The organism is Streptomyces sp. NPDC001714 (assembly GCF_042892755.1).
Taxonomy (GTDB): domain Bacteria; phylum Actinomycetota; class Actinomycetes; order Streptomycetales; family Streptomycetaceae; genus Streptomyces.
This window is the reverse complement of sequence record NZ_JBIAUL010000004.1, coordinates 227,122-282,707: the sequence shown is the minus strand read 5'-3', so window position 1 is coordinate 282,707 and position 55,586 is coordinate 227,122. Positions and strand designations below refer to the sequence as shown.

55 protein-coding genes (1 of these 55 running past the window's edge) are annotated in these 55,586 nt (G+C 70.2%); 25 read left to right on the top strand and 30 right to left on the bottom strand.

Annotated elements, in window-relative coordinates:
- The first annotated feature begins 151 nt into the window (after nt 1-151).
- Complete coding sequence (locus ACFY0P_RS12930) at nt 152-379, top strand: hypothetical protein (RefSeq protein ID WP_388910775.1); 228 nt, start codon at nt 152-154, stop codon at nt 377-379.
- A gap of 47 nt (nt 380-426) precedes the next feature.
- Nucleotides 427-897, top strand: a complete 471-nt coding sequence (locus tag ACFY0P_RS12925; protein WP_388910772.1) for a pyridoxamine 5'-phosphate oxidase family protein — start codon at nt 427-429, stop codon at nt 895-897.
- A 4-nt stretch (nt 898-901) separates the two neighbouring features.
- On the opposite strand, the gene ACFY0P_RS12920 is transcribed toward ACFY0P_RS12925, so the two are convergent.
- The 3 genes from ACFY0P_RS12920 to ACFY0P_RS12910 form a co-directional block, all read right to left on the bottom strand.
- Nucleotides 902-1,423: a hypothetical protein gene (locus tag ACFY0P_RS12920; protein ID WP_388910769.1), complete on the bottom strand. Its 522-nt coding sequence runs from the start codon at nt 1,421-1,423 to the stop codon at nt 902-904.
- A 204-nt stretch (nt 1,424-1,627) separates the two neighbouring features.
- Nucleotides 1,628-1,870: a DUF397 domain-containing protein gene (locus tag ACFY0P_RS12915; protein WP_388910766.1), complete on the bottom strand. Its 243-nt coding sequence runs from the start codon at nt 1,868-1,870 to the stop codon at nt 1,628-1,630.
- On the bottom strand, nt 1,867-2,688 hold the full coding sequence (locus ACFY0P_RS12910) for a Scr1 family TA system antitoxin-like transcriptional regulator (RefSeq protein WP_388910763.1): 822 nt from the start codon (nt 2,686-2,688) through the stop codon (nt 1,867-1,869). The genes ACFY0P_RS12915 and ACFY0P_RS12910 overlap by 4 nt, the downstream gene beginning before the upstream one ends.
- A 129-nt stretch (nt 2,689-2,817) precedes the next feature.
- On the opposite strand from ACFY0P_RS12910, the gene ACFY0P_RS12905 reads away from it, so the two are divergent.
- Nucleotides 2,818-3,282, top strand: a complete 465-nt coding sequence (locus ACFY0P_RS12905; protein ID WP_388910760.1) for an ATP-binding protein — start codon at nt 2,818-2,820, stop codon at nt 3,280-3,282.
- A 39-nt stretch (nt 3,283-3,321) separates the two neighbouring features.
- Here the strand turns inward: ACFY0P_RS12905 and ACFY0P_RS12900 are convergent, their stop codons facing one another.
- Nucleotides 3,322-4,080: an intradiol ring-cleavage dioxygenase gene (locus tag ACFY0P_RS12900; RefSeq protein WP_388910757.1), complete on the bottom strand. Its 759-nt coding sequence runs from the start codon at nt 4,078-4,080 to the stop codon at nt 3,322-3,324.
- Nucleotides 4,081-4,444: 364 nt separating this feature from the next.
- Between ACFY0P_RS12900 and ACFY0P_RS12895 the strand changes: the two genes are divergently transcribed.
- The 5 genes from ACFY0P_RS12895 to ACFY0P_RS12875 all read left to right on the top strand — a co-directional run bounded on the left by ACFY0P_RS12895 (nt 4,445) and on the right by ACFY0P_RS12875 (nt 11,149).
- Entirely contained in the window at nt 4,445-5,671 is a 1,227-nt protein-coding gene (locus ACFY0P_RS12895) for an acyl-CoA dehydrogenase family protein (RefSeq protein ID WP_388910755.1), read from the top strand.
- A gap of 5 nt (nt 5,672-5,676) precedes the next feature.
- On the top strand, nt 5,677-6,924 hold the full coding sequence (locus tag ACFY0P_RS12890; protein ID WP_388910752.1) for a CaiB/BaiF CoA transferase family protein: 1,248 nt from the start codon (nt 5,677-5,679) through the stop codon (nt 6,922-6,924).
- Nucleotides 6,925-7,090: 166 nt separating this feature from the next.
- A complete protein-coding gene (locus ACFY0P_RS12885; protein ID WP_388910749.1) occupies nt 7,091-8,029 on the top strand; it encodes a UTP--glucose-1-phosphate uridylyltransferase in 939 nt (312 codons plus the stop codon).
- A 280-nt stretch (nt 8,030-8,309) separates the two neighbouring features.
- Nucleotides 8,310-9,482 (top strand): 4-hydroxybenzoate 3-monooxygenase, encoded by a 1,173-nt coding sequence (locus ACFY0P_RS12880; protein WP_388910746.1) that lies wholly within the window; start codon nt 8,310-8,312, stop codon nt 9,480-9,482.
- 56 nt (nt 9,483-9,538) lie between these two features.
- Nucleotides 9,539-11,149, top strand: coding sequence for a methyltransferase (locus tag ACFY0P_RS12875; protein WP_388910743.1), 1,611 nt, complete (start codon nt 9,539-9,541; stop codon nt 11,147-11,149).
- A gap of 202 nt (nt 11,150-11,351) precedes the next feature.
- On the opposite strand, the gene ACFY0P_RS12870 is transcribed toward ACFY0P_RS12875, so the two are convergent.
- From ACFY0P_RS12870 to ACFY0P_RS12835, 8 genes are all read right to left on the bottom strand, one after another.
- Nucleotides 11,352-12,995, bottom strand: coding sequence for a pyridoxal phosphate-dependent aminotransferase (locus ACFY0P_RS12870; RefSeq protein ID WP_388910740.1), 1,644 nt, complete (start codon nt 12,993-12,995; stop codon nt 11,352-11,354).
- Between the two features lie 227 nt (nt 12,996-13,222).
- Nucleotides 13,223-14,377, bottom strand: a complete 1,155-nt coding sequence (locus tag ACFY0P_RS12865; RefSeq protein ID WP_388910737.1) for an aldose epimerase family protein — start codon at nt 14,375-14,377, stop codon at nt 13,223-13,225.
- Nucleotides 14,378-14,538: 161 nt separating this feature from the next.
- Nucleotides 14,539-15,783 carry a multiple monosaccharide ABC transporter permease gene (gene mmsB, locus ACFY0P_RS12860; RefSeq protein ID WP_388910734.1) on the bottom strand — a complete coding sequence of 415 codons (1,245 nt, stop codon included), beginning with the start codon at nt 15,781-15,783 and terminating at the stop codon, nt 14,539-14,541.
- Entirely contained in the window at nt 15,780-17,330 is a 1,551-nt protein-coding gene (gene mmsA, locus ACFY0P_RS12855) for a multiple monosaccharide ABC transporter ATP-binding protein (RefSeq protein WP_388910731.1), read from the bottom strand. The genes mmsB and mmsA overlap by 4 nt, the downstream gene beginning before the upstream one ends.
- Nucleotides 17,331-17,362: 32 nt before the next feature.
- Nucleotides 17,363-18,472 (bottom strand): multiple monosaccharide ABC transporter substrate-binding protein, encoded by a 1,110-nt coding sequence (gene chvE / locus ACFY0P_RS12850; RefSeq protein ID WP_388910728.1) that lies wholly within the window; start codon nt 18,470-18,472, stop codon nt 17,363-17,365.
- Nucleotides 18,473-18,617: 145 nt separating this feature from the next.
- Nucleotides 18,618-19,598 carry a hypothetical protein gene (locus tag ACFY0P_RS12845; RefSeq protein WP_388910726.1) on the bottom strand — a complete coding sequence of 327 codons (981 nt, stop codon included), beginning with the start codon at nt 19,596-19,598 and terminating at the stop codon, nt 18,618-18,620.
- Between the two features lie 113 nt (nt 19,599-19,711).
- A complete protein-coding gene (locus ACFY0P_RS12840) occupies nt 19,712-20,716 on the bottom strand; it encodes a zinc-binding dehydrogenase (protein ID WP_388910723.1) in 1,005 nt (334 codons plus the stop codon).
- Nucleotides 20,713-21,873 carry a mandelate racemase/muconate lactonizing enzyme family protein gene (locus tag ACFY0P_RS12835; RefSeq protein WP_388910720.1) on the bottom strand — a complete coding sequence of 387 codons (1,161 nt, stop codon included), beginning with the start codon at nt 21,871-21,873 and terminating at the stop codon, nt 20,713-20,715. The genes ACFY0P_RS12840 and ACFY0P_RS12835 overlap by 4 nt, the downstream gene beginning before the upstream one ends.
- A gap of 201 nt (nt 21,874-22,074) precedes the next feature.
- On the opposite strand from ACFY0P_RS12835, the gene ACFY0P_RS12830 reads away from it, so the two are divergent.
- Nucleotides 22,075-22,917, top strand: coding sequence for a hypothetical protein (locus tag ACFY0P_RS12830; protein WP_388910717.1), 843 nt, complete (start codon nt 22,075-22,077; stop codon nt 22,915-22,917).
- Nucleotides 22,918-23,050: 133 nt separating this feature from the next.
- Nucleotides 23,051-23,524, top strand: a complete 474-nt coding sequence (locus ACFY0P_RS12825; protein ID WP_388910714.1) for a carboxymuconolactone decarboxylase family protein — start codon at nt 23,051-23,053, stop codon at nt 23,522-23,524.
- 42 nt (nt 23,525-23,566) lie between these two features.
- Here ACFY0P_RS12825 and ACFY0P_RS12820 read toward each other — a convergent pair whose 3' ends face one another.
- Complete coding sequence (locus tag ACFY0P_RS12820; RefSeq protein WP_388910711.1) at nt 23,567-24,016, bottom strand: MarR family winged helix-turn-helix transcriptional regulator; 450 nt, start codon at nt 24,014-24,016, stop codon at nt 23,567-23,569.
- A 91-nt stretch (nt 24,017-24,107) separates the two neighbouring features.
- Between ACFY0P_RS12820 and ACFY0P_RS12815 the strand changes: the two genes are divergently transcribed.
- A complete protein-coding gene (locus tag ACFY0P_RS12815; protein WP_388910708.1) occupies nt 24,108-25,106 on the top strand; it encodes an NADP-dependent oxidoreductase in 999 nt (332 codons plus the stop codon).
- A 95-nt stretch (nt 25,107-25,201) separates the two neighbouring features.
- A complete protein-coding gene (locus ACFY0P_RS12810) occupies nt 25,202-25,621 on the top strand; it encodes an organic hydroperoxide resistance protein (RefSeq protein ID WP_388910705.1) in 420 nt (139 codons plus the stop codon).
- Between the two features lie 107 nt (nt 25,622-25,728).
- Here the strand turns inward: ACFY0P_RS12810 and ACFY0P_RS12805 are convergent, their stop codons facing one another.
- The gene (locus ACFY0P_RS12805) at nt 25,729-26,892 is read right to left on the bottom strand and encodes a serine hydrolase domain-containing protein (protein ID WP_388910702.1); all 1,164 of its coding nucleotides are present in this window, start codon (nt 26,890-26,892) and stop codon (nt 25,729-25,731) included.
- A gap of 179 nt (nt 26,893-27,071) precedes the next feature.
- On the opposite strand from ACFY0P_RS12805, the gene ACFY0P_RS12800 reads away from it, so the two are divergent.
- The gene (locus ACFY0P_RS12800; RefSeq protein WP_388910699.1) at nt 27,072-27,926 is read left to right on the top strand and encodes a hypothetical protein; all 855 of its coding nucleotides are present in this window, start codon (nt 27,072-27,074) and stop codon (nt 27,924-27,926) included.
- A 111-nt stretch (nt 27,927-28,037) separates the two neighbouring features.
- On the top strand, nt 28,038-28,829 hold the full coding sequence (locus tag ACFY0P_RS12795; RefSeq protein ID WP_388910696.1) for an EI24 domain-containing protein: 792 nt from the start codon (nt 28,038-28,040) through the stop codon (nt 28,827-28,829).
- Here the strand turns inward: ACFY0P_RS12795 and ACFY0P_RS12790 are convergent.
- From ACFY0P_RS12790 to ACFY0P_RS12780, 3 genes are all read right to left on the bottom strand, one after another.
- Nucleotides 28,819-30,054: a pyroglutamyl peptidase gene (locus tag ACFY0P_RS12790; protein WP_388910693.1), complete on the bottom strand. Its 1,236-nt coding sequence runs from the start codon at nt 30,052-30,054 to the stop codon at nt 28,819-28,821. The genes ACFY0P_RS12795 and ACFY0P_RS12790 overlap by 11 nt on opposite strands.
- Nucleotides 30,055-30,319: 265 nt before the next feature.
- Nucleotides 30,320-31,294, bottom strand: a complete 975-nt coding sequence (locus tag ACFY0P_RS12785) for an aldose epimerase family protein (protein WP_388910690.1) — start codon at nt 31,292-31,294, stop codon at nt 30,320-30,322.
- 22 nt (nt 31,295-31,316) lie between these two features.
- On the bottom strand, nt 31,317-32,216 hold the full coding sequence (locus tag ACFY0P_RS12780; protein WP_388910687.1) for an SGNH/GDSL hydrolase family protein: 900 nt from the start codon (nt 32,214-32,216) through the stop codon (nt 31,317-31,319).
- Between the two features lie 255 nt (nt 32,217-32,471).
- Between ACFY0P_RS12780 and ACFY0P_RS12775 the strand changes: the two genes are divergently transcribed.
- Nucleotides 32,472-32,966 (top strand): DUF3145 domain-containing protein, encoded by a 495-nt coding sequence (locus ACFY0P_RS12775; protein WP_388910684.1) that lies wholly within the window; start codon nt 32,472-32,474, stop codon nt 32,964-32,966.
- A gap of 203 nt (nt 32,967-33,169) precedes the next feature.
- Here ACFY0P_RS12775 and fabF read toward each other — a convergent pair whose 3' ends face one another.
- The 5 genes from fabF to fasR form a co-directional block, all read right to left on the bottom strand.
- Nucleotides 33,170-34,432: a beta-ketoacyl-ACP synthase II gene (gene fabF / locus ACFY0P_RS12770; RefSeq protein ID WP_388910681.1), complete on the bottom strand. Its 1,263-nt coding sequence runs from the start codon at nt 34,430-34,432 to the stop codon at nt 33,170-33,172.
- Nucleotides 34,433-34,517: 85 nt separating this feature from the next.
- The gene (locus ACFY0P_RS12765) at nt 34,518-34,766 is read right to left on the bottom strand and encodes an acyl carrier protein (RefSeq protein ID WP_046425089.1); all 249 of its coding nucleotides are present in this window, start codon (nt 34,764-34,766) and stop codon (nt 34,518-34,520) included.
- A gap of 89 nt (nt 34,767-34,855) precedes the next feature.
- Complete coding sequence (locus ACFY0P_RS12760; protein WP_388910678.1) at nt 34,856-35,887, bottom strand: ketoacyl-ACP synthase III; 1,032 nt, start codon at nt 35,885-35,887, stop codon at nt 34,856-34,858.
- 17 nt (nt 35,888-35,904) lie between these two features.
- Nucleotides 35,905-36,825 carry an ACP S-malonyltransferase gene (locus tag ACFY0P_RS12755; protein ID WP_388910675.1) on the bottom strand — a complete coding sequence of 307 codons (921 nt, stop codon included), beginning with the start codon at nt 36,823-36,825 and terminating at the stop codon, nt 35,905-35,907.
- An 89-nt stretch (nt 36,826-36,914) separates the two neighbouring features.
- On the bottom strand, nt 36,915-38,120 hold the full coding sequence (fasR, locus tag ACFY0P_RS12750) for a fatty acid biosynthesis transcriptional regulator FasR (protein WP_388910672.1): 1,206 nt from the start codon (nt 38,118-38,120) through the stop codon (nt 36,915-36,917).
- 72 nt (nt 38,121-38,192) lie between these two features.
- On the opposite strand from fasR, the gene ACFY0P_RS12745 reads away from it, so the two are divergent.
- On the top strand, nt 38,193-38,846 hold the full coding sequence (locus ACFY0P_RS12745; RefSeq protein ID WP_388911460.1) for a pirin family protein: 654 nt from the start codon (nt 38,193-38,195) through the stop codon (nt 38,844-38,846).
- A 222-nt stretch (nt 38,847-39,068) separates the two neighbouring features.
- On the opposite strand, the gene ACFY0P_RS12740 is transcribed toward ACFY0P_RS12745, so the two are convergent.
- Nucleotides 39,069-39,893: a serine hydrolase domain-containing protein gene (locus ACFY0P_RS12740; protein WP_388910669.1), complete on the bottom strand. Its 825-nt coding sequence runs from the start codon at nt 39,891-39,893 to the stop codon at nt 39,069-39,071.
- Nucleotides 39,894-39,912: 19 nt separating this feature from the next.
- On the bottom strand, nt 39,913-40,383 hold the full coding sequence (locus ACFY0P_RS12735; RefSeq protein WP_388910666.1) for a GNAT family N-acetyltransferase: 471 nt from the start codon (nt 40,381-40,383) through the stop codon (nt 39,913-39,915).
- Nucleotides 40,384-40,480: 97 nt separating this feature from the next.
- Here ACFY0P_RS12735 and ACFY0P_RS12730 point away from each other — a divergent pair, with 97 nt between their 5' ends.
- Nucleotides 40,481-40,948, top strand: coding sequence for a MerR family transcriptional regulator (locus tag ACFY0P_RS12730; RefSeq protein WP_388910663.1), 468 nt, complete (start codon nt 40,481-40,483; stop codon nt 40,946-40,948).
- Between the two features lie 69 nt (nt 40,949-41,017).
- Here the strand turns inward: ACFY0P_RS12730 and ACFY0P_RS12725 are convergent, their stop codons facing one another.
- The 3 genes from ACFY0P_RS12725 to ACFY0P_RS12715 form a co-directional block, all read right to left on the bottom strand.
- The gene (locus ACFY0P_RS12725; RefSeq protein WP_388910661.1) at nt 41,018-41,869 is read right to left on the bottom strand and encodes a DUF4429 domain-containing protein; all 852 of its coding nucleotides are present in this window, start codon (nt 41,867-41,869) and stop codon (nt 41,018-41,020) included.
- A 67-nt stretch (nt 41,870-41,936) separates the two neighbouring features.
- Nucleotides 41,937-43,154, bottom strand: a complete 1,218-nt coding sequence (locus ACFY0P_RS12720; protein ID WP_388910659.1) for an alpha/beta hydrolase — start codon at nt 43,152-43,154, stop codon at nt 41,937-41,939.
- A gap of 103 nt (nt 43,155-43,257) precedes the next feature.
- Entirely contained in the window at nt 43,258-43,884 is a 627-nt protein-coding gene (locus tag ACFY0P_RS12715) for a TetR family transcriptional regulator (RefSeq protein WP_388910656.1), read from the bottom strand.
- A gap of 66 nt (nt 43,885-43,950) precedes the next feature.
- On the opposite strand from ACFY0P_RS12715, the gene ACFY0P_RS12710 reads away from it, so the two are divergent.
- Nucleotides 43,951-45,570: an MFS transporter gene (locus ACFY0P_RS12710; protein WP_388910654.1), complete on the top strand. Its 1,620-nt coding sequence runs from the start codon at nt 43,951-43,953 to the stop codon at nt 45,568-45,570.
- Nucleotides 45,571-45,817: 247 nt separating this feature from the next.
- Nucleotides 45,818-46,111: a small hydrophobic protein gene (locus tag ACFY0P_RS12705; protein ID WP_388911457.1), complete on the top strand. Its 294-nt coding sequence runs from the start codon at nt 45,818-45,820 to the stop codon at nt 46,109-46,111.
- Nucleotides 46,112-46,284: 173 nt separating this feature from the next.
- Here ACFY0P_RS12705 and ACFY0P_RS12700 read toward each other — a convergent pair whose 3' ends face one another.
- Nucleotides 46,285-47,133: a potassium channel family protein gene (locus ACFY0P_RS12700; RefSeq protein WP_388910651.1), complete on the bottom strand. Its 849-nt coding sequence runs from the start codon at nt 47,131-47,133 to the stop codon at nt 46,285-46,287.
- Between the two features lie 112 nt (nt 47,134-47,245).
- The gene (gene aceE / locus ACFY0P_RS12695; RefSeq protein ID WP_388910648.1) at nt 47,246-49,993 is read right to left on the bottom strand and encodes a pyruvate dehydrogenase (acetyl-transferring), homodimeric type; all 2,748 of its coding nucleotides are present in this window, start codon (nt 49,991-49,993) and stop codon (nt 47,246-47,248) included.
- A gap of 431 nt (nt 49,994-50,424) precedes the next feature.
- On the opposite strand from aceE, the gene ACFY0P_RS12690 reads away from it, so the two are divergent.
- The 6 genes from ACFY0P_RS12690 (at nt 50,425) to ACFY0P_RS12665 (ending at nt 54,999) form a co-directional block, all read left to right on the top strand.
- Nucleotides 50,425-50,862: a DUF3052 domain-containing protein gene (locus ACFY0P_RS12690; RefSeq protein ID WP_207921612.1), complete on the top strand. Its 438-nt coding sequence runs from the start codon at nt 50,425-50,427 to the stop codon at nt 50,860-50,862.
- Between the two features lie 117 nt (nt 50,863-50,979).
- Entirely contained in the window at nt 50,980-51,438 is a 459-nt protein-coding gene (locus tag ACFY0P_RS12685) for a peroxiredoxin (RefSeq protein WP_388910645.1), read from the top strand.
- 160 nt (nt 51,439-51,598) lie between these two features.
- Nucleotides 51,599-52,174 (top strand): TerD family protein, encoded by a 576-nt coding sequence (locus ACFY0P_RS12680; protein ID WP_093503512.1) that lies wholly within the window; start codon nt 51,599-51,601, stop codon nt 52,172-52,174.
- A 118-nt stretch (nt 52,175-52,292) separates the two neighbouring features.
- Nucleotides 52,293-52,868, top strand: coding sequence for a TerD family protein (locus tag ACFY0P_RS12675; protein ID WP_093503514.1), 576 nt, complete (start codon nt 52,293-52,295; stop codon nt 52,866-52,868).
- A gap of 130 nt (nt 52,869-52,998) precedes the next feature.
- Nucleotides 52,999-54,144 carry a DUF475 domain-containing protein gene (locus tag ACFY0P_RS12670; RefSeq protein WP_388910642.1) on the top strand — a complete coding sequence of 382 codons (1,146 nt, stop codon included), beginning with the start codon at nt 52,999-53,001 and terminating at the stop codon, nt 54,142-54,144.
- 120 nt (nt 54,145-54,264) lie between these two features.
- On the top strand, nt 54,265-54,999 hold the full coding sequence (locus ACFY0P_RS12665; RefSeq protein WP_388910640.1) for a Tellurium resistance: 735 nt from the start codon (nt 54,265-54,267) through the stop codon (nt 54,997-54,999).
- 128 nt (nt 55,000-55,127) lie between these two features.
- On the opposite strand, the gene ACFY0P_RS12660 is transcribed toward ACFY0P_RS12665, so the two are convergent.
- Nucleotides 55,128-55,586 carry the 3' portion of a TerD family protein gene (locus ACFY0P_RS12660; protein ID WP_388910637.1) on the bottom strand. The gene runs 327 nt beyond the window's last position, so the window shows 459 of its 786 coding nt (coding positions 328-786); the start codon falls outside the window, past its right edge — the gene reads right to left on this strand; it ends in the stop codon at nt 55,128-55,130.

The window sequence follows — 55,586 nt, the reverse complement described above, 5'->3', positions numbered from 1 at the left end:
GAAGGCCGTCGGGCACGATCGGGGCAGGGGAGGAGAACACGGGACTCCGCCCGGCGAGTTGCCGCCCGGCCCTGGGACGAAGCCGGCTCTGGCGGGCCCTGCACAACCCTGGAGAAGCCTTCGGAGGATAGCCGACGGCGGGGTGAAAAAGATGAGTATCGGTTACAGGGTGCCCTGCACGCACAATCTGACCGGCGCCGACTCGGACACGTCCCTCGCCACCGGAACCGACGTCCTGCGCCTCGACACGGACGGCCGGATCAGCTCCGTCACGGTGTTCCTGGACCGGGCGCCCGAGGGGTTCGACCCCGCGGCGCACGACTGGGCCGTGGTGTGCCGCCGGGTCCGTACGGGTACGGCCCTACGCCTCGCGCCCTAGTTCCGCCGCCCGATGTGACCGGACGTGTCACGCCATAGCCTCGCCGCATGGCATCAGTCGACTCTCGCCCCGGCGAACCCCGAAGCCGGGAGCAGCGCAAGCACGAGGCCCTGGAACGGCTCGCCCGCGACAAGGACGTATGGGTCGCCACGGCCGACGGCACCGGCGAGCCGTGCCTCGTTCCGCTTGCCTTCTGGTGGGACGGCGAGACCGTGTGGCTGGCCACCCGCGACACCAACCCGACCGGGCGCAACCTCCTCGCCTCGGGCCGGGTGCGGCTCTCCTTCGGCCATACCCGGGACGTGGTCCTGGTCCACGGCACCGCGCGCATGCTGACCCGGGAGGAGGTTCCGGACGAAGCGGGCGACGCCTTCGCCGCCAAGGACGGCTGGGACCCTCGCGAGGACCACCCGTCGTATGTCTTCTTCCAGGTCACCCCGCAGGTGCTGCAGGCATGGGGAACCGTTCCCGAGCTGGCCGGACGGACCCTGATGCGCGACGGGAAGTGGCTGGTCTAGGGCTTCAGCCGGTCACTGGCTTGCCGAGGCGGATCCGGGTGTCGCAGCCGATGTCCTCGCGGTACGTGGTGGAGCCCTGCCGGTACTCGTAGCGGCAGGTGGTCAGGTCCCCGTGCACGGTGCCGGTCACCTTGATCCGGGCCTCGTAGTAGAGGTGTGACAGGGTGTGCGCCGGGATCCGGATCGAACTGCCCTTGTGAGCGAGGGCGCTGTCGTCCGTGACACCTACGGGTATCACCCCTACGGGGTGAGGGCCGGCGCCGTCGCTGACCACCCGGTACGTCGTGATCCGCAGGCCGGCCGGCACGTGGACGATCTTCCCGCTGAGGACGGTGACCAGCTTCCCCGACGTGTTCTCCATCTGCGGCATGGTCACCCAGTACTCCCTGCCGACCTGGGTGTGCTCGTACCCGACGAGGTTGCTGGCCTGCCCGGCGCCGTCCAGGGCCGTGCCCCCGCCGTCGGAGCACGAGGTGAGGACGGCGGCGCTCAGCGCCAGGAACACGGCGAAAAGGCGTCTGGACATGGCTGGATCTCCCCCGGTGGACTCGCAGTACCGAGATCAAATCACGCCGTCCGGGACATGTGTAGATCGGATGGATGAAGAGTGCGCACGCCCGTCGGAGAAGGACCGTGGGGCCGCCCGCTTCTCCGGCCAGTGTCGTGCGTCCGCGCCCTTTACCCGGGTCGTGGAGACACGACCATGCAAGAGAAGCGGGCGGCCCCACGGTCACTTTCCGGCGTACGTGAGGAAGTTGGCCCAGGCGGCGGGGGAGAGGGCGAGCTGGGGGCCCTGACGGTTCTTGGAGTCGCGGATGTGGATGGTGGTGGGGCAGGGGGCGACCTCGACGCAGTCGCCGTCGCCGCTGGTGCTGTAGCTCGACTTGTGCCAGGAGAGGGCGACTTCGATGCAGTTGTCGCCGGACCCGCTGCTGTAGCTGCTCTTGAACCAGGCCAAGCCGGACATGCTCATAGGTCCCCTCGCATCCGTTGCAGCAGGCTCACGGAGTCCTGGATGGTGAGAGCCTGTGAACGAATCCTGGCATACCTGCCCTGCAGCACGCTGACCACTTGCGGGTTGGCGATCATCTGGCCGTTCTCCTGCCCCTCGCTGTAGCCGAACCACTTGTGTTCGGGGGTTTCCAGAAGGGCGATTGGCCCGTGCAGTCCGGCGTGTGACCTCTGAACCAACGGCATGACCTGGATCTCGATGTTCCGCAACTGAGCCATTTCCAAGAGGCGATCGATGATCTCACGCGTGACCTCGTCCCCGCCGGTTCGGCGGAGGAGGGCATGCTCTTCCAGGATGAAGCTGAAGGCGGTGTTCGGCCGTTCCCACAGCTGGAGCTGTCGCTCGGCGCGTGCCGTCCAACTGGCTTCGATCTGCTCGTCAGACAGCGGTGGAAGTTCGTCGGCAAACAGTTGCCGTGCGTAAGCCTCTGTCTGCAACAGCCCCGGGACCATCCTGCATTCGTAGTTGAACAGGCTGATCGCGGCCTTCTCCATCCGAGCCCACTGCCGAAACCAAGCCGCAAGTCCCGGTTGCCGAGCCACATGCCCCGCCGCCCGCCGCAAGGCCCCCGTGTTGCCCAGGGCCTCCTCCGCCGCCTCCACGAACGACTCGTCCGGCATGCGGCGGCCCAACTCCACGGACGCCACCGTGTGTTTCGAGAACCGCACCCGCTCGCCGAACTCCTCCCTGCTCAGCCCCGCGTGTTCGCGCAACGCCTGGACCACTGCCCCGAAGGTCCGCAGACTGTCCGACGACTCCGGCTCGACTCCATCGCCCACCTAGGCCACCTCCCGCCCCCATGGTCACGGCCAGTCACCAGTACGGTCCAGTCCGTGACCGTGTACGCGGGGCCAGCGTACGCGGCTCTCACCTGGAGAAGTGCCCTTTCCGGGCGGCAGATTGGGGGCATGGACGCACCCCCCACCATCGTCACCGTCAGTCGAACACTCGCCCAGCGGCTCAGTGGCACCCCGCGGGGTGCCCGGCTCGCGCGGCAGCTCGCCGTGGCCCAACTCCACGCGTGGGGTGGCCGGTTCGCGTCGGCGGAGGTGATCGACAAGGTGTCGGTGATCGTCGCGGAGCTGGCCGCGAACGCCGTGACGCACGGGCGCGTGCCCGGGCGGGACTTCGAACTGCGGCTCTCGCTGGTGACGGGGAGCGTGCGGGTCGAGGTCACCGACACCCGGGCCGAACGGCGGCCGCCCGGCCCCCGGGACGTGCGGCCGTCGGGGCCGCTGGACGCCGGCGGGCGCGGGCTCGTGCTCGTGGACGCGCTGGCCGATCGGTGGGAGGTGCTGGAGCGGGACTGCGACGGCGCACCGGGCAAGACCGTACGGGCTGAGGTGGACCTGCCACTTCGGCGCAGCCCCTGAGCGGGCCCCGGGGGCCGTGCTCCCGGGGCCCGGACGTCGTCAGGTGGAGACGCCGAGGGTGAGCGTGCCGGTGTAGCCGGCGGTGGTGGAGCCGGTGACGGTCATGAGGCCGGAGGAGGCGCCTCGGTCGTCGTAGATGCCGTCCTGGGCGAGCGTGGTGCGGGTGACCGTGTTGGTCGAGTAGGGCGAGACCTTGGCGACGGCCGTGGTGATGCTCTCGTCGATGAAGAGCTGGCCGGTGTGCAGGGTCGACCCGCCGGTGAAGGAGCCGTCGGAGGTCAGGGTGACGCCCGTGTGGACCTTGACGTGGATGTGGATGCAGCGGCCCCGGTACCAGCCCGGGTAGATGGTGGTGATGTTGGCGACGCCGCTGGAGTCGGTGAGCACGCCGCCGCGCAGGAAGGTGCCGTCGTCGCTCTCGTTGTGGCCGTTGTTGCCGACGTAGCCCGAGTACTCGCCGAGCGCGTCGCAGTGCCAGACCTCGACGAGGGCGTTGGGGATGACGGTGCAGGCGGAGTTGACGACGGTGAGGGCGAGCTTGAGCGAGATACCCGCCTTGCCCTCGGTGATGTCGGTGCGGACCAGCGCGCCGTCGAGGTAGTAGGGGCCTTCGGTCATTTCCTCCGTGAGGGTGCAGACCGCCGCCGCGGCGGCCGGCTGGAGGTTCGGGGCGGCGGCTGCCGCGGGGGCCTCGGTCGAGATCGCTGCGCCTACGGCCAGGGCGGCGGCGGTCGTCCCGGTGGCGACGAGTACGGTACGGCGGCCGACGGAGCGGGCGCCTTCTGAGATTTCTGTCATGGACACGGCACCCTAGGAAGGGTGCCTGTCGGCGAGCTGTCAGTTTCGTAAAGTGAGCGGTCGTCAAGTCGTGAGTTGAGACAGTCGAATTGGCGGTCGACGTTCGGCATTGCGGACAATCGGCGGACGTTCACTCGTTGGCCGTACCCGCACGCACCGCACTCCTCGCCGGTATCGGGCACGAAGGGGCCATTAGGGTAGTTCGCCCCGACGAGGGCACCCCTTGAACGGCGAGGGCTCATGGGAATCGGTGCGGTATCCGGGTCTAATCGCGCCGGAGAACCGTGACACCGCACGGCGAGTGCCGAGTGGCGAGGAACTTCGAGGCCATGACCGTGTCCCGCAGTGTTGGAGGAGGATTTCCATGGGTGCCACCCCGCTTCTGCCGACGCCGTCCGGTCCCTACCTGGGCAAAGGGCTGCTTCCCGCCGACTTCTATTCCTTCGAGGAAATGCTGACGGACAGCGAGCGGGAGAAGATCGAGCGCGTCCGCGCATTCCTCGCCATGCAGGCCGCTCCCCTCGTCGACGACTACTGGGCCCGGGCTGAGTTCCCCTTTCAGCTGGTGGAGGGATTCGGTGGGCTCGGGCTTGTGGACTGGGCGGACCCGGACTCCGCGGAATCCAAGCCGAGCAACCTTCTCTCGGGATTCCTCGCGCTGGAATTCGCGCATGCCGACGCGTCCCTGGCGACCTTCTCCGGCGTGCACACGGGGCTCGCCATGGGCTCGATCCTCGCCTGTGGCTCCGAGGAGCAGAAGCGGCGGTGGCTGCCGGCGATGAGCCGCTTCGAGAAGATCGGAGCCTTCGGACTGACCGAGCCGCACGGGGGTTCCGACGTGGCCGGCGGCCTGCGGACGACCGCGCGCCGCGACGGCGACGGCTGGGTCCTCGACGGGGCCAAGCGGTGGATCGGGAACGCGACCTTCGCCGACCTGGTCGTCATCTGGGCGCGGGACACCGAGACGAACCACGTGCTGGGCTTCGTCGTGGAGAAGGACACCCCCGGGTTCACGGCGACGAAGATCGAGAACAAGATGGCGCTGCGGATCGTGCAGAACGCCGACATCGTGCTCGACGGCTGCCGCGTTCCGGAGGCCAACCGGCTGCAGAACGCGAACTCGTTCAAGGACACCGCCAACATCCTGCGCCAGACGCGCAGCGGGGTGGCGTGGCAGGCCGTGGGCGTGATGTTCGGCGCCTACGAGATCGCGCTGCGGTACGCGAAGGAACGCGAGCAGTTCGGGCGCCCGATCGGAGGCTTCCAACTCGTCCAGGACCTGCTGGTGAAGATGCTCGGCAACGCCACGGCCTCGTGCGGGATGGTGACGCGCCTGGCCCAGTTGCAGGACGCCGGGATCTACCGGGACGAGCACTCCGCCCTGGCGAAGGCGTACTGCACCGTGCGGATGCGGGAGAACGTCGGCTGGGCCCGGGAACTGCTCGCCGGCAACGGCATCGTCCTCGACTACAAGGTCGGCCGCTTCGTCGCCGACGCCGAGGCGCTCTACTCGTACGAGGGCACGCGGGAGATCCAGACCCTGATCGTGGGACGCGCCGTCACCGACGGCCTGAGCGCCTTCGTGAAGTGACGACGATGACCACCGAATCCGTGACCACCGAATCCGTCTTCACCGGCCTGAAGGTCCTCGACGCGTCCTCGTTCATCGCGGCACCGGCCGCGGCCACCGTGCTCTCCGACTTCGGAGCGGACGTCATCAAGATCGAGCCGCCGGGCGCGGGCGATCCCCAGCGGCGGCTGAGCTCCGTGCCGCCCAGTCCGCAGGCGCAGGCGAACTACAGCTGGCACCTCGCCAACCGTAACAAGCGGGGCATGGCGCTGGACCTGAAGTCGCCGGCGGCCGTCGAGGTCCTCAAACGGCTCGTCGAGTGGGCCGACGTGGTGATCACCAACTTCCCGCACGGCACGCGCGAGAAGCTGCATCTCGGCTACGAGGAGGTCTCGGGCTGGAACCCGAGGGTCGTCTACGCCGACCTCACCGGCTTCGGGGACACCGGTCCCGACGCCCGGCAGCCGGGCTTCGACCTGACCGCCTACTGGTCACGCAGCGGCCTGCTGGCCTCCACCCGCGACGCGGGCGCCCCGCCGACCGTACCGGTCTGGGGCAGCGGCGACTACACGACGGCGATCGCCATCTACGCGGCGATCACGACCGCCCTCTACCACCGCGAGCGAACGGGCCAGGGGGCCGACGTCGGGACGTCCCTGCTCGCCACGGGCGTCTGGGCCACCGGAACCCTCGTGGCCGGCGCCCTCGCCGACGGCACACCCTTCGAGCTGCACGACCGGAAGGCGCCGGCGAACCCGCTGATCAACCCCTACCAGACCGCGGACGGCGAGTGGTTCATGCTGGTCGCCTCACCCGCGCGCTGGCAGGGACTGGCACGCGCCGTCGGACACCCCGAACTGCTCGAGGATCCCCGGTTCTTGGACCTGGAGGGTCTGGTCGAGCACTCCGCCGCGCTGGCCGAGCTGCTCGACACCGCGTTCCGCTCGCGGCCCTTCGCCGACTGGAAGGAGGCGCTGGAGCGGGAACGCATCACCTACAGCCTCATCCAGACGCCGGAGGAGGCCGCGCGGGACCCCCAGTTGCGCGAGAACGGCATCGTCGTGCCGCTGGCCGGAGTCAGCGGGCTGGCGGAGACCGTCGGCAGCCCGGTCAATCTCAGAGGGGTGCCGAAGGTGCCGGCGAAACGGGCGCCGGACCTGGGCGAGCACAACGACGAGATCCTCGCCGAGCTGGGCTTCGGCCCCGCCGAGATCGCCGAACTGCACGCCCGGGGCGCGGTCCCCGCCGCCCCGGAGACGGAGCCGCCGCGCTGAGCACCGCGTCGGGGAGCACGCGGGCCGGAACATTCGTCCCGCTTCGTCTCGGCTTCGCCTGGAAATCGCCTGGACGACGGGGTCCGATCGGTGGGCGTTTCCCGGGCGGCACAGTGTCCGTTGGTAGCGTCCGCGTACGCCGTGCCGTCCGACCGAGAGAGACCTGATGTCCCCGACGATCCGCAGGGCCGTGATCCCGGCCGCCGGACTGGGCTCCCGCCTGCTGCCCCTGACCAAGGCCACGCCGAAGGAGATGCTCCCGGTCGGTGACAAACCGGTGATCGAGCACACCGTGCGTGAGCTGGTGGACTCCGGGATCACCGACATCACCATCGTCGTCTCGGGCGGGAAGAGCCTGATACAGGACCACTTCCGCCCCAACCCGGCACTCGTCGAGCAGCTGCGCCGCGACGGCAAGACCGCCTACGCGGACGCCGTCGAGGAGGTCGCCGAGCTGGCCCGCAAGGGGCACATCACCTACCTCGACCAGTACGGGCCGTACGGCAACGGCACGCCCGTGCTGAACGCCGCCCGTTCGTTCGGCGACGAGCCCGTCCTCGTGCTCTGGCCCGACGACGTGTTCGTCGCCGAGGTGCCCCGCGCCCAGCAGCTGATCCGCGCCTACGAGCAGACCGGCTGCCCGGTCCTTGCCCTGCTGCCGATGGACCCCGCCGACTCCCAGCGCTACGGCGTGCCCATCGTCAAGGAGGACCTCGGCGACGGACAGCTGCGCATCACCGGCCTGGTCGAGAAGCCCGCGCCGGCCGACGCGCCGTCGCCGTACGCGGCCATCGGCGGCTACGTCGTCACCCCCGGCATCATCGACGAGCTGCGCGAGCAGACCCGCCGCTGGTACGAGCACCGCACCGGCGAGGTGTACCTGACCGACGCCATCAACGCCTACGCGAGCAGCCGGGCCGTGTACGGGCAGGTCATCCAGGGCCGCTGGTACGACACCGGCAATCCGGCCGACTACCTCGTCGCGCAGATGGCCTTCGCCCTCGCCCACCCCGAGTACGGGCCCGTGCTGCGCGGTCTGGTCAGCAAGCTCGACGAGGGCGGGGGCGAGGGCGAGTTGCAGGGTGACGCACAGCGTACGGTATGATCGTTTCAGAGCTGGTCGCCGTAACTCACGGTGGCTGGTGCTGCGTTGGTGGTCCAAGGAAAGACGCCCCGCTTCCTGCGGGGAAATGCAGGTGCAAGGCCTGCCCGGCGCTCGATCCGGTGCCCGTTCGCGTTCGATGCGGACGGGCACCGCGCCGTTTCCCGGCAGCTCTCGTCACCCCAGGCAACCCTTTAGTGGTAATTAGTCCGCTTCTTCCCCTTATATAAGGGATGCGGCTGATATGAACCTTCTGGACAAAGGGCAACTCCAGGGGCGGGGAATGACAACAGCACAGGTCGGTGTAGTGATCGTCGGCGCCGGCCCGGCAGGGCTCGTCCTGGGGAACCTGTTGCTGGACCGGGGCATCGACTGCGTGATCCTGGAGCGGCGCGACCGTGCCGCGGTGGAGGGCAGGGCCCGAGCCGGGTTCCTCGCGGCCCACTCCGTGCGCGTGCTGACGGAACACGGCCTGGCCGGCGGCCTGCTGGCGCGCGGAAAGACCCACACCACCTGCCTGTTCCGCAGCGCCCGCGGCGAATTCACCCTGGACTACGGCAAGTTGGGCCTGGGTGAACCGCACACCGTCTACCCGCAGCAGGAACTCGTACGGGACCTGGTCACCGAGTACCTGCGGCGCGGCGGGGAGATCCGGTTCGGCGCCGAGGCCGAGGAAGTCGCCGAGGAGGCCGCGGAGGCCCGGGTGCGGGTGCGCGGCGGTGCGGACGTCACCGGGCGGTACGTCGCCGGTTGCGACGGGCACCGGGGGATCGGCCGCGCCGCACTGACGGCCCGCGGCACCCGGACCGCCCGCCGGGACCACGGGGTCTCCTGGCTGGCCGTGCTGGTCGCGGCCCCGCCCAGCCTGGCGGCGGTCGGATACGCCCTGCACGAGCGCGGGTTCGCCGGCCACATGGCACGGACGGACACCGTCACCCGGTACTACCTCCAGTGCCCGCGCGGCACCGATCCCGCCGACTGGAGCGCGGACCGGATCTGGACGGAACTGGCGACCCGGCTGCGGACCGCCGAGTTCGGGCCGCTGCGCCACGGCCCCGTCCTGGAGAAGGCGGTCGTCGACCTGCGCTCCGACGTCCTGGAGTCCCCGGGCGCCGGGCGGCTGTGGCTGGCCGGCGACGCGGCCGGACTCATCAGCCCCTCGGCCGCCAAGGGCGCCAACCTCGCCGTCCTCCAGGCCGAGTTGCTGGCCCGCGCCCTCGAAGCGGCGCTGGCACAGCGCGACGGAACCGGCCTCGCCCGGTACGCCGCCGACTGCCTGCCCCGCGTCTGGCGGGCCCACGAGTTCTCGCACTGGATGAGCGGCCTGCTGCACGGCCCGGCCGGTGCGGACGACGAGGCCCGCTACGGGCGTGCGCTGCAGTACGCCCGTCTGGAGAGCCTGCGCACCTCCCGCGCCCACCAGGACTTCTTCGCCGAGAACTACACCGGCATCTGACCCCCGGGGCCCCTCGGCCCCGGTTCTTCCTGCCCCACGATCATCGGGAATTCTTCATGAACCTCTCCGTCGTACAGGCATGTCTGACGGAAACCGACCTGGACCGGATCCGGCGTGCGGCCGACCACGTCCGCGACCACGACACGGACCAGGTCCTCGCCGGGCTGCTGCCCGGCCTGACGGCCGACGAGCGGGCCGACGTGGCCCGCCACCTCGGCTACGACCACACCGCCGTACTGGTCTTCCCCGCCGCCCTCGACGGGCTTCGCGACGAACTGCGGAGCGCCGGCCTCGACCCGGGCCCCGTCACCCCGAGCGTGGTGGTGCGCCGACGGCTGGCCCGCCGCTACGGCGCCACCCTCGCCGACAGCCCGGTCGGAATCGTGCACGTGCCGGTGGCCGGGCGGACCGTGGAGATCTTCGCGCTGCCCGTGCCACCCGGCTCCCCGCTGGAGACGGTCGCCGCCGACGAACGGACCAACGGCCACGAGTCGCACCACGCCTTCGCGGTGACCGCACCGGGCCGCGTGATCCCCGCCGGACTGCGCACCCTGCTGACCGAACGCGGCGGCGCGGTCCCGGACGGCGGCGGCTACAACAACCACGAGAACGTCACCGTCCTCTACTTCCGCACCACTGACCACCGGCGCTTCGAACTGCGCCTCCCCGGCCGCCAGGAACCGCTCCCCGACCCCGCCCTCGCCCTCCTCGGCGTCATGACCGGCGCCTGGGCCACCCAGGCCGTCCGCACCATGGCCGAACTGGGCATCGCCGACCACCTGGCCGCCCACCCCGCCCTCGACGTCCCCGCCCTCGCGACCCACACCGGCACCGACCCGGACGCCCTTCGCCGCCTCCTCCGCTACCTCGCCACCCTCGGCCTGCTGACGGCATCCCCCGACGGCACCCACCGCCTCACCGCGCTCGGCGAACCCCTGCGCACCCACACCGAGCACTCCCTCCACCCCCTCGCACTGCTCTACGGCGGCCCCTTCTACGACTCCTTCGCCGGGCTCCCGTACGCCGTCAGCACTGGGAAGGAAGCTTTCGCCCACCGCTACGGCCAGCACCACTTCCCCTACTTCGCCGCCCGTCCCGAACTCGGCGACCTCTTCCACCGGTCGATGGCGGCGAGCGCGGAGATGTTCACACCGGTACCGGACCTCGTCGACTTCTCCGCCGCACGACGCGTGGTCGACGTGGGCGGCGGCAACGGCGCCCTGCTCGGCCGGATCCTCCGGGCCCACGGCCACCTGGAGGGCGTCCTGCTGGAACGCCCCGAGGCCCTGGAGGCGGCCCGCTCGCACCTGTCCGACCTGACCGGCCGCTGCGCCTTCGCCGAGGGCGACTTCACGGAGTCCGTCCCGTCCGGCGGCGACGTCTACCTCCTGTCCCGCGTCCTGCACGACTGGGACGACGAACGCTGCCTGACCATCCTGCGGCGCTGCGCGGAGGCGATGCGCGAGGGCAGCCGGCTGCTCGTCGTGGAACGCCTGCTGCCCAGCGACACGGCCGCGGCCTGGGACCTCCACATGCTGTGCAACGTCGGCGGCAGGGAGCGGGAAGAGGCCCACTACGGACGCTTGCTGGAGGAGGCGGGCTTCAAGCCGGCTTCCTGCCACGCGCTTCCCCTGGGAGCCGCGCTTCTGCAGGCCGTCCGGAGCTGAGCACTCCGCTGGTTGCGGCCGTTCGTTCACTGCGGGCCGGTGGGGGCCGGTCGCGCAGTTCCCCGCGCCCCTTACGGGGCGCGAAAGGGGTACGGGCTGATCAGTGTGCGGTGCGGCAACGCGCCCCGACAGGGGCGCGGGGAACTGCGCGACAAGCCACAACGGCGCCGCACCCGGCAACGCGCCGCACCGCCCACGGCGACTAGCCGGCCTGCCCCATCCCCGCCGCGTTGGGCCAGCTCTGGGCGTTCGGCCACCCGGTGGCCGGTGCCGGAGCCAGGTTCGGGACCGGCGGGGCGGGCGCCGTCATGCCCCGTACCTGCGCCGCCGTCAGACCGCCCCGCGCCGGCACCCCGGGCGGCGTGGGCCCGGCCGGAGCGGGGGCCGGAGCCGGGGCGGGGGCCTGCATCTGCATGGGCATCGGGGCCGGTGCGGGCGCCGGCGTCATCGGCATCGGCATCACCGGCGCCATCATCGGCTGCTGCTGGGGCTGCTGCATCTGCATGGCTGCCGCCGGCATCGGCATCCCGACGCCGCCCTGCTGCGCGGCGACGGGGAGCGGCATGCCGACGCCGGCGGCGGGAGCGGCGGCGAGCCCCGGGACGGGCCCCGCGCCGACGGCCTGCGCGAGCTGGATGCCCGCCCCGTTGGTCTCGCTCACCAGCCGGTCCACCGCCGCCGTACCCGAGCTGTAGCTGGTCCCGGTGCTCAGCTCGGGCACGGCGGCTCCCCTCCTGGTCCCGTAGAGCACCTGTTCCAAGGCGGACACCAGGCGACGCACGTCCACCTCGGGGCGCACCACGAGACGCAGGAAGCGGCTGGAAGAGCCGATCTTGTTACCGCACTCACGGACCAGGATCCGGTGCTCGGTGAGCATCCGGTCCCGCACCACGGTGCCCTCGGCGCCCACGGGAAGGCGCACGAAGAGGAAGTTCCCCTGCGAGGGGTAGACCGTCAGGCCGGGCAGGGTGGCGAGCTGGCTGGCCATCTCCAGGCGGTCCTTGCGGATCTGCAGCAGGCTCTGCGCGTACTCGGCGCCGTGCTCCTTGAGCATGAAGACGACGTACTCGGCGAAGGCGTTGAGGTTCCACTTCGGGAGCATCGAGCGGACCTTGCCGGCCAGCGAGGGGTTGGCGACCATGTAGCCGAACCGGATGCCGTGCAGGCCGAAGTTCTTGCCGAGGCTGCGCAGCACGATGACGTTCGGCCGGAGCATCGCCTCCTGGACGACGCTGGGCTCGGCCTCGGCGTCGGCGAACTCCAGGAACGACTCGTCGATGACGATCAGGTCCAGGTCGGCCATGGCGTCCATGAACTGCACCAGCGCCTGCTTGTGCAGGAACCCGCCGTCGGGGTTGTTCGGGTTGCAGATGACGGCGACCTTGGTGCCCCGCTTGCGGATGAACTCGGCGTACTGCGCGAGGTCGAGCGCGAAGCCGTTGGACTCCTGGAGCGGGAACATGTCGACGCGCTTGCCGGTCTCCATCGGCTGGTCGGTCCAGCGGCCGAAGGTGGGGACGGGGATGGCGAGGGACTCGCGGACCAGCAGGTGGTCGATCCAGGTGATCAGCTCGGTGGACCCATTGCCCATGGCCACGGCCTGCGGGGGGAGCTGGAGGAGCTGGCACAGCTCGGCGGTGATGGTGTCGGCGCTGCTCGGGTAGAAGGTGATGATGTCCTTCAGCCGGGCCGCCATCGTTTCCATCATGGCCGGGGTGGGGAAGTAGGGATTGCAGGGAATGCAGAAGTCGACCGGGCCGGTTCCGTCGCCCCCCTCGCGTGCCAGCGCCGCCATCGACGGGCTGTGAGCGCCGCTGCGGAACAACGAGGTGACGTTGCCGGCCATTTAACCTCCGTATGAGGCGGGCCCGATGGGGACGTCCGGGCCCGTCGTCTTGGGCGGCCCGCGCGGGGGAGCACGGACCGCCCTTGAGTACGGGGGCGGGTGCGGCGCTGTTCAACCCGTGTGAAAAAAGTGTGCGTTTACGTTTCTTCGTGGAACCGGGCGGTGCGGCGCCCCGTCGGGCCACCACGTGGGCGCGACCAGCCCCTTACCGGCCGCGCCCACGCGCCTCAGGCGTCGAACGAATGAACCGTCCGCGTCCTGTAGACCTGACCCGGCCGCAGCACCGTCGACGGGAAGTCGGCGTGGTTCGGCGAGTCCGGGAAGTGCTGTGTCTCCAGGCACAGTCCGTCGCCCTGCCGGTAGGTCTGGCCGGCGGTGCCGATGAGGGTGCCGTCGAGGAAGTTGCCCGAGTAGAACTGCAGGCCCGGCTGGTCCGTGGCGATCTTCAGGGTGCGACCGGAGTGCGGGTCGCGCAGCGTGGCGATGTGCTCCGGCTTGGCCGTGACGCCCTTGTCCAGGACCCAGTTGTGGTCGAAGCCCTTGGCCTGCACCTGCTGGGGGTGACCCGCGCGGATGTCCCGGCCGACCGGCTTGCCCTTGCGGAAGTCGAAGGGGGTGCCGGAGACCGTGGCCAGCTCGCCCGTGGGGATCAGACCCGAGTCGGTGGGCGTGTAGCGGCCGGCGGCGATCGTCAACTCGTGGTGCTCGATCGTCCCCGTGCCGTCGCCGGCGAGGTTCCAGTAGGTGTGGTTGGTGAGGTTGACCACGGTCGGCTTGTCGGTGGTGGCCCGGTAGTCGATGATCCAGTCGCCGTGCCGGTTCAGGGTGAAGGTCACCTTCGTCTTGAGGGTGCCCGGGTAGCCCATCTCGCCGTCGACGCTCGTGTAGTAGAGGTGCAGACCGACGTCGGAGCCCGAGGTGAAGCCCTCGATGTCCCAGACCTTCGTGTTGAAGCCCTTGGCGCCGCCGTGCAGGCTGTTGACGCCGTCGTTGACGGAGAGCTGGTAGGTCTTGCCGTCGAGGGTGAACTGGCCCTTGGCGATCCGGTTCCCGTACCGGCCGATGGTCGCGCCGAAGAAGGTGGTCCCGGCGACGTACGCGGCCAGGTTGTCGTAACCGAGCGACACGTTGGCGTACCTGCCGTGCCGGTCCGGGATCTCCAGGGACTGGATGATGCCGCCGTAGGAGAGGACCTTGAGGCGGGTGCCGCCGTTCTCCAGGGACCAGCGGTAGACCTTGGTCCCGTCGGCGAGGGTGCCGAAGAGCTCCTTCACCGGCTTCCTGCCCCCCGAGGCGGCCTCGGCACTCCCCGTGCCGAGGGTGGTGGCGGCGATCCCCGCCGCCGCGGCTCCTGCGATGACCGTGCGTCTGTTCAGTTCCATCTAGCGGCTCCTTGAGAAGAGAGTTGAAAGCCGCCCCGCCGAGCCGCGCCCCCGAAGGGGCGCGGTGCGTACCGAATGTGCGGCTGCCACCGCGTGGGCGCGACCAGCCCCTGACGGCCCGCAGTGTTGATTCGGCCTTCCAGCGGAGCGACCTCGCTGACTTACGAACCGGACTTGCGCTTGTTCCACACGTCGAAGCCGACCGCCGCGAGGAGGGCGAGGCCCTTGATGACCTGTTGCCAGTCGGTGCCGACGCTGAGGAGGTTCATGCCGTTGTTCAGCACGCCGAGGACGAGACCGCCGATGATGGCACCGAGGATGGTGCCGACACCGCCGCTCATGGAGGCGCCGCCGATGAACGAGGAGGCGATCGCCTCCAGTTCGAAGCCGTCGCCCGCCTTCGGCGAGGCCGCGTTCAGCCGGGCCGCTACCACCAGGCCGGCCAGGGCCGCGAGCACGCCCATGTTCAGGAAGACGTAGAAGGAGACCTTCTTGTCCTTGACGCCGGACAGCTTGGCCGCCGGCAGGTTGCCGCCGATGGCGTAGATGTGCCGGCCGAAGACGGCGTTGCGCATCACGTAGCCGTAGCCGACGACCAGCGCGCCGAGGACGATCAGGATGATCGGGGCGCCCTTGTAGCTGGCGAGCAGCATGGTCATGACGAGGATGGCGGCGACCAGCGCGGTCAGCTTCAGCAGGAACAGCCGGGTGGGCGGCACCTCCAGGGCGAACTCCTGCTGGCGGCGCCGGTCCCGGAACTCCTGCCAGACCACGGCGGCGATCAGCACGATGCCCAGCAGCAGCGTGATGTTGTGGTAGTTGGTGTTCGGGCCCACCTCGGGGAGGAAGCCGTTGCCCAGGTTCTGCAGCCCGTTCGGGAACGGGCCGATGGTCTGGCCCTGGAGCAGGATCTCGGTCAGACCGCGGAAGAGCAGCATCCCGGCGAGGGTGACGATGAACGACGGTATGCCGAGGTAGGCGATCAGGAATCCTTGCAGCGACCCGGCCACGGCACCCATCACCAGGCACAGGACCAGCGCGACCGGCCACGGCACGCCGTGGTTGACCGTCAGCACGGCCGCGAAGGCGCCCACGAACGCGGTCAGCGAGCCGACCGACAGGTCGATGTGCCCGGCGATGATCACCATCATCATGCCGATGGCGAGGATCAGGATGTAGCTGTTCTGCAGGACCAGGTTGGAGACGTTGCGCGGCAGCAGCAGGTCGCCGTTGGTCCACACCGCGAACAGGGCGACGATCAGGCCGAGCGCGATCAGCATGCCGTACTGGCGCATGTTGCGGCGCAGCCCGCCGAGGACCAGCTGGAGCAGGTTCCCGTCGGCGGCCGATCCGCTCTTGCCCGGCGGCGCGGGCGCCGGGCTCTTGGCGGTGACATCCGTGCTCATCGCGTTACCTCTTTGTCCTTCGTCATATGGCGCATCAGCACTTCCTGCGTGGCCTCGGCCCTGGGCACCTCACCGGTCAGGCGGCCCGCGGACATGGTGTAGATGCGGTCGCACATGCCGAGCAGCTCCGGCAGCTCGGAGGAGATGAAGACGACCGCCTTGCCCTGGGCGGCGAGCTGGTCGATGACCGTGTAGATCTCGTACTTGGCGCCGACGTCGATCCCGCGGGTCGGCTCGTCGAGGATCAGCACGTCCGGACCCGCGAAGATCCACTTGCTGAGGACGACCTTCTGCTGGTTGCCGCCCGACAGCTTGCCCACCGGCTCGAAGACCGTCGGTGCCTTGATGTTCATGGACTTGCGGTAGCCCTCGGAGACCTGCCGCTCCTCGTGCTCGTCCACGATCCCGCGCTTGGCGACCTTGTTCAGCGCGGTCAGCGAGATGTTGCGGTTGATGGTGTCGATGAGGTTGAGGCCGTAGTGCTTGCGGTCCTCGGTGACGTAGGCGATCCCGTGCCCGACCGCCTCCGCGACCGACTTGGTACGGATCTCCGTGCCGTCCTTGAGGACCGTGCCACCGCTGTAGCGGCCGTAGGTCCGCCCGAAGACGTTCATCGCGAGCTCGGTGCGGCCGGCGCCCATCAGGCCCGCGATGCCGACGATCTCGCCGCGCCGGACGTGGATCGACACGTCGTCGACGACCTTGCGCTCCTGGTCGATCGGGTGCCGCACGGTCCAGTTGCGGATCTCCAGGGCCGGCGCCGCGTCCTCCTCGCCCTCGTAGGAGGTGCGTTCGGGGAAGCGGTGGTCCAGGTCGCGGCCGACCATGCCGGCGATGATCCGCTCCTCCGTCGTCTCCTTCGACTTCACGTCGAGGGTCTCGATGGAGTGGCCGTCCCGGATGATCGTCACCGAGTCGGCGACCCGGCGGATCTCGTTGAGCTTGTGCGAGATGATGATCGAGGTGATGCCCTGGTTCTTCAACTCCAGGATCAGGTCGAGGAGTTTGCCGCTGTCCTCGTCGTTCAGAGCCGCGGTCGGCTCGTCCAGGATGAGCAGCTTCACCTTCTTCGACAGCGCCTTCGCGATCTCCACGAGCTGCTGCTTGCCCACGCCGATGTCGGTGACGCGGGTCTCCGGGTGGTCGTCCAGACCCACCCGGCGCAGCAGCTCGGTGGCGTGCCGCAGGGTCTCCCGCCAGTCGATGAACCCGCCCTTGGCGTGTTCGTTGCCGAGGAAGATGTTCTCCGCCAGCGAGAGGTACGGCGACAGCGCCAGCTCCTGGTGGATGATCACGATGCCGCGCTGCTCGCTCGCCCGGATGTCACCGAACTTGCAGAGTTCACCCTCGAAGAGGATGTCTCCCTCGTAACTGCCGTGCGGGTGGACGCCGGAGAGGACCTTCATCAGGGTCGACTTGCCGGCGCCGTTCTCCCCGCAGATGGCGTGGACCTCGCCCTGGCGGACGGTCAGCGTGACGTCCGACAGCGCCTTGACACCGGGAAAGGTCTTGACGATCGAGCGCATTTCCAGGACGGGTCCCGCCATGGTCGTGCCTTCCAATCAGTAGGTGTCGGCGATTACTTGAGCTCGGCGTCGGTGTAGTAGCCGCCCTTGACCAGGACTTCCTCGTAGTTGGACTTGTCGACGCTCACCGGCTGCAGCAGGTAGGCGGGCACGACCTTGGTGCCGTTGTTGTACGTCTTGGTGTCGTTGACCTGCGGGGTCTTCTTGTTCAGGACGTCGTCGACCATGGTCGCGGCGACCTTGGCGAGCTGCCGGGTGTCCTTGTAGACGGTCTGCGTCTGCTCGCCCGCGATGATCGACTTCACCGAGGCCAGCTCGGCGTCCTGCCCGGTGATGACGGGCAGCGGCTGGCTGCTGGAGCCGTAGCCGTCCGACTTCAGCGCGGCGATGATGCCGATCGAGATGCCGTCGTACGGCGAGAGCACCGCGTCGACCTTGGCGGACTTGTAGGAGGAGGTGAGGATGTCCTCCATGCGCGACTGCGCGGTCGCACCGTCCCAGCGCAGGGTGGTGACCTTGTTCAGCGCGGTCTGGCCGGACTTGACCACCAGCTGCTTCTTGTCGATGTACGGCTGGAGCACGCTCATCGCGCCGTTGAAGAAGTACTTGGTGTTGTTGTCGTCGTTCGAGCCGGCGAACAGCTCGATGTTGAACGGGCCCTTCTTGCCGCTGTCCAGGCCCAGCTTGTGCACGATGTACGTGCCCTGCTCGACACCGACCTTCTCGTTGTCGAAGGACGCGTAGTAGTCGACGTTCTTCGTGCCGAGGATCAGCCGGTCGTAGGCGATGACCGGGATGTTGGCGTCCGCGGCCTCCTGGAGCACGTTGTTCAGGGACTTGTTGTCGATGGCCGCGATGATCAGGCCCTTGACACCCTGCGTGATCAGGTTCTCGATCTGCGAGACCTGGGTGTCCGGGTCGTCCTCGCCGTAGACCAGCTTGGTCTTGTAGCCCTTGGACTGCAGGTTCTTGACGACGTTCTTGCCGTCCGCGATCCAGCGCTCGGAGGACTTGGTCGGCATCGCGATGCCGATCGTGCCGCCCTTGGCGCTGCCGCTGTCCTCCTTGCTGCCGCCTTCACCGCTCTGGCCGCAGGCGGACAGGGTCAGGGCGAGCGAGGCGGCCCCGGCTATGAGGGTGAGGGCGCTTCTACGAGTGCGCATGTGATCGGTCCCTGTTCTTCTCGTCGTTGAGAGATTTCAAGCAAGGTCGGTGGAGCGCCCCGTCAGGGGCGCTGGGGGTGTCCCCGGCCGAAGGCCGGGGGAGGAACTGCGCGACCAGTCACAACGGACCCGCAGTCCCCAACGCTCATTCAGCGGCACCCTCGGCGGGGAACCGGCGGAGAGAACCCGGCAGCCGCGACCCCAGCGGCGCCATCTCCCCGTCCGCCCCGTGCCGCGCCAGCAGGTCCAGGGCGAGCCGCCCCCGCCGCACCCGCTCCTTGGCGGTGCTGAGGGTCACGTCCCGCAGGTGGTTGCCCCACGGGTAGATGCCGGGGGCCTTGGACAGGCCGAACTTGAGGTACACCGGCGCGCCGCGCCGGATCAGCTCGGCCACCTCGTACATCCGGATGTAGCCGCCGAGGTCGTCGGGGGCCTCGATGTACATGTCCATGGGGGCGCCGGACACCCGCCGGATCTCGGTGAGGTGATCGAGTGTCAGGTCGCTCGGCACGTTGATGGAGTCGGCGCCCAGGTGCTCGAAGACGGAGTACGAGGCCGGGTTGACGGGACCGACCAGCGCCGAGACCTTCAGGGTCGTGTCGGCCGGGATGATCCCCGCCTGCCGGGCCCGGTGCAGCGTCCACAGCACCCCCTCGTCGGCGACCAGCAGGCACTTGACGCCCAGTTCCGTCGCCCGTACCGCGTCCTCGACGCAGCCGGCGACGGCGTCGTGGCCGCGTGCGCGCAGTCCGGCCCCCCGCGAGTCCGAGCGCACCGAGCCGCCGATGTCCCAGGTGCCGCGCGGGCCGGTGAACAGGCAGAGCTCGATGTCGCGTTCGTTCGTCGCCTCGACCATCTCGGTGATCTCGGCGTCGGTGAGCATCCACACCCCGCTGCCCTGGCTGATCCGGTGGATCGGCACGTCCAGGCGCGAGGACTCCTTGAGGACGACGGCCAGCGCCTCGGGACCCTCGCAGGAGGGGATCTCGGTGCGCCACTTCCCGCCGCCCGGGAAGCCGTGGGCGGAGGCGTCGGCGGGGTCGAGGGCGGGCGCGCCCAGACCGAGGGCGGTGAGCACCTGCTCACCGGGTCGGCGGGCCGCCGTAACGGAAGCGTCGGTCGTCACAAGCTGTCCTTCGTGTTCGGTATTTCGGACAAGGTTCGCGGCTCGGGGCAGAGAAAAGGCTTGGTGGTACGCCGGCCACGGCGAGGTCAGGGCACGCCGCGACCGGCGTACGACTAGGGGCGGAGCAGCACCTTGCCCACCTTCGGATCACCGGCCCCCACCAGCTCGATGGCGTGCGGGAACTCGGTCAGCGGCAGCTCGTGCGTGATCAGTGGCAGTGGATCGAGGAGACCGGCCCCGAAGACCCGTACCGTGTGCGCCCAGGCGTCCGGCGGTGCCCCGAAGACGGTGTGCACCTCCAGCTGCCGTACGACGAGGTCGGTCGGGTCGAGACCGTCGGCACCCGCGGCCGGGATGCCGGTCAGGACCAGGCGTCCGCCGCGCCTGAGCAGGGAGGCGGCGGTGCGCGCGGCGGACGCGGACCCGGCGGTCTCGATGACGACGTCGAAGTCGTCGGGGAGTTCCTGGTCCCTGGTGCGGAAGTCGGTGGCGCCGAACTGCCGGGACAGCGCCTCCCGGTCGTTGCGCGTTCCCACCACCAGCAGCTCGCCCGGCGAGATCGCGCGCAGGAACTGCACGGCGAACATGCCCAGCGTCCCGGTGCCGACCACCGCGACCCGCTCGCCCGGCTGGGCGTTGCCCTTCAGTGCGGCCGCCGCGATGCAGGCGGCCGGCTCGAGGAGGGCGGCGGCGGTCAGATCCGCGTCGTCCGGCAGGGCGTGCAGCAGGCGGGCCGGGAGGGTGAGCGTGGCGGCCATGGCGCCCGGCTGGGTGAAGCCGGTCTCCTCGTAGCCGTCGGTGCACAGGGTGGTCTCCCCGGCGTGACAGCGGTCGCACACCTGGCAGTTCCGGAACCCCTCGCCGACCACCTTGCGCCCGACGAGCGAGGCGGGCACTCCGGCGCCGACCGCCCGTACCGTCCCCGACCACTCGTGGCCCGGCGTCAACGGGTAGCGCACATACCCCTCGGGCCGGTTCCCCTGGTACACCTCACGGTCGCTTCCGCAAATCCCGACCGCGTGCACGGCGACCAGCGCCTCGCCGGGACCGGGCTCGCGGGGCGTGTGCGCCTCGACCCGGTGGGCGCCCGGCGCCTCGACGACGACCTGGGAACTCACTTCGACGTCCCCTTCGGCTTGCGCTGCTCCCAGCCCTCGGCCCACAGGTCGAACCGGGCCTGCTGCTGCGGGAACTCCGCGGCCGCGTCGGCGTCGAACTCGACCCCCAGCCCCGGCGCGTCCGACAGGTGGAAGTAGCCGTCCACGACCTCCGGCGCGCCCCTGACGACCTTCTTGATCTCGGCGTCGGCGAAGTCGTTGAAGTGCTCCAGGATCTTGAAGTTCGGGGAGGTGAACCCGACCTGGAGGGAGGCGGCGGTCAGCACGGAACCGCCGACGTTGTGCGGGGCGACCAGCACGTAGTGCGTCTCGGCGGTGGCGGCGAGCTTGCGGGTCTCCCAGATTCCACCGATGTGGCCGACGTCCGGCTGGATGATGTCCACGGCCTGGCTCTCGAAGAGCTCGCGGAACTCGATGCGGTCGTGGATGCGCTCACCGGTGGCGACCGGGATGTCCACCTTGGCGGCGACCTTCTCCAGCGCCTTCAGGTTCTCCGGCGGGCACGGCTCCTCCAGCCAGGCCGGCTTGAAGGGCGCGAGCTCGCGCACCAGCCGTACCGCGGTGGAGGGCGAGAACCGGCCGTGCATCTCCAGCATCAGCTCGGCGTCCGGCCCGATGGCGTCCCGTACGGCCTCGATGAGCGACACGGCGTACAGGGTCTGCTCGTGGTCCAGCTCGAAGTGCCCGGTGCCGAACGGGTCGATCTTCAGCGCCTTGTACCCGCGCTCGATGACCCCCTGGGCGGCCTTGTGATAGGCCTCCGGGGTCCGCTCGGTGGTGTACCAGCCGTTGGCGTACGCCTTGACCTTGTCGGTCACCTTCCCGCCGAGCAGCTGCCACACGGGCACGCCCAGCGCCTTGCCCTTGATGTCCCAGCAGGCCATCTCGACGACGGCGATCCCGGACATGACGATCTCACCCGCCCGGCCGTAGTCGCCGTACTTCATCCGGCGCACCAGGTCTTCCACCGCGAACGGGTCCGAACCGAGAATGTGGTTGGCCTCGGCCTCTCGCAGATAGCCGATCAGCGCGTCGGTGTGACCGAGCATCCGGGTCTCGCCGACTCCCGTGATCCCCTCGTCGGTGTGCACCTGGACGTACGTCAGGTTGCGCCACGGCGTCCCGACCACGTGTGTGCTGATTCCGGTGATGCGCACGGCGGTTGCCCCTCAGCTGTTCGAGATTTCGTCACACGTTCGAAATGCTGGCGTGACAGTAAGGACGGGGCGGCGGGGGTGTCAATGGGTCGAACAGGTAACGGTTTCGGCAAGGCTTTCGACAGCTTTTTCGGTCTCCCACAGAACCTTCACAGAGGTGCCTGGTTATGTGACCCGTGGGGAACTTAGTCTTCCCGCGTCATGGACTACTGCCACCCGTGCCGACGGCACCTCAACGGCGCCCTCGCCTGCCCGGGGTGCGGCACCGCCGCCGAGACGCTACGCGCGTCAGCGCCGGAGGCGGCCCCCTCCGAACCGGTCACGCCCGGTGAATCGCCGTACCCGGAGCCGGAGTCCGCCGACGGCGGATACGGCCCGGGCCCGGACGGCGCCGAGGACGCCGAGGATGCCGAGGTCGACGGGCCGCCGGCGGGCGGCCGGGCCGAGCGGCGGCGGGCGGCGCGCGGGCGCGGCGGTCGGAGCCGGGGGCAGGCCGCCGAGAGTTTCGCGGAGGATCCCGAGGAGCCGCTGTCCGCCCCCGACGGAAGCCGTCGCGACCGCAAGGCCGCGGCTCATCGCCGACGGCGCCGCAGGGTCCTGTTGGTGGCCGTGGCGTGCGTGCTGGCGGTGGGCGGCCTGAGCCTCGCCGAACTCGGCACGGACGCCATACCGTTCACCAGCCCCGGCCCGGCCGCGGCGGGCGGCGACACGACCGACGGCGGTACGTCGACGTCGTCCCCCGGTACGACGGCTCAGCCCCTCGGTGACACGTCCGGCGCCACGGGCGCGACGAGCTCCGCCTCGGCCGACCCCTCGGCGTCCCCGTCCCCCTCCTCCTCGAAGGACAAGGCGTCCGGCTCCCCGTCGGCGTCCCCGAAGGACACGGACGCCCAATCGGCGACGACGGGTTCGGGCACGGTGACGGCCCCGGCGGCGACCCCGACGACCACGGCGGCGTCGACCCCGACGGCGGACCCGACGACGTCGGCCCCCGCCCCGTCGCCGAGCCAGACGTGCAACAGGTTCCTCTGGTGGTGTACGTGAGTGGAGCGCCCCCAGCTCCACCGGCCCGCACCCGAAGAACCCACTCAAGCAAATCCTGCAAACGTGTCACATTCGACGAACCCGCTCCGTCGTAGGGGTGTAGCCCACTGAGCCACACCACAGGGAGCACCCCATGGAAGCCCGTCTGAACCTCTTCGCCAGCCCCGTCGCCAACAAGCTGATCAAGGCCTTCAACGGCGCGGGCAAGGCCGCCGAGGGGACGTCGATCCCCGCCGCCACCCTGGAACTGGTCAAGATCCGCGCCAGCCAGATCAACGGCTGCGGCTTCTGCCTCGACATGCACACCAAGGACGCGGCCGAAGCCGGCGAGACCCAGCAGCGACTCCACATGGTCGGCGCCTGGCGCGAGGCGACCGTCTTCACCGAGGCCGAGCGCGCCGCCCTGGAACTGGCCGAGCAGGGCACCCGGATCGCCGACGGGGCGGGCGGTGTCCCCGACGAGGTGTGGGAGAACGCGGCCAAGCACCACACCGAGGAGGAACTCGTCGCACTGGTGGCGACGATCGCCCTGATCAACGCCTACAACCGACTGAACGTCATCTTCCGGCAGCCGGCCGGCGACTACCGGCCGGGCCAGTTCGCGTAACCCCCGGGCGGGGGCCGGTGCCGTCGGGTGCCGGCCCCGCGTTCACCCCTCCAGCATGCGGCGGAGCAGGTCCCGCAGGGACAGCCGCTCCTCGTCCGAAAGACCCGCCAGCGGCTCGCGCGCGAAGCGCAGCCCCTCGCGCAGGTCGCGGGCGACCCGGCGCCCCTCGTCCGTCGCCGCGGCCAGCTTCACCCGGCGGTCGGCCGGGTCGGGCCGCCGCTCCACGAGCCCGCGCGCCTCAAGGCGGTCCACGATCCCGGTCACGTTGGACGGCTCGCACTTCAGCTTCTGCGCCAGCTTCCGCATCGGCAGCGGCTCCAGCGAGAGCAGGCTGAGCAGCCGCGCCTGCGCCCCGGTGAGTGCGTGCTCGCCCGCCGCCTCCTCGTAGTCCGCGTAGAAACGGGCCACGACGTCCCCGATGAGCTCGACGACCTCCAGGGTCAGGGCGTCGGGACGGCGGGTCTTCGCTGGGCTGGACTGTGGGGTGGACATGCACCCCAGGGTACCGCGTTACTTGACATCATGAAATATTCAGGAGCATGGTTGTTTCAGGTACTGAAGTAATTTCGGAAAGGCGCATGTCATGATCAACCGCGAGTGGCACCTGCTCAGCCGTCCCGTCGGCTGGCCGAAGCCCGAGGACTTCGCCCTGGTCGAGGCGGAGGTCCCCGCGCCGGGTGAGGGACAGGTGCTGGTACGGAACAAGTACCTCTCCGTCGACCCGTACATGCGCGGCCGGATGAGTGCCGCGAAGTCGTACGTCGCCCCCTTCGAGCTGGGCAAGGTCATGCAGGGCGGCGCGGTCGGCGAGGTCGTCGAGTCGAACGCCGAGGGCATCGCGGCCGGCGACCACGTCCTGCACTTCTTCGGCTGGCGCGAGTACGCGGTCGTGGACGCGAAGAACGCGGTCAAGGTCGACGCCGACGCCGCGCCCCTGTCGACCTACCTCGGCGTCCTCGGCATGACCGGCCTCACCGCCTACGCGGGCCTGCTGCGCACCGCCTCCTTCAAGGAGGGCGACTCGGTCTTCGTCTCCGGCGCGGCCGGCGCGGTCGGCAGCCAGGTCGGCCAGATCGCCAAGCTCAAGGGCGCCTCGCGGGTGATCGGCTCGGCCGGCTCCGACGAGAAGGTCAAGCTGCTGGTCGAGGAGTACGGCTTCGACGCCGCCTTCAACTACAGGAACGGCCCGGTCGGCGAGCAGCTGCGCGCCGCCGCGCCCGACGGCGTGGACGTCTACTTCGACAACGTCGGCGGCGACCACCTGGAGGCGGCGATCGGCCAGCTCAACCGGGACGGCCGGATCGCGATCTGCGGCATGATCTCCGTCTACAACAGCACCGAGCCCGTCCCCGGCCCGAAGAACCTCGCCCGCCTCATCCAGACCCGCGGCCGGATCGAGGGCTTCCTGGTCGGCGACCACTACGACCTGCAGCCGCAGTTCGTCGCCGAGGTCGGCCCGTGGGTGGCCTCCGGGCAGCTGAAGTACCGGGAGACGGTCGTCGAGGGCATCGAGAACAACGTGGAGGCGTTCCTCGGGGTCCTGCGCGGCGACAACACCGGCAAGATGATCGTCAAGCTGTAGGTCTGTCTCCGTTTTTCGGCATGCGGTAACTTCTTTCCGAAACCGTCGTCGATCGTGGGCGCGAGTCGCGGCGGACCGAGGAGAGAAGAAACCGCATGCCCATTCAGCAGTCCGACGTCCTCTACACCGCCGTCGCCACCGCCGAGAACGGCCGGGACGGCCGGGTCGCCACCGACGACGGCCGGCTCGACGTCGTCGTCAACCCGCCGAAGGAACTGGGCGGCAGCGGGTCCGGGACCAACCCGGAGCAGTTGTTCGCCGCCGGGTACAGCGCGTGCTTCCAGGGGGCGCTGGGGGTCGTCGCCCGGCAGGCCGGGGTCGACGTGTCCGGGTCCAGGGTGACCGCGAAGGTGGGGCTCGGGAAGAACGAGGAGGGCTTCGGGATCGTCGTGGAGATCTCGGCGGAGATTCCGGGCGTCGAGGAGGGGGTTGCCCGTGAGCTTGTGGAGAAGGCGCACGGGGTCTGCCCTTACTCGAAGGCGACTCGGGGGAACATCAGCGTGACGCCGGCCTGACGGCGGTCGTTGCGCTGTGGGGAGGCCGCACCCTTGGACGTGGGGTGCGGTCTCCGGTCGTGCCGGGTGCGGGTGCGTTGTGGTTGCTCGCGCAGTTCCCCGCGCCCCTAAAGGGGCGCGTTCATTGCCGCCTTGTGAACGGCCCGCGCCAGCCGGTCGTTCTCCGGGGCCGCTCCTCCCGGGAACGCGAACCGGCGGCGTGTGTAGCCGTAGGCGACCCCGCTGCGCGGGTCCGCGAAGGCCTGGGAGCCCGCTGCTCCGCTGTGGCCGATCGTGCCCGCGCCGAGGAACGGGTGCCAGGTGTCCGCGGTCGCCTGGAAGCCCAGGCCGTACGACTTGTGGGTGCGGGCCACCAGGTCGTACCCCACCGAGTGGAACTGGCCGAACTCCGCCACCGTGTCCTCCTTCAGCAGGGGGGCCTCGCCGTCGATCTCGCTGAGCAGGGCCGCGTACATCCCGGCCAGGCCGCGTGCCGACGCCACCCCGCCGAAGGAGGCCGGGCCCTTGGCGCGGACCAGCCGGTCGTTGGGGAGGGCCGTGAGGTCCGTGGGCTCGGCCGTGTGCCGGTTGAAGGCGATCCCCGCGAGGGTCTGCGGGCCGGACGGGGCGGAGTCGAGCAGGGCCTGCTGCTCGGGCGTGGGCCGCATCGGCTGGGTCGTGCGGAATCGCGGCTCGTGCGCGGCCGGCAGACCCAGGAAGAAGTCGAGGCCGTACGGCGCCCGGACCCGCTCCTCGTACACGTCCTGGAGCGTACGGCCGGTCGCGCGCCGTACCACCTCGCCGGTGAGCGCCCCGATGACGAGGGCGTGGTAGCCGAAGGCCGTGCCCGGCCGCCAGAACGGCCGCTGGTCGGCGAGGCGTTCGGCCATCGCCCGGTCGTCGGTCAGCTCCTGCGGGCTGAACCCGGAGTCGGTGCCGACCAGGCCCGCCCGGTGCGCGAGCAGGTCCCGCAGGGCCAGCGTGCCCTTGCCCTCGGCGCCGAACTCCGGCCAGTAGTAGGTGACTTTGCGGTCCAGCTCCAGCGTGCCGTCCTGCACCAGCATCGCCACGACCAGGTGCGCCGCCCCCTTGGTGGACGAGAACACGCCGTACAGGGAGTCCCCGTCGGCCCCCTCGCCCGCCCACAGGTCGACGACCCGCCGGCCGTGGACGTACGCACACAACTGCCCCTCGTAGTCGGCCGGTTCGCCGGCGACGAAGGCGGCGAACTCATCGCGCACCGCCTCGAAGCCCTCCGAGACCGTGCCCTGGACGGTGATCTCCTGCGTCATCCGTTCTCCTCAACCGAGCCGCCGGGGCAGCTCCCACTGTGAACAACGCCCTACCCACCTGGGCGACCTACCCCTTCCTGCGATCGGTACGGCGAGATGTACCTGTTCGACTCAACCGGGGCATGCTGAGGGCGGACACACCGCGGACAGACCCCACAGCGGCGGGAGGGCTCCGGCCCATGGCGACGATTCCTTCACTTCCCGGCAGGGCGGACGTGCTGCGCATGGCCCGCAGCACCACCGACATCACCGGCCAGCTCCTGGACACCGCCCAGAACCTCACGAAGATCGCGCTCAACACCCTGGACCCACGCGAGGGCTCGGCCCCCGAACTGCTGCGCGTCCTGCGCCGCACGACCGCGGAGCTGGCCGAGGCCAGTGCCGCACCGGGGGCACAGGAGGCCTTCTACCGCATCGTCGAGACCCTCACCCGGCTCGGCACCAGCGGCGCCCCGCTGGCCGTGCACCCGGTGGCCGAGCCGCTCCTTGCGGCCCTCAGGGACAGTCTGCTGCCGCTGCTGGACGCGGTGGAGCCGGCGGTGGAGGAGTTCGCGGCGGCGCTCCGTGAACTGACCGAGGCGCTGTCCCCGCTGCTGCCCGCGGCCGCGGGCGGGGCGGCCGGCGTCCTGCTGGCCCTCACCCCGCTGCTGCGCACCGCGGCCGAGGTCCTCCGTGACTCCGCCCCCGAACTCCACCGCATCGCCGACGCCGTCACCTCGGCGGTGGCCCCGCTGCTGCCCCTCCAGGTGGCCCTGGCCGAGCGCGCGACCGCGGCGGGCGCGGGCGTGGTCCGGGCCGCGCTGCCGCCGCTGGCCGACCTGACGGAGGCGGCGGCGAAGACGGCCAGGGCGACGGGCCCGGTCCTGATCGCCGCCGAGGAACTCGCCGTGACCGGGCTCGAACACCTCCAGCCCGTCCTGCTGTCCTCCGCCGCCCGCGCCGGCCGGGTGGCCCGGGCGACGGCGGTACGGGTGTCGGCGGCGGTCAGCCCGGCGGCGGACCGGGGCGTGGTGGTGGCGGTGACGCCCGCGTAGGCGCTCCGCCGGGACGGCCGAGGTGAGTCGTCGTCCGGCCGCGGCGCCGTGGTGGCTGGTCGCGCAGTTCCCCGTGCCCCTACGGGGCGCTGCCCCGGTAAAGTTTTGGCCATGCGTGATCTCGGGGTGGGTTTCGGTTATCTCCTCAAGGGCCAGCGGTGGGTCGGTCGGCACGGCAGGCAGTTCGGGTTCGGTCTGCTGCCCGGCCTGATCACCCTCGTCATGTACGCGGCGGCCCTGGTCGCCCTCGCGATATGGGGAGCGGACTTCGTCGCCTGGGCCACCCCGTTCGCCGACGACTGGTCCAGCCCCTGGCAGGGCCTCTTCCGCGGCTTCCTCACCGCCGTCCTGTTCGCCCTCGGCCTCCTCGGCGCCGTCCTCACCTTCACCGCGGTGACGCTGCTGGTCGGCCAGCCGTTCTACGAGAACCTCTCCGAGAAGGTCGACGCGGACGTCTCGCCCGACGGCACCGCGCCCGAGTCCGGGCTGCCGTTCTGGCGCGAGCTGTGGATCTCCGCCCGGGACAGCCTGCGCATCCTGGTCCGGGCCGCCCTCTGGGGCCTGCTGCTCTTCGCCCTCGGCTTCCTGCCCCTCGTCGGGCAGACCGTCGTACCGGTCATCGGCTTCTTCGTCACCGGCTTCTTCCTCACCGAGGAACTCACCGCCGTCGCCCTCCAGCGCCGGGGGGTCGACCTGCGCGCCCGGCTCACCCTGCTGCGCTCCCGCAGGTCCCTGGTGTGGGGCTTCGGCACCCCGCTGGGCCTGGTCTTCCTGGTCCCGTTCGTCGCGGTGTTCCTGATGCCGGGCGCGGTCGCGGGCGCCACCCTCCTCGCCCGCGACCTGCTGGGCGAGGAGACGGCGGCGGAGGACGACGAGCGGGCGGACGAACCCGTCAGTTCCTGAAGCTCGCGTCCGCCGCCACGGTCACGATCGCCCGCACCTGGTCGATGATGTCCACCCGGTTCCGCACGAACTCGGGGTCGGTCACCTCCGTCGTGTTCCCGGCACCGAACTGCAGCACCGGCGTGTGCACATGCCCGCCGGGCAGGGTGTCGTGCAGCCCGAGCCGGTCACGCAGCAGCGTGGCCCGGTAGGCGATCTCGTTGGAGAGGTAGTTCCCGCCGCCCCCGGCCCGCGCGGTGGACCCGGCGGTCGGCCCGTCCGCCCGTACGACGGGGTCGGTCCCGCCCACCGGGATCTCGGTCACCTCTGTGTGGTCGTACACCGGGAAACGCCCCGTGTCCGCCGCCGTGATCGCCGCGTACGGGAGGGTGGTGGTCGTCCACTGCGGCTGCGAGGCCGGGTCGGTGACCGGGACGGTCTCGGTCCGGCCGATGTTCTCGTTGTCCGGGAACCCGCCGCGCCAGGCGCCGTTCGTCCGCTCCACGTCGAACCGCCCGACCCGCCCCTGGCTCACGGTCGTGAACAGGTCCACCTTCGGCAGGTACGGCCGGAGCGTCCGCTCCACGGTCCCGGCCGCGAAGTCGTCCCACCGCACCGGGAACACGGCCGCCTCCACCCGCGCGGGCCCCTCGGCGGTCTCGATCACGGTCCCGTCGAGGGCCAGCGCGCTCGCGCCGGACGGGTTGGAGATCCGGATGTCCCGGTCGAGCGTGAACGGGTCGAACCCGGTGACGAGGATCCGCCGCAGGCCCTTCCCCGGGTACCGGATGTCGGTCTGCCCGCGCGAGGTCCGCTCCAGCAGGTCCAGCAGCGCCGCCCGCTGGCGCCCGCTCACCCCGAACCCCGGCTCCCACGTACGCACCTGGCGGGTCATCCCGAGCCGCGCCCAGTACAGCGGCCGGTCGTCGTCCCGGCTCATATCACCCCCGTCCGGCCCCCGCCCCTGCGCCCGGTCCACGGCCCGCCGCCACAGCGCCGACCCCTGCCGTTCGACGACCCGCCGGGCCTGTGCGTAGGAGTGCGCGTCCGCCAGCGCCCGGGCGAATCCCGGAGCCACGGCATCGAACCCGGACCGCCGGAGTATCTCCTGCGGCACGGGCTGGTCGAGCCGCTGTTCCTCGACGGTGGGGGAGGGGGCGGTGGTGGCGTGCGCGGCGGTGGGGACGAGCCCCCCGGCCAGCAGCGCGATTCCGAGGACGCCGATCCGAACACGTAAGGAAGTCACGGGAGTTGGCCTTCCGTCGCAGTGGGGTGCGTGGTGCCGATCGGGCGCAGTATCGCGTGTGGGCCGCTACGTGGTCTACACCATGAGCCAGCCCACGACCCCGTGGGCGGTTGTGAAGGGTTCGTACGAGATCGCCGCGACGCGCCCGATGAGCGGCCGTCTTCGCGCGGCCACGGCTAAGGTCGGAGCCGGGACGAGTCCCCCTTGAGCAGCCCCGGTCCGGGACCTGACCCCTGGACCGGGGCTTGCGTGTCGGTGGGTGGCGTCAGCCCCGTACCCCGAAGCCGTACACCGTCACCGAGCGGTAGGTCCCGCCCGGATCCAGCCTGGTGCTCGGGAAATCGGGGCGGTTGGGGGAGTCCGGGAAGTGCTGGGTCTCCAGGGCGACGCCGTCGCCGGGGGCGAACGGGCCGGTCAGGTGCTCGGCGGTGTAGAGCTGGATGCCGGGTTCGGTGGTGGCGACGGTGAGGGTGCGGCCGGAGGCCGGGTCGTACAGCTCGCCGATCTGCACGGGGGTGTCCGTCACCCCCTTGTCGAGGACCAGGTTGTGGTCGTAGCCGGAGCCGACCTTGCGGGCCGTACGGAAGTCGAAACGGGAGCCGGAGACGTCCTCCAGTACCCCCGTCGGAATGAGGTCGCCGTCCACGGGGGTGTAGTGCGAGGCCGCGATCCGCAGCTCGTGGCCGCCCGCGTTCCCGGAGCCCGCCAGGTTGAAGTAGCTGTGGTTGGTGAGGTTCACGACGGTCGGCGCGTCGGTGACCGCCTCGTAGGAGATGTGCAGCGCGCCGGAGTCGTCCAGCGTGTACGTCACGGCGACCTTCAGCCGCCCCGGGAACCCCTCCTCCCCGTGCGGACTCACCCGGGTCAGCCGCACCCCGTGCTCGACGGCCGCCACCTCCCACACCCGCTTGTCGAAACCGCGGGCGCCGCCGTGCAGGGAGTTGGGCCCGTTGTTGGGCTCCAGGGCGTAGGTGACGCCGTCCAGCGGGAAGCGGGCGTGGGCGATCCGGTTGGCGTAGCGGCCGACCAGGGCGCCGAAGTACGGGCCCGGGTTCTCCAGGTAGCCGTCCAGATCGGCGAACCCCAGCACCACGTCCGCCGTCCGCCCGTCCCGGTCCGGGACCTCGACCGACTGCACGATCCCGCCGTACGACAGCACCCGCACCCGGGTCCCCGCGCGCTCCAGCGTCCAGCGGTGCACCGCGGTGCCGTCGGAAAGTGTGCCGAAAAGTTCGCTCATGGGGAAACCCTAAGCCAAGGGTCTAGTCCACCGGGTCCTTGGCGGTGATGGCCCGGTAGGCGATCGCGGCGAGCTTCGACTGGCCGTCGGTGCTCGGATGGAACCAGTCCCAGTGACTGAGCTGATCGGTCCCGAAGCGGTACGCGTACACCGCCCCGCCGTCGAAACGGCACCGCCGGTCCTTGGCGCAGACCTCCTCCAGCACCTTGTTGTAGTCCTCGACCCGCTGCTGCACCTTGTCCCGGCGCAGCGTCGCCGCGCTGGTCAGGTCGTCCGCGCCGGACAGCATGGACGGGCAGATGCCCAGCTTCCACACCTGCTTGCCCAGCGGGTTGGTCCGCCCCTCGGACCACAGCCGCTTCAGGTTCGGCACGCTCGCCACGTACACCTGCGTCCTCGGCAGCGCCTTGCGCAGGGTGCCCAGCGCGTCCTCGAACTCGCTGCGGAAGTCGGCCACCGAGGTCATCGCCCGCACCGACGTGCGGCAGGCGTCGTTCGCCCCGACCATCACCGTCACCAACTGCGGCTTGCGTACGACCGCCTCGGCCATCTGCTCCGGCAGGTCGGCCATCCGGGCGCCGGTCTCGGCGTAGTTCCAGCTGTGGTCGGCCGCCTGCGCCCGCCCCAGCAGCCGTACCGCCAGACTGTCCACCTGGTCGCTGGTGCCCGTCGCCCAGGACACCTCGGGGCAGTCCGAGAGCACCGTGCAGGCGTCGAAGCCACGCGTGATGGAGTCGCCGACGGCCGCGATCGAGGTGGGGCTGCGGTCCCACACCTGCACGGTCCGCGCGGCCCGCGTCCGCTCGCTCTTCGTCGCGGCGGGGGAACCACCCAGGACATCGCACCCGGCCACCCCCAGCGCGGCGGTGACGGCGACGGCGCCTGCCAGGGCACGCGAACGCCGGCGTCGCTGCTTGCGCATACCCTGTTGGTCCTCTCCGTCCGCCCGTTCGTCCCCCCTCCATAACAACGCACGGGAGTTCCCGCCCCGCCCCGTGCAACGGACCACCCCCGTACAAGCGTCCCCATGGGTGAATGGCAGGGGTTTCCTGGCTGTGGGACCGACGGTACGTCACACTCCTTGCGCCGCCGCACGGTAGCCTCGCCATCAACGCGGCCGTCGTGCCACTGCCGCCAGCCAGCCAAGCAAGATGTCCCGCTCTGCCCGGAGGTTCCGGTGACGACACGTGGAGTTCTGTACGTGCACTCCGCGCCGCGCGCGCTGTGCCCGCACGTCGAGTGGGCCGTCGCCGGGGTGCTCGGCACGCGCGTCAGCCTCGACTGGATCCGCCAGCCGGCGGCCCCGGGCACCTGGCGCTCCGAGTTCTCCTGGCAGGGCGAGGTCGGCACGGCCTCCAAACTGGCGTCCGCGCTGCGCGGCTGGCACCTGCTCCGCTTCGAGGTCACCGCCGAGCCCTGCGCGAAGGCCGAGGGCGAGCGCTACAGCTGCACCCCCGACCTCGGCATCTTCCACGCGGTCACCGGAATCCACGGCGACATCCTCATCCCGGAGGACCGCCTGCGGGCCGCCCTGACCCGCTCACAGCGCGGCGAGACGGCCCTGGAGGCCGAGATCGCCAAACTCCTCGGCAAGCCGTGGGACGACGAACTGGAGCCGTTCCGCTACGCGGGCGAGGGCGCTCCGGTGCGGTGGCTCCACCAGGTGGTCTGAGCGCCGTAGCCGTCTGCGGCGCCGTCGTGTCTTCTCGCGCAGTTCCCCGCGCCCCTGAAAGAAGGGGCAGCTGCAATGCGCCCCTTCAGGGGCGCGGGGAACTGCGCGACCAGCCCCCACCGGCGGTCAGCCGACAACGAAACGCACTGTGGCCCGAACTCCATCCAACGGAGTCCGGGCCACAAGCCTCAATGCAACGCTTCTCACACGGTCCGGAACGCCAGGACCACGTTGTGTCCACCGAACCCGAACGAGTCGTTCAGCGCGGCGATCCTGCCCTCGGGCAGCTGCCGCGCCTCCCCCCGCACCACGTCCGCGTTGACCTCGGGGTCGAGGTCGTCGAGGTTGATGGTCGGCGGAGCCGTCCGGTTCACCAGCGCCAGGATCGACGCGACGGTCTCGATACCACCGGCACCACCCAGCAGGTGACCGGTCATCGACTTGGTCGCGGAGATCGCCATGTGGTCGACGTCGTCGCCGAACACCTTCCGCAGCGCCTTGATCTCGGCCACGTCACCCTGCGGCGTGGACGTGGCGTGCGCGTTGACGTGCACGATCTCGGCCGGCTTCAGATCCGTGTTGTCGAGCAGGTTCTGCAGCGCGTGCGCGATGCCGTTGCCCGACGGCTCCGGCTGCGTGATGTGGTGCGCGTCGGCCGAGATGCCCTGGCCGACCGCCTCGGCGTAGATGCGCGCCCCGCGCGCCTTCGCGTGCTCCTCGGACTCCAGGACGATCACGCCCGCGCCCTCGCCGAGGACGAAGCCGTCACGGCCGGAGTCGTAGGGACGCGACGCGCCCTCGGGGTCGTCGTTGTTCTTGGACATCGCCATCATGTTGCCGAACGCGGCGATCGGCAGCGGGTGCACCGCGGCCTCCGTACCGCCGGCCACGACGACGTCCGCACGGCCGGTGCGGATCATCTCGATGGCGTACCCGATGGCCTCGGCGCCGGAGGCGCAGGCCGACACGGGGGTGTGCACACCGGCCCGCGCACCCAGCTCGATACCGACGTTGGCGGCCGGCGAGTTGGGCATCAGCATCGGCACGGTGTGCGGGGAGACACGGCGTACGCCCTTCTCCTTGAGCACGTCGTACTGGTCCAGCAGGGTCGTCACACCGCCGATGCCGGAGGCGATGACGGCGCCGACCCGGTCGGGGTTGGCGGACGCGTCCTCACCGGCCTTGGCGGTGAAACCGGCGTCCGCCCAGGCCTCCTTGGCGGCGATCAGCGCGAACTGCGCGGACCGGTCCAGCTTGCGGGCCTGCGGACGCGGGATGATCTCGCTCGGTTCGACGGCGATCTGCGCCGCGATACGGACGGGCAGCTCGGCCGCCCAGTCCTGCTCCAGGAGGCTGACGCCGGACTTGCCGGCGACCAGGGCCTCCCAGAACGAAGCTGCGTCGCCACCCAGCGGTGTGGTTGCGCCGATACCGGTGACGACCACGGTGCGATTGGTCGGGCTCACGGGAATTCTTTCTCCAACGGATACGGGATTCGACGGCGCCACCGCCGGGTGGCGGGGCATTGCAGCCGGAGGCTAGTTAACTGCCTCAGGCCTGGTGCTTGAGGATGTAGTCGGTCGCGTCGCCGACGGTCTTGAGGTTCTTGACGTCCTCGTCCGGGATCTTGACGTCGAAGCGCTCTTCAGCGGCGACGACGACCTCGACCATGGACAGCGAGTCGACGTCCAGGTCGTCGGTGAAGGACTTGTCCAGCTGGACGTCCTCAACCGGGATGCCGGCGATCTCGTTCACGATCTCGGCGAGACCTTCGACGATCTCTTCCTGAGTGGCGGCCATGTCAGGCGCTCCTTCTTAGATGTTCCAGACGGTTGCTGCGGTACTGCGGACGGCGACCCTTACCGGATGCATGATCCGGCACGGAGTGCCTAGGGGAGGGTAACGACAGTGGCGGCGTAGACGAGACCCGCCCCGAACCCGATGACGAGTGCGGTGTCGCCGCTCTTCGCCTCACCGGTCGCCAGGAGCCGCTCCATTGCGAGCGGGATCGAGGCGGCCGAGGTGTTGCCGGTGGTGCGGATGTCACGGGCGACCGTGACGTGCTCCGGCAGCTTGAGAGTCTTCACCATCGAGTCGATGATCCGCACATTGGCCTGGTGCGGGATGAAGACGTCCAGGTCGTCCGCAGTGAGTCCGGCGGCGTCCAGCGCCTCCTTGGCGACCTTCGCCATCTCGAACACGGCCCAGCGGAAGACCGCCTGGCCTTCCTGCGTGATCGCCGGGAACTTGATGTTGCCCTGGCTGTCGACCGGCAGCCCGGACCTGTCACCGAAGTGGAAACGGTCCCAGGGGACGGTCTGCTTGATGGTCTCGGACTTGTCGCCCTCGGAGCCCCAGACCGTCGGGCCGATCGCCGGCTCCTGGGAGGGGCCGACCACGACCGCGCCCGCGCCGTCGCCGAACAGGAAGGCGGTGGCCCGGTCCTCCAGGTCGGTGAGGTCGCTGAGCCGCTCCACGCCGATGACGAGCACGTACTCGGCGGAACCCTCCACCACCATGCCCTTGGCGAGGGTGAGGCCGTAGCCGAAGCCCGCGCAGCCGGCCGAGATGTCGAAGGCGGCGGCCTTGTTCGTGCCCAGCTTGTCGGCGATCTCGGTGGCGACGGCCGGGGTCTGGCTGAAGTGCGAGACGGTCGAGACGACCACGGCGCCGATCTGCTCGGCGGAGATGCCCGCGTCCGCGATCGCCTTGCCGGAGGCCTCGATGGACATCGCGGCGACGGTCTCGTCCGGGCCCGCCCAGTGCCGGGTCTCGATGCCGGAGCGCGACCGGATCCACTCGTCGGACGAGTCGATCGTCTCCAGGATCACCTCGTTGGGCACCACGCGGGTCGGGCGGTAGCCGCCGACGCCGAGGATGCGCGCGTACGGAGCACCCTTGCTGGGATTGATCTTCGACATCGCAGTGGGCTCCTAGTTCAGCTGTGCTCGGCGATGAGCTCGCGGGCCGCGTCGAGGTCGTCGGGGGTCTTGAGGGCCAGCGTCTTCACGCCGGGCAGGGCGCGCTTGGCCAGGCCGGTCAGGGTGCCGCCGGGGCACACCTCCAGGAGGGCGGTGACGCCGAGTTCCTTGAAGGTCTCCATGCACAGGTCCCAGCGGACCGGGTTGGCGACCTGGCCGACAAGGCGGTCCACGATCTCCCCGCCGGTGGCGACGGCCTGCCCGTCCTTGTTGGAGACGTAGGTGAACTTCGGGTCGAGCGGCGCGAGTTCCTTGGCGGCCTCGGCCAGCTTCTCGACCGCGGGGCCCATGTGGTGCGTGTGGAAGGCACCGGCGACCTTGAGGGCGACGACCTTGCGGACACCCTCGGGCTTGTCCTCGTTCAGCGCGGCGAGCTGCTCCAGGGTGCCCGCGGCGACGATCTGCCCTGCGCCGTTGATGTTCGCCGGGGTCAGACCGAGCTTCTCCAGGTGCGCGACGGAGACCTCCGGGTCGCCGCCGAGCAGCGCCGACATGCCGGTCTCGGTGATCGCGGCGGCCTCGGCCATCGCCAGCCCACGCCTGCGGACGAGGCTCAGCGCGGCGGTGTCGTCCAGGACGCCGGCGAAGGCGGCGGCGGTGATCTCACCGACGCTGTGCCCGGCGACCGCGCCCGGGGCGACGTTCGCGATGTCACCGAGTGCCGCGCCGGACAGGATCCCGGCGGCGACGAGCAGCGGCTGGGCGATCGCGGTGTCCCGGATCTCGTCCGCGTCGGCGTGCGTGCCGTAGTGCACGAGATCGAGACCGATGGCGTCCGACCAGGCACGCAGACGGTCCTCGACACCGGGAAGGTCGAGCCAGGGGGTCAGGAAGCCAGGGGTCTGGGCGCCCTGGCCGGGAGCGACGAGTACGAGCACTCTCACACTCTCTCTTGGGGACGGCCACCGCCGCCCGTGGGGACAGGGACGAAGAACACGAGGGGGTTTTGTGGGCCCCCGACAAAATCCTATGACTGGGGATCTCCATCGACCAGACGCCCCAGGATCAGCGCGATCCGCAGCGTGAAGGCGGATCGTACATCGGACGGTGACCATCCGGTGACGTCAGTCACACGTCGGAGCCGGTAGCGCACGGTGTTCGGGTGAACGAAGAGCATTCGGGCCGCACCCTCCAGGCTGCTCGCCTGTTCCAGATAGACGCTCAGCGTTTCCAGCAGCGCCGAACCGGCTTCTTCCAGCGGTCTGTAGATCTCCTCCACCAACTGCTCGCGCGCGCTCGGATCGCCCGCGATGGCGCGCTCCGGAAGGAGATCGTCCGCCAGTACCGGCCGCGGCGCGTCCTGCCAGGCGGAACAGGCCTTGAGCCCCGCGGCGGCGGCCTGCGCGGACCGCGTGGCCGCCAGCAGGTCCGGCACCACAGGACCCGCGACGACCGGCCCGGCGGCGTACGGCCCGATCAGCGACTTGGCCACGGCCAGCGGGTTGTCGTTGCCGCCCGCGATGACGACGAGGCGGTCCCCGAGCACCCCGGTCAGCACCTGCAGCTTGGCGTGCCGGGAGGCCCGCCGGATCGCCTCGACGGTCAGTTCGCTGTCCCCGTCGGGCGCGGTCCCGAGCACGACGCACACATGATCGGGCGAGTTCCACCCGAGGGCCGCGGCCCTGCTCACCGCCCCCTCGTCGGCCTCCCCGCTCAGCACGGCATTGACGACCAGCGACTCCAGGCGCGCGTCCCAGGCACCGCGTGCCTCGGCGGCCTGGGCGTACACCTGGGCGGTGGCGAAGGCGATCTCACGGGCGTACACGAGCAGCGCCTCGCGCAGCACACTCTCGTCGCCCGGCGCCGCGACCTCGTCGATCGCGCTCTCCATGACCTCGATGGTGGTCCGCACCATCTCCACGGTCTGCCGCAGCGTGATCGCCCGGGTCAGCTCCCGCGGCGCGGTCCCGAACACGTCCGTCGAGATCGCCTGCGGGGCGTCCGGGTGCCGGAACCACTCGGTGAAGGCCGCGATGCCCGCCTGGGCGACGAGCCCGATCCAGGAGCGGTTCTCCGGAGGCATGGCCCGGTACCACGGCAGGGTCTCGTCCATGCGTGCGATGGCCTGGGCGGCGAGGCTGCCGGACGACTTCTCCAGCCGCTTCAGGGTCGCGGAGTGCGGGTGGACCGGATGAGCCGAGGGGTCGGACTTGCGCATTACGGGTTCGGGCACGGGACAAGACTGCCTTATCCGGACGGGAGCCTGCGCCGCCGGGTGCCGACTGCGGTCTACCGTGGTGCTGTGATGGACGTCAGGCGCGCGGCGCAGCGCTATCCGGGAGGCGACCCGGCGACCGGCATCGAGTCGTCGCACGCCTTCTCCTTCGGCCCGCACTACGACCCCGACAACCTGCGCTTCGGGGCGGTCATCGCCTGCAACGAGGAGCGGCTGGCGCCGGGCGCCGGCTTCGACGAGCACCCGCACAGCCACACCGAGATCGTGACGTGGGTGGTCGAGGGCGAGCTCACCCACCGCGACTCGGCGGGCCACGAGACGGTGGTCCGCCACGGGGACGTCCAGCGCCTCAGCTCGGCGGGGGGCGTCCGCCACGTGGAGCGCAACGACGGGCCGCTGCCCCTCGCCTTCGTCCAGATGTGGCTGGCCCCGGTGCGGCCCGGCGGTGAGCCCTCCTACGACATCGTCCGCGGCATCGCCGACTCCACCCCGTACGCGGTCCCCGAGGCCGGCGCGATGCTCCACGTCCGCCGCCTGGGGGCGGGGGAGCGGACGGCGGTGCCGGACGGGGCGTACGTGTACGTGCACGTGGTGCGGGGGGATGTGCGGCTGGGGGGAGAGGAGTTGGGGCCGGGGGACTCCGTACGGATCACCGACGCGAAGGACTTGGAGGCGTCGGGGATCTCGGAGGCGGAGGTGTTGCTGTGGGAAATGGCGGGGTAGCGACGGCCGTTGCCGGCCGCGGGCCGGTGGGGGTTGCTCGCGCAGTTCCTCCCCCAGCCTTCGGCCGGGGGTACCCCCAGCGCCCCTAAAAGACAAAAACATGGCTGCGGGCAGGCGTGCCTCCCCCAGAGCCCGAAAGGCCTGGGGGGACCCCAGGCGGCACGGGTGGGCGCAGCGGCACCCTGCATGCGCCGGTAAGCGAACCCCCCGCCCCCGCCGACCTCAGCTTCGCAGCTCCGCCAGCACCGCGTCCGTGAACGCCGGCCACGCCTCGATCGCCCAGGGCCCGAACGCCCTGTCCGTCAGCGCGACACACGCCAGCCCCGCCTCCGGGTCCACCCACAGGAACGTGCCCGCCTGCCCGAAGTGCCCGAACGTCCGCGGCGAGGACGAAGCCCCCGTCCAGTGCGGCGACTTGGAGTCGCGGATCTCGTAGCCCAGCCCCCAGTCGTTCGGGTTCTGATGCCCGTACCCCGGCAACACACCCTTCGTCCCGGGGTACTGCACGCTCAGCGTCGCCTCCGCCACCGTCCGCGGATCCAGCAGCCGCGGCGCCTGCAGCTCGGCTGCGAACCGCAGCAGGTCCGACACCGACGACACGCCGTCCTTCGCCGGCGACCCCTCGAGCGACGTCGACGTCATGCCCAGCGGCTCCAGCACCGCCTGCCGCGCGTACTCGTCGAACGGCATCTCCGTCGCCTTGGCGACATGCTCCCCGAGCACCTCGAACCCGGCGTTCGAGTACAGCCGCCGCTCCCCGGGCGGCGCCATGACCCGGTGTTCGTCGAAGGCCAGCCCCGAGGTGTGCGCGAGCAGGTGCCGTACCGTCGCCCCCTGCGGCCCCGCCGGCTCGTCGAGCTCGACCGCCCCCTCCTCGTACGCGACGAGCACCGCGTACGCCGCCAGCGGCTTGGTGACGGAGGCCAGCGGGAAGCGGTGTCCGACCGGCCCATGGGTCCCGAGGACCGTCCCGTCGGTGCGTACGACACCCGCCGCGGCGGTGGGGACGGGCCAGTTCTCGATCGACGCGAGGCTGTTCAAGGACATGCCTACGACCCTAAGCGGCTCAGAGCCGCAGCATCATCGTGGGGTCCGGCTTGTGGACGAAGCCGAGCGCGGCGTAGAGCGGCTCGGCCTCCGCGGACGCGGTCAGCATGACCTGCCCCGCGCCCCGCTCGCGGAACCAGGCCAGCAGCTCCTCCATGCACGCGCGCGCGTACCCGCGCCGGCGGGCGTCCGGGTCGGTCGCCACGCTGAAGACGTACCCGGAGCGGCCGTGCGGGTTGCCCGCCTTGCCGATCCGGTAGTCGACGGTCCCGGCGACCAGCGCCGCCAGCGCCCCCGGCCGGTCCGGGTGGTCGACGACGAACGCGGCGAAGTCCCCGTCCCGCTCGCCCAGCCGCTCCGCCAGCGCCGGCCGCGCCTGGGCGTGCCATCCTGTGGAGCTGTCTCCGCCGGGCAGCGCGTCGATCATCACCTGTCGCAGACGCAGCACTTCCGCCGCGTCCTCGGCCGTGGCACGGCGTACGAGACTCATGCCCCGCACGCTAGTCACCGCCCGGCCCCTCCGTCGCGCGTATTTCTTACCGGGTTCCGCTTGCTTCGAGTGCACTCGAAGGCCATAGCGTGGGTGCATGACGGTGATGCAGACCACGACCGCGGCCCCCACCCAGCAGCCCGACCGAGCACCCGCCGACATCTGTTCCGCCCCGCCCCGGCGGCATCCGCGTCCCGAGGGCCAGGACCGGTACACGATCAGCGAGGTCGTCGCCTTCACCGGTCTGACCGCCCACACCCTGCGCTGGTACGAGCGGATCGGCCTGATGTCCAGCATCGACCGCTCCCACACCGGCCAGCGCCGCTACAGCAACCGCGACCTGGACTGGCTGGACTTCGTGACCAAGCTCCGCCTGACCGGCATGCCGGTGGCCGACATGGTCCGCTACGCGGAACTGGTGCGGGAAGGCGAGACGACCTACCCCGAGCGCCGCGAACTCCTGGAGCAGACGAGGAGGGACGTCGTGGCCCGCATCGCCGAGCTGCACGACACCTTGTCGGTCCTGGACCGGAAGATCAGTTTCTACGAGACAGGCGGCAACTGAAACGCCCCTGAAAGGGGCGCGAGGAACTGCGCGGCCAGCCCCCACGCACCCGCACCCGACAACGCACCCTCAAAGCTCCGCCAACAACTCCGCTTTCTTCGCGGCGAACTCCTCGTCGGTCACCAGCCCCGCCCGATGCAGCTCCCCCAAGTGACGGATCCGCTCCGCGATGTCGGCAGGGTCCCGCCGCCCCGCCGGCGCCGGCACCGCAGCGGCCCCCTTGGCCCGCAGGGCCTCCAGCACCGCCGCCGCGAACGGCAACGACTCGTGCACCGGCCCGTATCCCAGCCCGAACACCACGGTCGCCGGATCCTGGTCGGCCGGAACCGTCGGCGCCGCCCCCGCGAGGTCTCGCCGCAGCAGTCGTAGGTGTCCCTCGAAGACCTCGGGGGACCGCCACTCCACACCCCCCAGGTCGGCGACGGCGAAGCTCTGGTTGCCGGCCTTCCACTTCGCCGTCGACGCGCCCGTCCACGACCAGCGGAAGTGCACGGCCCTGCCGTCGAAGCTCGCCTTCCCGTCGTACGCCTTGAACTGCCGGGGCCCTTCGGGCGCGGCGACCAGAAACCGGTCCGTGGGGCCGGACGCGGTGAGCAGCGGTCGCAGCTCGTCGGCGTAGTACTCGGCGAGGGTGGCCCGCTCGGCCGGGACCACCAGGCGGTACGGGTCGCTGCCGTCCTTCAACTGCCCGGCCGCCGCCTCGAGGAGCGGATCCGCACCAGGACGCGGCTCGGCCCGGAGCACCACCGTGCCCCGCTTCCCGGGCGTGAGCGTCACGCCCTCCAGCGCGGCCAGCGGCACCCGGCGTTCACCCAGGCTCTGGAACAGCTTGGGTGTTCGAATCCCCCGTTCGTAGCGGATGAGCACGGAGTCGGACTCGAACTCCCAGGCGGCATGAAATCCGGCCAGTACGTCACCCATGCGGCTCATCGTATGCGGCACGTGCTTCTCAGTCCCATCCCCGCGCATACCGCACTTCCTGCTGTCTCTACGCGCGTCCGGCCATCAACGTGCCGGACAAACCCGCCCGGCACCCGTCATCGTCGTGGGCGCAGGTCACCGCGCCGTATGCGCCGACCCCGACGTCCGCGAGGTTGCGCAGGCTGTCCGTGCCCGGCTCGAAGTAGCCGGCGTGTCCCTTGGCGTCGTACGCGGACAGCACCCGCGCGCCGAAGGAGGAGGAGACGGGGTCGGCGCCGTGGCCGAGTCCGCCGAGCTCCAGATACGGGACGTCCTGGATCCAGTCGGAGGCGTCCCGCATCGCCCACACCCGGGCCGAGGTGTCCAGGTGGGAGGCGTTCTCGACGCGCATCCCGGGGCTCGCGGCCACCGCTATGTCGGCCACCCGGTCCGGCATGGCGTGCGCGGCCACCCCGCAGACCACCGAGCCGTAGCTGTGGCAGAACATCGACACCCACGCGTCCCCGGGCAGCGCGCGCAGCAGCGCGTTGAGGCGGACGGCGCCCTGCTCGGCGGCCGTCCCGGTCGCCGCGGCCACGCCGAGACCGTCGGGCGCGGTGTAGTCGGCCCAGGCGATCACCGCCGTACGGGTCGACGGGCTCGCCGTGCGCTCCGCCTTGTACAGCGCCTTGGCCATGCCGACCGGCGCGGTGTACTGCCGGTTCGTCTTCTGGAAGGTGAGCAGGTCGGTGTCGACGCCGGGGACGACGACGGAGACCCGCTCGGCCTTCGTGAGGTCGCCGAACACCTCCGCGACCCGGCCGCTGCCGTCCGGGTCGAAGGCGAGGATCTGCCGGCCCTTCGCCATCAGCGCCTCGTAGCGGTGCATGCGACGGCCGGCGTCCTGTTGCCCGGCCGCGCTGAGCCGTGGGTCGTGCATACGTTTCTTCTCGACGGCGCGCTGCTGGTCGAGGGCGATGTCGTTGGCGCGGTACCGCAGTTCGACGGGGGCGCCGTTCATGTTGCCCACGGCGAGCGGGTAACGGTGCACGAGCCGGTCGCGCTCCTGCGCGGTGAGCGACGCGAAGAACCGGGTGAGGTGCGCGGGCGACGCCTCCGGGTCCGGCAGGTGCAGGCCGTGGACGCTGCCGTGCTCCCACTTGGCCAGGGAGGCCTGCAGGGCGGTGGTCTCGCGGTGCGTGCGCAGGGCGGTCCAGCCGGTGGTCGCGAGCATCACGAACACGACGGCCAGGGCAAGCAGTGCGCGCCAGACGTTGAGGGGCGGGGAGGTGTCGAAGGAAGTCACTGGGAGGACACACTAGGAGAACGAAGGGGTCTCGCGGTAACTGAGTGACAGTTATCACGTTTCGGCAAACGTGAGGCCTGTCTCAGGCCCGTGTGATGGGGCGTCAGTCCTCGCGCCAGTTCCCGGTGAGGGCCGGTCCCACCTGATCGAGGTAGGACGCGGTGAGTTCGCGGATCGCCCTGACGCTGAAGTCGTCGCCGACCGACCAGTGCCGTTCGGTGACCCGGATGACCGCGCCGAACACGGCGACCACGAGCCGGGGCCGGGGGTCGGTGTCCGGGTCGACGCCCTCCCGCTCGGCGACGATCCGCGCGATCTCCTCCTCCGTCTCCGCCTGGCGCCGCAGACGGGCGGCGAACAGGGCCGGGGTCGCCTCGATCATCTTGTACGTGCGCAGGAACAGTTCGACCGGGACGTACCGCTCGATGGCCTGCTCGATGGTGTCCCAGCTGTCCATGACCGACCGGCGCAGCGCCTCCAGCGGAGGCTCCCCGGGCGGGCGGCGGCGCACCGCCTCGACGTAGTGCTCCTCGGTGAGGCGCGGCACGAAGAAGGCGACGTCCTCCTTGCTGGCGAAGTAGCGGAAGAAGGTGCGCTGCGAGACGTCGACGGACGCGGCGATCTCGTCGACGGTGGTGTGCTCGTAGCCCTGGGTCACGAACAGTTCGAGCGCGGACCGCAGCAGCGTGTCCCGGGTGCGCTGTTTCTTGCGTTCGCGCAGCGTTTCCATGCCTGACAGTTACTGACTAGTGAATTTGTTTGTCAACTGTCAGCGGCTGTCACTAGCCTCGAACGCATGACTAGTCAGACCACGATCAACGCGGCGGGGGCGGGGGACAAGGCGCCGGCGGCCTCGCCGGAGCAGCCGCCGGCCTCCGGCCTGCGCGGCCACCCCTGGTTCACCCTGATCACCGTCGCCGTCGGGGTCATGATGGTCGCCCTCGACGGCACCATCGTGGCCATCGCCAACCCGGCGATCCAGAAGGACCTCGGTGCCACCTTCGCCCAGGTCCAGTGGATCACCAACGGTTACTTCCTCGCCCTCGCGGTGTCCCTGATCACCGCGGGCAAGCTCGGCGACCGCTTCGGCCACCGGCAGACGTTCCTGATCGGCGTCGTCGGCTTCGCCACCGCGTCCGGCGCCATCGGCCTGTCCGACAGCATCGGCCTGGTCGTCACCTTCCGGGTCTTCCAGGGCCTGTTCGGTGCGCTGCTGATGCCGGCCGCGCTCGGCCTGCTGCGGGCCACCTTCCCGGCCGAGAAGCTCAACATGGCGATCGGCATCTGGGGCATGGTCATCGGCGCCTCCACCGCGGGCGGCCCGATCCTCGGCGGTGTGCTGGTCCAGCACGTCAGCTGGCAGTCGGTGTTCTTCATCAACGTGCCGGTCGGCGCGATCGCCCTGGTCCTCGGCGTGGTGATGCTGCTCGACCACCGCGCGGAGAACGCGCCGCGCTCCTTCGACCTGCTCGGCATCGCCCTGCTCTCCGGCGCGATGTTCTGCCTGGTCTGGGCCCTCATCAAGGCGCCGAGCTGGGGCTGGGGCGACGGCAGGACGTGGACGTTCATCGCCGCGTCGGCGCTGGGCTTCGTCCTCTTCTCCTTCTGGGAGACGAGGGTCAAGGAGCCGCTGATCCCGCTCGGCCTGTTCCGCTCCGTCCCGCTCTCGGCGGGCGTCGTGCTCATGGTCCTGATGGCCATCGCCTTCATGGGCGGTCTGTTCTTCGTGACCTTCTATCTGCAGAACGTGCACGGCATGGACCCGGTCGACGCCGGCCTCCACCTCCTCCCGCTCACCGGCATGATGATCGTCGGCTCCCCGCTGGCCGGCGCCGCGATCACCAAGCTCGGCCCGCGCATCCCGCTGGCCGGCGGCATGGCGGCCACCGCGATCGCCATGTACGGCATGTCCACGCTGAAGGCGGACACCGGCAGCGCGCTCATGTCCCTCTGGTTCGCGCTGCTCGGCCTCGGTCTCGCGCCGGTCATGGTCGGCGCCACCGAGGTCATCGTCGGCAACGCGCCGATGGAGCTGTCCGGTGTGGCCGGCGGTCTCCAGCAGGCCGCGATGCAGATCGGCGGCAGCCTCGGTACGGCCGTGCTCGGCGCCGTGATGGCCTCCAAGGTCGACAGCGACCTGCCGGGCAACTGGGCCGAGGCGGGCCTGCCGAAGCTGACCGACGCGCAGCTGGCGCAGGCCTCGGAAGCCGTCCAGGTCGGTGTCGCGCCGGTCGCCAAGGGCACGCCCGCGGAGATCGCCGCGAAGATCTCCGACGTCGCCCACGACACGTTCATCTCCGGAATGAGTCTCGCCTCGCTCGTCGCGGCGGGGGTGGCGGCGGTCGCGATCCTGGTCGCGCTGTTCACCAAGCGCGGCGAGAACGCGGACGCGGGCGCGGGCGTCGGTCACATCTAGCGCAACGTGCCGGGCCGATATGTCCGGTTTCTGGGGGCGAAGTTCGCCTATCAGGGTGACTCCGCTAAAGATTCCTCGTCCTTGGCACGCGCCGCAGGTCACAGTGGGTCAAGTCCTCCGCAGGGCATGGGAGGACGGGCTGGCCGCGGCGCGCTGCTGGAGGGGGGCAGCGCGCGGGCAGGTCTGCGGACGCGGAACGGGGGTACCCGGTCATCAACCCGAACAGGTCATGGAGACCGAGGAGTTGATGATGGCGAGCTTCGGGCAGCGAACACGCGGGTACCCCCGTTCACGTGGCCGCGTAGGCTCACGGAGCCGGCTGGACCGCGACACGTTGGGAATCATCGGCACGATCTGCGCCGTCGCCGGCTTCTTCACGCTGGGGATCGTGCTGGGGCCTGCGGCGCTGGTGTGCGGCTGGCTCTCCATGGGCCGGGCGTGGAACCCGAAGAGTTCCATACCGGCGCTGGTGGCGGTGGTGCTGGGAGCGATCGACACACTCCTGGCGCTGCTGTGGCTGGGTGGCGTATCACCGCTGTAGCCCGCGCCCCGGTGGGGGTTGCTCGCGCAGTTCCTCCCCCGGCCTTCGGCTGGGGGTATCCCCGGCCTTCGGCCGGGGATACCCCCAGCGCCCCTTACGGGGCGACTTGGCTGCGGGCGGTCGTGCCGCTGGGGCGGCGCCCACCCATGAAGCGGCACCCGCGCAAGCGGGTCTCAGCTGCGGGCAGTCGTGCCTCCCCCAGAGCCCGAAAGGCCTCGGGGGACCCCCAGGTGGCACGGGTGGGCGCAGCGGCACCCGGCCGGCGCCGGTGAGCGCAACGCCGTGGCCTCAGCCCCAACGCCCGCGCGCAGGGCAACGACCTCCGCCCGCAGCGCCCGCACTTCCTCGGTCAGCATCCCGATCGCCTCCGTCTGCCGCCGCTCCTCCACGTCGTCCTTCTCGAACCGTGCGATGAACCACGTCGCGATGTTCGCCGTCACCACACCCAGCAGGGCGATCCCGGAGAGCATCAGGCCCACCGCGATCATCCGGCCCAGCCCCGTCGTCGGCGCGTGGTCCCCGTACCCCACCGTCGTCATCGTCGTGAACGACCACCACAGGGCGTCACCCAGTGTCCGGATGTTCCCGTTCGGTGAGTCGCGCTCCACCGACAGCACGGCCAGCGACCCGAACATCAGCAGCCCGATCACCGCGCCGACGACGTACGTCGTCAGCCGGATCTGCGAGGCCATCCGCGCCCGCCGCCCCACCAGCATCAGCGTCGCGACCAGCCGCAGCAGCCGCAGCGGCTGGAGCAGCGGCAGCACCACCGCGCACAGGTCTATCCAGTGCGTCCGCGCGAACTCCTTGCGGCGTGGCGCGAGAGCCAGCCGTATGAGGTAGTCCACGGCGAAGAAACCCCACACCACCCACTCCGCCACCGTGCACGCGGCGGTGAGGACATGGCCCGCGGAACCGTCCACGATCGGCAGCGCGTAGGCGACGGCGAAGACCACCGCCAGCGCCAGCAACGGCCGTTGAGTGACCTGCTCCCAACGGGCCTGTGCCGACTGTCGTTCCATGTGGGCATCGTAGGCATCAACCGCGCCCCGAAGGGGCGTGGGGAACTGCGCGACCAGCCCCACCGGCCCGCAGTTCCCCACAGCCTGCCCCGGCCGAAGCCGAGCGCAGCGGCTACGCGTCGCCGCCCGCCGCACCCGGGTGCGCCGCCGCGACGTCCAGCAGCTGGTACCGGTCGATGGCCTGCTTGAGCACCGAACGGTCGAGCTTGCCCTCGCGGGCCAGCTCGGTCAGCACCGCGACCACGATCGACTGCGCGTCGATGTGGAAGAAGCGGCGCGCCGCGCCCCGCGTGTCGGCGAAGCCGAACCCGTCGGCGCCCAGCGACTGGTACGTGCCCGGCACCCAGCGCGCGATCTGGTCCGGAACCGACCGCATCCAGTCGGACACGGCCACGAACGGACCCTCGGCGCCGCTCAGCTTCTGCGTCACCCACGGCACCCGCTGCTCCTCCTCCGGATGCAGCAGGTTGTGCTCCTCGCAGGCCACGGCCTCGCGCCGCAGCTCGTTCCAGGAGGTCGCGGACCAGACGTCGGCCTTGACGTTCCAGTCCTCGGCGAGGATCTTCTGGGCCTCGACCGCCCACGGGACCGCCACGCCCGACGCCATGATCTGCGCCGCGACCGTGCCCGATGTGCCCGCGCTGATCCGGTGGACGCCCTTGAGGATGCCCTCGACGTCCACGTCGGCCGGCTCGGCCGGGTGCTGGATCGGCTCGTTGTAGACGGTCAGGTAGTAGAAGACGTCCTCGCCGTGCGGGTGCTCGGCGTCGCCGCCGTACATGCGGCGCAGGCCGTCCTGGACGATGTGGGCGATCTCGTACGAGTACGCCGGGTCGTACGCCACGCACCCGGGGTTCGTCGAGGCGAGCAGCTGGGAGTGGCCGTCGGCGTGCTGGAGCCCCTCACCGGTCAGGGTCGTACGGCCGGCGGTCGCGCCCAGGACGAAACCGCGGGCCAGCTGGTCGGCCATCTGCCAGAACTGGTCGCCGGTGCGCTGGAAACCGAACATCGAGTAGAAGACGTAGACCGGGATGAGCGGCTCGCCGTGCGTGGCGTAGGCCGAGCCGGCCGCGATCAGGGAGGCCGTGCAGCCGGCCTCCGAGATGCCGTCGTGCAGCATCTGGCCGGTCGGGGACTCCTTGTAGGCGAGCAGCAGGTCGCGGTCGACCGCCTCGTACTGCTGGCCGAGCGGGTTGTAGATCTTCGCGCTCGGGAAGAAGGAGTCCATGCCGAAGGTGCGGTACTCGTCCGGCGCGATCAGCACGAAGCGGCGGCCGAGCTCCTTGTCCCGCATGAGGTCCTTCAGCAGTCGTACGAACGCCATCGTCGTGGCGATCGACTGCTGGCCGGTGCCCTTCTTCACGGTCGCGTACGTCTTGTCGTCCGGCAGGGCGAGCGGCTTGGAGCGTACGACGCGGGTCGGGACGTAGCCGCCCAGGCCCTTGCGCCGGTCGTGCATGTACTGGATCTCCTCCGAGTTCCGGCCCGGGTGGTAGTACGGCGGCAGGCCGGACTCCAGCTCCTTGTCGGAGATCGGCAGGTGCAGGCGGTCCCGGAAGCCCTTGAGGTCGGCGACCGTCAGCTTCTTCATCTGGTGCGTGGCGTTGCGGCCCTCGAAGTTCGGGCCCAGCGTCCAGCCCTTGATCGTCTTGGCCAGGATGACCGTCGGCTGGCCCCGGTGCTCGGTGGCCGCCTTGAACGCCGCGTAGATCTTGCGGTGGTCGTGGCCGCCGCGGCCCAGGTGCAGGATCTGGTCGTCGGTCATGTGCTCGACCATCGCGCGCAGCCGCTGGTCGTCACCGAAGAAGTGGTCGCGGATGTAGGCGCCGGACTCGGTGGCGTACGTCTGGAACTGACCGTCGGGGGTCGTGTTCATCTTGTTGACGAGCACGCCGTCGCGGTCCTGGGCGAGCAGCGGGTCCCAGGTGCGGTCCCAGACCAGCTTGATCACGTTCCAGCCGGCGCCCCGGAAGACCGACTCCAGCTCCTGGATGATCTTGCCGTTGCCGCGCACCGGGCCGTCGAGCCGCTGCAGGTTGCAGTTGACGACGAAGGTGAGGTTGTCCAGGCCCTCGCGGGCGGCGATGGAGAGCTGGCCGAGCGACTCCGGCTCGTCCATCTCGCCGTCGCCGAGGAACGCCCAGACGTGCGACTTGGAGGTGTCGGCGATCCCGCGCGCGTGCATGTAGCGGTTCATCCGCGCCTGGTAGATCGCGCCGATCGGGCCGAGGCCCATCGACACCGTGGGGAACTCCCAGAAGTCCGGCATCGAGCGCGGGTGCGGGTAGCTGGAGAGGCCGTCCGGGTACTTCGACTTCTCCTGGCGGAAGCCGTCCAGCTGCGCCTCGCTGAGCCGGTCGAGCAGGAACGCGCGCGCGTAGATGCCGGGGGAGGCGTGCCCCTGGAAGAAGACCTGGTCGCCGCCGAGGCCGTCGTCCTTGCCGCGGAAGAAGTGGTTGAAGCCGACGTCGTAGAGGGACGCCGAGGAGGCGAAGGTGGCGATGTGGCCGCCGACGCCGATGCCCGGGCGCTGGGCGCGGGAGACCATCACCGCGGCGTTCCAGCGGGTCGCGTTCAGGACCTTGCGTTCGATCTCCTCGTTGCCCGGGAAGAACGGCTCGGCCCGGGTCGGGATCGTGTTGACGTAGTCCGTGCTGCGCATCTCGGGCACCGCGACGCGCCGCTCGCGGGCGCGCTCGATCAGGCGGAGCATCAGATAACGGGCCCGCTCCCGGCCGCGCTCGTCCACGGCGGCGTCGAGCGAGTCGAGCCACTCCTGGGTTTCCTCGGGGTCGAAGTCAGGAACCTGACTCGGAAGGCCGCCAATGATGATCGGGTTGCGATCGGATCCGGAAGCCACGCTGTTCCTTACCTGTCAGAGGGGCACTGATTCCCTGTTTTTCCCTGTTTTCACTGTTTCCCTGCGCTGGCCTGCACCGCTGTCCATCGTCCACCCCGGGGCTGCGCACGTCATCTCTACCGCGAGGTAACTCGGGACCGGCCAAAACGCAACGATACGCCCGGGGTGTGACGCGCTTGGCAAACTCGTTCGACCGTCGTATGTGAGGATGATTCCGAAAGGGACATAGCGGGCAAAAGGGAGTGGTGTGTGTCACGCTCGTCCGCGATACGGTGCCGGGAGTTGCGGCGACACGGCCGGGATCGTCACCGTTTCGGCGGTCTGAACGGCCGGGTACTTGCGCGATCCGTCCCGCCCGTGTGGACTACGGCCAATGCTTCGCGCACGCGCGTGGCTGAGTTCATCACCAAGACATGATCAGGAGGCAACCCGTGAGCGCGACCGCGGACCACGCGGAGGAGCGGACCACCCCTGCCGTCAGGCTGGGGTTCCAGCCAGACCAGGTGGTCCAGGAGATCGGCTACGACGACGACGTCGACCAGGAGCTCCGCGAGTCCATCGAAGAGACCATCGGCAACGAGCTGATGGACGAGGACTACGACGACGTGGCCGACGCCGTGGTGCTCTGGTTCCGTGAGGATGACGGCGACCTGACGGACGCGCTGGTCGATGCCCTCGGCTTCCTCGAGGAAGGTGGCTCGATCCTGCTGCTGACGCCGAAGACCGGCCGCGACGGCTACGTCGAGCCGAGCGACATCGGCGAGGCGGTCACGACCGCCGGCCTCTCGCAGACCAAGAGCGTCAGCGTGGGCAAGGACTGGAACGGAAGCCGGCTGAACACGCCGAAGGCCGCCGCCAAGAAGCGCTGAGCCCCGCCGGTGGACGGACCGGGCGCCGGTCCGTCCACCGGCCTGCCGTGATCGCCGCGCAGGAGTCGCCGCATAGGGTGTCCTCACCCGAACAGCCCCTTACGAAGGGATGCAGCGATGGCGATCCAGGTCGGCGACAAGGCGCCCGACTTCGAGCTCAAGGACAACCACGGCCGGGCCGTGAAGCTGTCCGACTTCCGTGGCGAGAAGAACGTGGTGCTCCTCTTCTACCCGTTCGCCTTCACGGGCGTGTGCACCGGCGAGCTGTGCGAGCTGCGCGACAACCTGCCGAAGTTCGAGGACCGCGACACCCAGCTGCTGGCGGTCTCCAACGACTCCATCCACACCCTGCGCGTCTTCGCCGAGCAGGAGGGCCTGGAGTACCCGCTGCTGAGCGACTTCTGGCCGCACGGCGAGACCTCGCGCGCCTACGGCGTCTTCGACGAGGCCAAGGGCTGCGCCGTCCGCGGCACCTTCGTCATCGACAAGGAGGGTGTCGTGCGCTGGACCGTGGTCAACGGCCTGCCGGACGCCCGCGACCTGAACGAGTACGTGACGGCGCTCGACGCCCTGTGACCCCCTGCCGGCCCCCTAGGGGTCCGCACGGCCGACACCCCGTGATTCTTCGGGGTCCAGGGCCTGCGTGCGGCGGGAACCCGTCACTAGGATCGAGTCGTTGATCCGGTATCCGAAGCACGACGGGGCTTCCCGCCCCTGGACACACATGGGAGGACTCGTGGGAGTCAGCCTCAGCAAGGGCGGCAACGTATCGCTGACGAAGGAGGCCCCCGGCCTGACCGCGGTCCTCGTCGGTCTGGGCTGGGACGTCCGGACCACCACCGGCACCGACTTCGACCTGGACGCCAGCGCACTCCTGCTGAACTCGGCGGGCAAGGTCGCCAGCGACCAGAACTTCGTCTTCTTCAACAACCTCAAGAGCCCCGACGGCTCGGTCGAGCACACCGGTGACAACCTCACGGGTGAGGGCGAGGGCGACGACGAGGTGATCAAGGTCAACCTGGCCACGGTCCCCGCCGACGTCGACAAGATCGTCTTCCCGGTGTCGATCTACGACGCCGACAACCGCCAGCAGTCCTTCGGCCAGGTCCGCAACGCGTTCATCCGCGTGGTCAACCAGGCCGGCGGCGCCGAGATCGCCCGCTACGACCTGTCCGAGGACGCCTCGACCGAGACCGCCATGGTCTTCGGCGAGCTCTACCGCAACGGCGCCGAGTGGAAGTTCCGTGCCATCGGCCAGGGCTACGCCTCCGGCCTGCGCGGCATCGCCCAGGACTTCGGCGTCAACGTCTGAGTCACGTGAGCGCCCCCGGGGCGTTCGAAAGTCCGCTCTGTCCGGCGCCGCACCGTTTACGGTCGGCGCCGGACGCGCAGGACAACCGGAGAAACACCGCTAGGGGAGGACCATCACCATGGGCGTCACGCTCGCCAAGGGAGGCAATGTCTCCCTCTCGAAGGCCGCACCGAACCTCACCAACGTCATGATCGGACTCGGCTGGGACGCCCGCTCCACCACCGGCGCCCCCTTCGACCTGGACGCCAGCGCACTGCTGTGCCAGGGCGGGCGGGTCCTCGGCGACGAGTGGTTCGTCTTCTACAACCAGCTCAAGAGCCCGGAAGGCTCGGTCGAGCACACCGGCGACAACCTCACCGGTGAGGGCGAGGGCGACGACGAATCGATTCTGGTCGACCTGCCCAAGGTGCCGGCCACCTGCGACAAGATCGTGTTCCCGGTCTCGATCCACATGGCCGACGAGCGCGGCCAGACCTTCGGCCAGGTCTCCAACGCCTTCATCCGGGTCGTCAACCAGGCCGACGGCCAGGAGCTCGCCCGCTACGACCTGTCCGAGGACGCCTCCACCGAGACCGCCATGATCTTCGGCGAGCTCTACCGCTACCAGGGCGAATGGAAGTTCCGCGCCGTCGGCCAGGGCTACGCCTCCGGGCTGCGCGGCATCGCGCTCGACTTCGGTGTGAACGTCTCCTAGCGCCTTCGCAGTCCGGATGTGGGGCCCGAACGACCCGTAGGACACCTGCGCCCTCTACACTTCGTGGTCAACAGTAGGTAAAGCCGAGTACGGCGCGAGCGAGATCCGTACGCACACGATTGGGTAACCAGTGCTTCTGAAAACCTTCGGCTGGTCGTTCGCGATCACCGCGCTCGGCCTGGTCGCCGCGGTCTTCTACGGGGGCTGGGAGGCCTTCGGTATCGTGGCGATCCTCGCCGTCCTCGAGATCTCCCTGTCGTTCGACAACGCGGTCGTCAACGCCGGAATCCTGAAGAAGATGAACGCCTTCTGGCAGAAGATCTTCCTCACGGTCGGCGTCCTCATCGCGGTCTTCGGCATGCGGCTGGTCTTCCCGGTCGTCATCGTCGCGATCACCGCCAAGATGGGCCCCATCGAGGCCGTCGACCTCGCGCTCAACAACAAGGACCGCTACCAGGAACTGGTCACCGACGCCCACCCGGCGATCGCCGCCTTCGGTGGCATGTTCCTGCTGATGATCTTCCTGGACTTCATCTTCGAGGACCGGGACATCCAGTGGCTGCGCTGGATCGAGCGCCCGCTCGCCAAGCTCGGCAAGGTCGACATGCTGTCGGTCTGCATCGCCCTGATCGTCCTGCTGATCACCTCCTTCACCTTCGCCACCCACGCCCACCAGCACGGCGGCGGCCACGTCGACAAGGCGCAGACGGTCCTGATCGCCGGCATCGCCGGCCTGATCACGTACATGATCGTCGGCGGCCTCTCCGGCTTCTTCGAGGACCGCCTCGAAGCCGAGGAGGAACGCGAGCACGAGGAGGAGGAAGAGGCCGAGCGCACCGGCAAGAAGAAGTCGCCTGTCCTGCTGGCCGGCCAGGCCGCGTTCTTCATGTTCCTCTACCTGGAGGTCCTGGACGCGTCCTTCTCCTTCGACGGCGTGATCGGCGCGTTCGCCATCACCAACGACATCGTGCTCATGGCCCTCGGCCTCGGCATCGGCGCGATGTACGTCCGTTCGCTCACCGTGTACCTGGTCCGCCAGGGCACCCTGGACGACTACGTCTACCTGGAGCACGGCGCCCACTACGCCATCGGCGCGCTGGCCGTGATCCTGATGGTCACCATCCAGTACGAGATCAACGAGGTCATCACCGGTCTGGTCGGCGTCGTCCTGATCGGCTGGTCGTTCTGGTCCTCCGTGCGGCGCAACCAGCGGCTGGCGGAAGCCGAGGGAAAAGCGGGGTCGGACGACAAGACTGAGGTCCCGTCCGGAGTCTGAACCGGCTCGCCGGGCCGAAAACGGAGGGTGTGGCGCCCTCCTCCACGAGGAACGCTCTGTTCAGGGCGGCCGACCCGGTCGGCCGCCCTGAGGCGTTGACAGGAGCTACTGGGGGCGGGAATGGGTTTCTTCGACGGGCTGCTGGGCGGGAAGGCGGCCGAGTTCGACTCGGGCAGCGCCGCGTCCAACTCCATCGAGCTCACCAGGCGGCACCAGCAGGTGTCCCTCACCAAGCAGGGCGCTGCCACCGGCAACCTGCGGATCAACCTGAGCTGGCGGATGCGGACGTCCGACTTCGACGGTGAACAGCGCACGAGTCTGCTGCGCCACCCCTTCAAGGCGTTCAGGCCGCCGGAGGTGACCGGGCACGGGCAGAGCATGGTCAACGTCGACCTCGACCTCGGGGCGCTGTACGAGCTGGCCGACGGGACGAAGGGGGTCGTCCAGCCGCTGGGCGGCCTGCTCGGGGACGTGAACGCCCCGCCGTACGTCAAGCTCAGCGGCGACGACCGGTTCGGCTCGGCGTCCGGCGAGACGATGTACGTGAACCTCGACCACCGGGACGACATCAAACGGCTGCTGGTGTTCGTGTACATCTACGACCAGACGCCGGCGTTCGACCGCACCCACGCGATCGTCACGCTGTACCCGAGCAACGGGCCGCGGATCGAGATAGGCCTCGACGAACGGCATCCGCAGGCCCGGTCGTGTGCGGTGGTGCTGATCGAGAACGTGAAGGGGGAGCTGGTCGTCCGGCGTGAGGTGAAGTTCGTGTACGGGTTCCAGGGGGAGCTGGACCGGTTGTACGGGTGGGGGTTGCAGTGGGGGCGGGGTTACAAGACGGCGGAGCGTTAGTTCGCCTACGGGGGGTGAGGTTGTCCTGTGAGTGCGCGACTGCAGGCCGTGTGTGGCTGGTCGCGCAGTTCCTCCCCCAGCCTTCGGCCGGGGGCACCCCCAGCGCCCCTAGAAGCAGGTTGGCGTCCTCAGCGTCCGATGAATTGCGGCCCTTGGGGAGGCAGCCGGAAGTCCGCGTTCGGGACCGTCGCCACCGGGATCGGGGCCGGGGGCGGGTAGCCGTAGCCCGACTGGGGCTGTTGCTGGGTGTAGGCGGGCTGCGGGTAGGCGTAGGTGGCCGGCTGGGGGTAGCCGTACGCCGGCTGGGTGGGTACTGACGTCGGCTGCTCGGGCGGGAGCGGGAGGGACGCCGAAGGCTCCTCCATCGGCTCGGACTCGTCCACCGAGATGCCGAAGTCCGTGGCCAGGCCCTTCAGGCCGTTGCTGTAGCCCTCGCCGAGCGCCCGGAACTTCCAGCCCTCGCCTCTGCGGTACAGCTCGCCGCAGATCAGGGCCGTCTCCGCACCGGTCTCCGGCTTGATGTCGAAGTGGGCCAGCGGTTCGGCGTCGGGAGCCGAGGCGTCGTACAGCAGGATGCGCAGGGCGGG

Coding starts and splice junctions, on each gene's coding strand:
- ACFY0P_RS12930 (WP_388910775.1), top strand. CDS start 152: ATGAGTATCGGTTACAGGGTGCCCTGCACGCACAATCTGACCGGCGCC.
- ACFY0P_RS12925 (WP_388910772.1), top strand. CDS start 427: ATGGCATCAGTCGACTCTCGCCCCGGCGAACCCCGAAGCCGGGAGCAG.
- ACFY0P_RS12920 (WP_388910769.1), bottom strand. CDS start 1,423: ATGTCCAGACGCCTTTTCGCCGTGTTCCTGGCGCTGAGCGCCGCCGTC.
- ACFY0P_RS12915 (WP_388910766.1), bottom strand. CDS start 1,870: ATGAGCATGTCCGGCTTGGCCTGGTTCAAGAGCAGCTACAGCAGCGGG.
- ACFY0P_RS12905 (WP_388910760.1), top strand. CDS start 2,818: ATGGACGCACCCCCCACCATCGTCACCGTCAGTCGAACACTCGCCCAG.
- ACFY0P_RS12900 (WP_388910757.1), bottom strand. CDS start 4,080: ATGACAGAAATCTCAGAAGGCGCCCGCTCCGTCGGCCGCCGTACCGTA.
- ACFY0P_RS12895 (WP_388910755.1), top strand. CDS start 4,445: ATGGGTGCCACCCCGCTTCTGCCGACGCCGTCCGGTCCCTACCTGGGC.
- ACFY0P_RS12890 (WP_388910752.1), top strand. CDS start 5,677: ATGACCACCGAATCCGTGACCACCGAATCCGTCTTCACCGGCCTGAAG.
- ACFY0P_RS12885 (WP_388910749.1), top strand. CDS start 7,091: ATGTCCCCGACGATCCGCAGGGCCGTGATCCCGGCCGCCGGACTGGGC.
- ACFY0P_RS12880 (WP_388910746.1), top strand. CDS start 8,310: ATGACAACAGCACAGGTCGGTGTAGTGATCGTCGGCGCCGGCCCGGCA.
- ACFY0P_RS12875 (WP_388910743.1), top strand. CDS start 9,539: ATGAACCTCTCCGTCGTACAGGCATGTCTGACGGAAACCGACCTGGAC.
- ACFY0P_RS12870 (WP_388910740.1), bottom strand. CDS start 12,995: ATGGCCGGCAACGTCACCTCGTTGTTCCGCAGCGGCGCTCACAGCCCG.
- ACFY0P_RS12865 (WP_388910737.1), bottom strand. CDS start 14,377: ATGGAACTGAACAGACGCACGGTCATCGCAGGAGCCGCGGCGGCGGGG.
- mmsB (WP_388910734.1), bottom strand. CDS start 15,783: ATGAGCACGGATGTCACCGCCAAGAGCCCGGCGCCCGCGCCGCCGGGC.
- mmsA (WP_388910731.1), bottom strand. CDS start 17,330: ATGGCGGGACCCGTCCTGGAAATGCGCTCGATCGTCAAGACCTTTCCC.
- chvE (WP_388910728.1), bottom strand. CDS start 18,472: ATGCGCACTCGTAGAAGCGCCCTCACCCTCATAGCCGGGGCCGCCTCG.
- ACFY0P_RS12830 (WP_388910717.1), top strand. CDS start 22,075: ATGGACTACTGCCACCCGTGCCGACGGCACCTCAACGGCGCCCTCGCC.
- ACFY0P_RS12825 (WP_388910714.1), top strand. CDS start 23,051: ATGGAAGCCCGTCTGAACCTCTTCGCCAGCCCCGTCGCCAACAAGCTG.
- ACFY0P_RS12820 (WP_388910711.1), bottom strand. CDS start 24,016: ATGTCCACCCCACAGTCCAGCCCAGCGAAGACCCGCCGTCCCGACGCC.
- ACFY0P_RS12815 (WP_388910708.1), top strand. CDS start 24,108: ATGATCAACCGCGAGTGGCACCTGCTCAGCCGTCCCGTCGGCTGGCCG.
- ACFY0P_RS12810 (WP_388910705.1), top strand. CDS start 25,202: ATGCCCATTCAGCAGTCCGACGTCCTCTACACCGCCGTCGCCACCGCC.
- ACFY0P_RS12805 (WP_388910702.1), bottom strand. CDS start 26,892: ATGACGCAGGAGATCACCGTCCAGGGCACGGTCTCGGAGGGCTTCGAG.
- ACFY0P_RS12800 (WP_388910699.1), top strand. CDS start 27,072: ATGGCGACGATTCCTTCACTTCCCGGCAGGGCGGACGTGCTGCGCATG.
- ACFY0P_RS12795 (WP_388910696.1), top strand. CDS start 28,038: ATGCGTGATCTCGGGGTGGGTTTCGGTTATCTCCTCAAGGGCCAGCGG.
- ACFY0P_RS12785 (WP_388910690.1), bottom strand. CDS start 31,294: ATGAGCGAACTTTTCGGCACACTTTCCGACGGCACCGCGGTGCACCGC.
- ACFY0P_RS12780 (WP_388910687.1), bottom strand. CDS start 32,216: ATGCGCAAGCAGCGACGCCGGCGTTCGCGTGCCCTGGCAGGCGCCGTC.
- ACFY0P_RS12765 (WP_046425089.1), bottom strand. CDS start 34,766: ATGGCCGCCACTCAGGAAGAGATCGTCGAAGGTCTCGCCGAGATCGTG.
- ACFY0P_RS12760 (WP_388910678.1), bottom strand. CDS start 35,887: ATGTCGAAGATCAATCCCAGCAAGGGTGCTCCGTACGCGCGCATCCTC.
- ACFY0P_RS12745 (WP_388911460.1), top strand. CDS start 38,193: ATGGACGTCAGGCGCGCGGCGCAGCGCTATCCGGGAGGCGACCCGGCG.
- ACFY0P_RS12740 (WP_388910669.1), bottom strand. CDS start 39,893: ATGTCCTTGAACAGCCTCGCGTCGATCGAGAACTGGCCCGTCCCCACC.
- ACFY0P_RS12735 (WP_388910666.1), bottom strand. CDS start 40,383: ATGAGTCTCGTACGCCGTGCCACGGCCGAGGACGCGGCGGAAGTGCTG.
- ACFY0P_RS12730 (WP_388910663.1), top strand. CDS start 40,481: ATGACGGTGATGCAGACCACGACCGCGGCCCCCACCCAGCAGCCCGAC.
- ACFY0P_RS12725 (WP_388910661.1), bottom strand. CDS start 41,869: ATGGGTGACGTACTGGCCGGATTTCATGCCGCCTGGGAGTTCGAGTCC.
- ACFY0P_RS12715 (WP_388910656.1), bottom strand. CDS start 43,884: ATGGAAACGCTGCGCGAACGCAAGAAACAGCGCACCCGGGACACGCTG.
- ACFY0P_RS12710 (WP_388910654.1), top strand. CDS start 43,951: ATGACTAGTCAGACCACGATCAACGCGGCGGGGGCGGGGGACAAGGCG.
- ACFY0P_RS12705 (WP_388911457.1), top strand. CDS start 45,818: ATGATGGCGAGCTTCGGGCAGCGAACACGCGGGTACCCCCGTTCACGT.
- ACFY0P_RS12700 (WP_388910651.1), bottom strand. CDS start 47,133: ATGGAACGACAGTCGGCACAGGCCCGTTGGGAGCAGGTCACTCAACGG.
- ACFY0P_RS12685 (WP_388910645.1), top strand. CDS start 50,980: ATGGCGATCCAGGTCGGCGACAAGGCGCCCGACTTCGAGCTCAAGGAC.
- ACFY0P_RS12675 (WP_093503514.1), top strand. CDS start 52,293: ATGGGCGTCACGCTCGCCAAGGGAGGCAATGTCTCCCTCTCGAAGGCC.
- ACFY0P_RS12665 (WP_388910640.1), top strand. CDS start 54,265: ATGGGTTTCTTCGACGGGCTGCTGGGCGGGAAGGCGGCCGAGTTCGAC.